The organism is Thiohalomonas denitrificans (assembly GCF_900102855.1).
Lineage (GTDB): Bacteria > Pseudomonadota > Gammaproteobacteria > Thiohalomonadales > Thiohalomonadaceae > Thiohalomonas > Thiohalomonas denitrificans.
Genome location: NZ_FMWD01000002.1, coordinates 392,045 through 448,399, shown reverse-complemented (window position 1 = coordinate 448,399; position 56,355 = coordinate 392,045). Strand labels below are relative to the sequence as shown.

Here is a 56,355-nt window from a genome sequence, read left to right as displayed (position 1 = left end):
ATTTCCGATGCGGCGCCCGATCGAGCCGGCACCGACCACCAGCACCCGTTTGCCGGCGATGCGTTCGCTGTCACGGTGGCGCCAGCGGTGTTTTCGTTGATGTTCCAGGGTGCCGGGAAGGTCCTTCGCAAAGGCGAGCATCAATCCCAGCACGTATTCGGCGATAGCGGCATCGAAGATGCCGCGTGCGTTGGTCACCGGGATGTCGCTTTCGTTCAACTCGGGAAACAGGATCGCGTCCACGCCGGCGCTGGTGGCGTGGATCCACCGGAGCCGTTGAGCCCGGTGCCATGCATCCCGCAGCCAGGTGGTGCGGAAGTCGGTAACCATCAAGATATCCGCTTCTGGCAGTGACGACTGCAGGGCTTCGGGTGAATCCGCCAGGAGAAGCTGTGCTGATGACTCGAGCGACTCCAGGCCGGGTGGCCAGCCCTCGTCGGGTGCGGTCAATACGACAACGGTGGGAAGTGTTCCGGCCATCAAAACCATCCGTTCTGCGATACCTGATATAAACGACACTAGCAGCCCCCTGGACTTGACGCTAACCTGTTGCTGAAGCCTCCGGTTAGGGAGACAGGGATGTCGAGGGAAATGGCACAGGAAATTGACTCGGGTGGGGAGTCGGCATTCAACCCGGCCCTGCGCGTGTTGCCGATACCGGGAATCCGGCGGATGGTCAATCTGGCCTCCACCATGGACGATGTTATTCACCTCTCCATCGGCCAGCCGGATTTCCCCACACCGCCCCATATCGTGGAAGCCCATATCCAGGCGCTGCGTGACGGCCATACCGGATACACCATGGATGCGGGGCTGCCCGAACTGGTCACCGAATTGGTTGCCTACTACTCCGAACGTTACGGACGCCAGTTGAAAGAGGATAATTTCCTCGTCACCACTGGTGCGACCGAAGCACTCTACCTGGCCCTTAGCGCAACCGCTGCGCCGGGACGGGAATTTCTGATACCGGAGCCTACCTTCCCCCTCTATGCCCCGCTGGTGCGAATGAATGGGGGTGAAGTCAAGTCGATCGAAACCAGCGCCGATCGGGGCTACCAGCTCGACCCGCAGGAGGTCATCGATGCCATCGGCATGTCGACCTATGCCATCGTCCTCAACTCCCCCAATAATCCCACCGGGGTGGTCTACCCCAGGGAAACGGTCGAGGCCATCGTTCAGGAAGCGGCCTACCGCGGGGTCAAGGTGATCTCTGACGAGGTCTACGATCACCTCGTGCTGGATGACATCGAGTACCCCAGCATCATCAGCTGTGCGGCGGATATCGACCAGACCATGGTGGTCAGCAGTTTCTCGAAGACCTTCAGTATGCCGGGGATGCGGATCGGCTGGATTATCGCCAGCGAGGCGGCCATCAAAACGCTGCGTCGCTATCACATGTTCACCACAACCGTCGCCAACACGCCGGGACAGTGGGCCGGTGTCGCGGCCCTGACCGGCGGTCGCGGTTTTCTCGACGAGATGATCGCCGAATACCGCCGTCGCAGGGACAAGGTCGTGCAACTGGTGGGTGATGCACCTCACCTCACCGGGTACTGGCCGCAAGGGGCGTTCTATATCCTGCCGTCGCTTCCGGCCAATGCGGACGGTTCCTCGGTGGCACTGCGTATGCTGGAGGAAACGGGCGTGTGCACGGTTCCCGGCGAAACCTTCGGGGAATCGACCACTAACACGTTTCGGATCAGCTTCTCCACCTCGCTGGAGAAGATAGAGGAGGCCTTCTCGCGAATGATCCCCTGGCTGGAAAAGCAGCAGTTTTAGCTCGCCTCCCAATCGTATATTCTGCAGGTCGGCTTTCAGGCTGCTGGGTTGTGACGGGCTAAAGCCCGACGTCGGCCTTCAGGCCGTCGTTCAAGTTGGGCGGGGCTAAATCCGGCTACGCGGGGTTGCGTCCTGGCGTGCCTTTGGCCAGGTGAAACGGAAGGTGGCGCCCCAGCCGGGGGCCGAATCCACCTCGATGTGCCCGCCGACGCGTTCCACCACCTTTTTCACAATCGCCAGCCCTATGCCGTAGCCGTTGTGATGCTTGGGAACCGGGCCGCGTTGAAACATGTGAAAGATATGCTGGTGGTATTCGGGCGGGATCCCCGGACCATCATCCACTATTGAAAATTCCCAGAATCCGTGGAGGTCCCGACAGGACATCCAGACGTGACCATCGACCCGGTCGTGGTGCTCGATGGCGTTGCCGATTAGATGTGTGAGCACCTGGCTGAACAGGGTCTGGTTGGTTCGTATCCGCGGCATGGACGGAGCGGCGGAGATCCGAAAGCCTTCCGGCAGGCCATGTTCACTCGCTATCTGTTTCGCCAACTCGAAGGGCGAGATGTCGTGGGTGTTATTGGCGGCATGCCCGGCCCTGGAGAATTCGAGTGTTGCGTTGATCAGCTCATCCATTCGCTGCAGTCGGGCCCGCATCAGCTGCATATGATGAATCCCCTCTTCCGAGAGATTGTCTCCAATCTCCTCTTCGATCCAGGAGGAGAGGGCATGGGCGGTCCTTAACGGCCCTTTCAGGTCATGAGAGGCGACGTAGGCGAACTCCTCCAGCTCCGCATCCCTTTGCTGCAGGACCTGCATCGTGCGCTGCCGCTCTCTTTGCGCCTCCCTGCGTTCGGTGATATCACGGATAATCACCAGGGCGTTCTCCACGCCGCCGTTCGAGTTCATGTCGGGGACAACCCGAATTTCAAGATGGCGATCGCCTCCCCGGGCGGACAGGCGGAATTCCTGGGTCAGACGTTGACCGCTGGCAAACAGCAGGCTGAGCGCATCGTTCCAGAGCACCGCGAGTTTGCGGGGAAGCCCCAGCTCGGTGATGTATTTGCCGACGAACCGATCGGGAGCGCGGTCCAGGCAGGCCTCTACCGCAGGGTTGGCGTACCGGCAGCGCAGTTGCCGGTCATAGACGAGGACGGCATCGGACAGGTTTTCTGCCAGGGTGCTGAATCGGTAGTCGGGTCCATATTCGTCCCCGCCGTCGCGCTCCTCCCGAATGACAGGCGCTTGCCGCCAGGCGTCGCCGAAGCCGTAATCAGCACCGCGGCACCAAGTGGAGCCCAGCACTGGAAACCGGCGCCGCACCTTGGCGATGGGCGCCAACGGGAGCAGTAAGCTGGACTGGCGATCCGTTGCATGCTGCCCGTGCATGGCCGTACTCCTTGTGTTGCCTGCCTCTAAGCCTAGCTATGATAAAGAGAATAGCCACCTTTCGGGATCGGTCCGGCCACGCTTTCGGTGACTACCAGAGCGGCAACGCCTTACTCATTTCCCATTTCCGGTGGTTCGGTTCTTCATAGCAGTAGAGAACGGGTCAGCCGGACCGCCTGTTCATGGCGCAGCCGTGGCCAGGCGCCCCCCAGAATGGCTGCCGAAAATGGCAGTGACGCAATCCCGATTCGTCCTACCTTTTCTCTGTATGGACAAGCGGCAGTCGGCACTACACGAGGGGCGGCTCCGTCCTGCCAGGCGGGACCTGGAGGCGGCCGTAGATCGGGAGGTCCCGGACCTGTTGGCGCCGGAGCTTTCGGTACTCTTCTGCGGGATCAATCCGGGACTCTACAGCGCGGCGGTGGGGCATCATTTCGCTCGCCCCGGAAATCGTTTTTGGCCCGCACTTTATCGAGCCGGTTTTACCGAACGGCTCTACTCCCCCTGGGAGGAGGAGAAACTGCTGCTGCACCACCCCATCGGTGTGACAAACCTCGTTGCCCGCGCTACTCGGGGCGCCAGCGATCTCACGGCCCGGGAGTTGAGGGAGGGGGCTGAAAAACTGCGTCGCAAGGTCTTGCGCTACCGGCCCCGGGCTGTTGCGGTGCTCGGCATTGGCGCCTACCGAACGGCTTTCGATGACCCCCGTGCCGCTGTCGGCCCCCAGCCGCATTCCATCGGCCGGACCGCCGTGTGGGTTCTGCCGAGCCCGAGCGGTGCCAATGCCTATTATCAGCCGCCCGTGCTGGTCGCATGCATGGAAGCGCTGCGCCGTTCGTTAGCCACATGAGGGCACCCGTTGGGCAATTTATTGCGCGCCACAGCGCGGTATGGCGTACAATTCCTATCTGATAATTGATTCGCTTTCTGAAGCACCCCCCCGAGAGAATGTTGATGTCCGATAACCCGGTTACCCTATTTTCAGAGCTGGGCCTCGCTGCGCCCGTCCTTCAGGCCGTCGAGGAGGCTGGTTACGAAGCGCCGTCTCCTATCCAGGCGGAGACGATTCCGCCGTTACTGGAGGGTCGTGATTTGCTTGGCCAGGCCCAGACCGGGACCGGCAAGACCGCAGCTTTTGCCCTGCCGCTTCTGAGCCGCATCGATCTTGCCCAGCGTCGTCCGCAGGCCCTGGTGCTTACGCCGACCCGTGAGCTGGCGATCCAGGTGGCTGAAGCCATCCAGGCCTACGCCCGGCACCTTCCGGGGTTCCACATTCTGCCGGTCTACGGCGGCCAGGGCATGGGGACGCAGTTGCGCGGTTTGAGCCGCGGAGTGCATCTGGTGGTGGGCACGCCGGGGCGGGTCATGGACCATTTGCGACGCGGAACCCTGGTACTGGACGATCTCAGGACCTTCGTGCTGGACGAGGCCGACGAAATGCTGCGCATGGGCTTCATCGACGATGTCGAGTGGATCCTGGCCCGTGCACCGCAAGAGCGGCAGATCGCGCTCTTTTCCGCAACCATGCCGAAGCCGATTCAGCAGGTGGCCCGCCGTCATCTGCATGACCCGGTCGAGGTGAAGATTGCCTCGAAGACCACCACCGTGGAGACCATCACCCAGCGTTACTGGCAGGTGAGCGGGGTTCACAAACTCGATGCTCTGACCCGGATCCTCGAAGTGGAGCCATTCGATGGCATGCTCATCTTCGTGCGCACCAAGACCGAGACGGTTAATCTGGCCGAAAAGCTCGAGGCGCGTGGTTTTGCCGCTGCTGCTCTCAACGGTGACATGAATCAGGTGCAGCGCGAACAGACCGTCGAAAAGCTGAAGCGCGGTGCGCTGGATATCGTGGTAGGGACGGATGTGGTGGCCCGTGGCCTGGATGTGGAACGGGTCAGCCATGTGGTCAACTATGACATTCCCTACGACACCGAAGCCTATGTGCACCGGATCGGGCGGACCGGACGTGCCGGCCGCAAGGGCGAGGCCATTCTGTTCGTCGCCCCCCGGGAACGGCGCATGCTGAAGACCATCGAGCGCGCCACCCGCCAGCCCATTGCGCCGATGAACCTGCCGAGCCGCGAGGCGGTGACGGACAAGCGGGTGGACCGTTTCAAACAGCTCATCACCGAGACCCTCGAGAGCCAGGAATTGAATTTTTTCGAGGATCTTGTGGATGGCTACCAGGAGGAGCATGACGTCGGCTTGAGTGAAGTCGCCGCGGCGCTGGCCTATCTCGTACAGCGTGAACGGCCGCTGGAGGTGAAGGAGCAGAAGGCTCCGGTGGAGCGAGAGAGTCGTGAAGCCAAACGCGGCGGCCAAAAGCGGCCCCGTTTTGATCGCGAACCCGATGCCGGTATGCAGAGCTACCGCATCGAGGTGGGACGGGAGCATGGGGTGCAACCGAAACACGTTGTCGGCGCCATTGCCAACGAAGCGGGAATCGACAGCCGTAACATTGGTCGTATCCAGCTCTACGACACCTACAGCACGGTCGATCTACCAGAAGGCCTGCCGATAGAGCTGCAAAACCATCTTAAGAAGGTCTGGGTCTGCGGCCGCCGGCTGAATCTGACCCCCACCAGTGAAAAAGGACGCAAGCCGAAGCCCCGGCAGGGAAAGACGCGGCCCTGAACCACCTCACCGGGTGGTCGGCCTTCAGGCCGACACCGGGCAGATCGGTACGACCCGTATACGTGACGGAGGTGTTCGCCGGAAAGCGATGCGCCGCCCCCATGGGCGGCGCTCGCGTCGGTAGGTGTATCTCTATTGCATCGGTGAGTCGGGAGACTCGCCCATACCCTCTTCCGGCTGCTGCTGGATGTCGTCCGGCTGCTGAGCTTCGTCCGGCTGCTGTTCTGCTTCGTCCCGCTCCAGCTTGGTCGCGGGCAGCTCTTCGAACGCCGAGAATTCGGTGCTCAGCTGGTCCTGCGACACATCGATGGAGGCCGTCTGCTGCTGCTCGTCGAATTGCACCTGATCCCAGGGGATCACATAGCTCTGGCCGTCGCCACCGAGCAAACCGCCCTCTTCGCTGACAACGACATGGGACACCTTGCCCTCGGAGTCGATCAGTACATCATCGATCTGCCCGATGGTCTCGCCCTGCATGTCATTGACATCGAGGTCCTGCAGGCTGCTGGACTTGTAGGAGTTGGCGAAGTCCACTTCGGCTCGCTGCTCCTGCATGGCCGGGTCCTGCTGTGCGGCTCCGGTCTGTGCCTGCGGGTCCTGGTATTCACCTTCGCCAGCGGCATAGACGGGAGCGCCCATTACCAGCGTAAGGGCACTGGCGGAAAGTATGTGGGTCATAAACTTGTAACGCATGGTGAACCTCCGTGTTTCCATTGCTTCAGGAATCACCCCTGTGTGGGTGTCACCCAAGGTTTAGGCGAAATACGCGGAGAGTCAACCTCCCTGCGCGGGGCAAACCGGCCCTTCTTCAGCGCAGATCGGACCAGCTTGAGGAGCGACTCTTGCGGCGTATCAGGGGCAGCACCAGGCCAAGGAAGATCCCGGCGCCAAGAACACCAGCACCAACCATGAACCACTCCCGTTGCGAGTTGTTGCGCAGCTGATCATTGGTTCGTTCGATCCTGGCCAGGTCCGACTCAAGGGTGTCGATGCGACTTTTCATCACCCGATTCTTTTCGCGCAACTGCAGGGGTTCGGCAGCAATCTGTTTCAGTTCGGCAGCCTCGTCCTCTAGCGAGGCCTTTTCGGTCTCCGTGGCACGCAGCTTGTCTCTGAGGCTATTTCGTTCCGCCTGCAGCGAGCTCGCCTGTTCGCGCAACGAACGTGCCTCACCTTCGAGGCGGGCAAGTTTCTGTTCCGCTGCAGTCAGGCGTGCCCGGGCGATCGGTGCATCCGTCAGGTATCGGCTCCGCACCCAGCCCTCGAGGTCGCGATTTGTCCGCACACGAATAAACTCACCATCCTCTTCCAGGATCTGAAGCTGTTCGCCCGAACGGAGTGTCTGCAGGATCTTGTAGGCATTACCCTGCCCTGCGCGCAGGGTAATGGTGAGTTCATCACTCACATAGCGGGTCTCGGCGAAACTGGAACCCGCCGCCAATAGCAAAAGGGCGGTCAACACGAAGTAGCGCATGAACATTCAATCCGGCTTGGACTCGGCGGCACATTGTCAGCGACTCCGTCATTTCGGGCTGTGGGAGCTTTCACAAAACCAGCTGAACGTTAGTGCGAATTCTCCTGAACCCGACACATTTCGGGCAACATTTCGACCATCGGCGTGTTGTGAAAGCCTTGTGGGGGCACACCTTCGGGAGATTCGGGGTCACTGATGACCGTTGTTGATGTGTATCAACTGCGGCAAAGTCGAGATTTGCCGACTATGTCACAAATTGGCCGATTCACTTTCCCTAACCTGAACCGGCGGACAGACAGGGCGTGACCATGAGTGATAAACGATACCAAGTTGTTTTTACCGGGAAGCTGGTCTCCGACAAGGATACCGCTACCGTCACCAGCAACCTGATCCTGGATATCGGTTTATCGGAAGAGAAGGTTGGATTGTTGCTAAACGGCCAGCGAAAGGTGCTGAAGCGGTTTAGTGCGGTCACCGAGGCGCAGCGGCTTACAGAACGGCTGGAGCATGCGGGGATTCTTTGTGTCATTGAGGATCACGCTTCCAACCAGGGCTCCGGGCAAGGTGCGGGTGAAAGCTCCCTGATTACTCTCATTCACCGCTTGAAGCCGGTTAAAAAGAGACGACGAACAGCAGCTACCAGTTCGGACGCCCGATAACCCGTTCTCATAGCCGGAGAACCAAAAAATTGCCGAAATCGGTGGTTGCGGCAGCTGTACAGACATAGACAATTACACGACCAGACGTCTACGCTCGTCTAAAACTACATTTCATGCCAAGGGGTGTCTATCTTTGGGATAAGCATTCAATGCCCCTGGGTAGTAGCCAGGCAAAAGCAGTGTCAGAGTGATCTGCACGTCACATGTCGAGAGGAGAGTGTAATGAAATCAAGGAAGATGATCGCAACGTTGGCTGCGCTGATGGCGCTCGGTCTTTATGGCTGTGCCGAAGAGGGTGGTGAGTTCGGTGAGCAACCGGGCCAGCAGGATACGATCGAACAGCAACCGCCAGAACAGGAGCAAGGTACTCAACAGCAGCCCGGCGAAATGCAGCAGGAAGAGGGCGGCACCCAGCAGTAAGCCGCTTCTCTGGAGTGGCCCTTCGGGGCCACTCTGTTTCCAAACCCCTTCCTGCCCTGCACCGAGTCGGAGCCATCACCGGACCGATTCGGCCCCTGTTCTCCCCGCTGCTGTCACCCGGAATCCTTATAGTGTTCCGAGCAACAGGCTGTCACGTGCGATGCGTGCGGCCTGATTATCGTTCCGCAGTTTGCGGGGCAATTCATCCAATCCGGAGGCCGTGATGAGTCGACGATTGCGACTTGTAGGGGCACTCGGTTTGTGCCTGACTACAGGTATGGCGCAAGGCGCCCAACCGGCGGGCATACCGGAAGATATCCACAGCCGGGCATCCGAGGCCATGCAGCAGGGAAACTACGCCATGGCCTATTGTCAATGGCAGCCTCTGGCCGAAGAGGGCGATGCGGAGGCCCAATTTGCATTGGGGTGGATGTATCACCACGGCTACGGTCTGGCCATTGACGATCGGGAGGCCGTCACCTGGTGGCAGCGCGCGGTCGAACAGGGGCACCTGGAGGCCATGTTTTCGCTCGGAACCCTCTACACTATCGGTAGCGACAGTGTTGAACGGGATTTCCCGGCCGCCATGCGCCTCTGGAGCGGGGCGGCCCGCCAGGGCCACCAGGATGCGCGACTTGCTCTGCGGCAACTGGCCGGACGAGCGAATCCTGAAGTGGAAGAGGCAGCCAAGGAACTTCTGGCCGAACAACCGCAGGTATTCGGGCTTTTGACCGAAGTGGTCGTTAGGCGTGCAAACATTCGCGGCGGTCCGGGGACCGATCACCGGGTGATCGCCGTAATGGACCGCGGCAAACGTTTGGTGGAATTCCTCCGGCGTGGAGACTGGGTAAAGATCGGCGTCGGCGGGGAATCGCCCCAGGTCGGTTGGATCTATGGAAAACTCGTCTCTGAACCGGAGCCGATTGCGGAAAAGTAACCAACGGGTTATTCCCTGAGTCCGGCACTACGGGGTCTGCGCGCTGGCTACAATAGGCGCTTGCGGTTTCGGGCGCATCAGCTGCCGAATTCTCGCCACATAGGCCCTGGTTTCGGCCGGCACATGGTCTTCGATCTCCTCCCACGTCCGCACCTTTCCGACCCGCTGCAGCCCCTGGCGCACCCGGTAGAAGCCGGCGTTGTAGCTCGCCAGCATCAGCAGGAATCGATCATTCCCCTGAAACTCGTCGTTCCATTTACGGTAGAGCATGCTGTTGTAGTAAAGGCCGGCTGCAACATTCCACCAGGGTGAGTAGATCTCGCCCAGTTCCGAATGCCCGGTGCGAATCTCCTTGTACGTATTTGGCATCAATTGCATCAGACCTCGGGCACCTACCGGACTCACGGCCCTCTCGTTCAGAAAGGATTCGGCCACGGCCTGGGCCTTGAACCAGCGCCAGTCGACAAAGGGGCCAAAGAACCGGCGGGAGTAGTGGCGGAACAGTTCATCATACTCGTCGCTGTAGGCATCTACAGCCAGGGGTGGATCCGGCTCTGGTGACTCTGCCTGAACGGCGCCTGTCGACAGGAACAGGGCCCCTAGCAAGCAGAATGCCCCAAGAGATTTTCTGGAAAGCGAACTCATGTGGATGCCGCAGGCGGCGTTGTCTGTATGCATACCAACCATCCTTGGAATATCTACCGTCCAATGGGACACAGTGATGATCAGCATAGCCGTTAATTCGGCAAGTTCATCCTTTGCGCTAACTACTGCCTAGCAGCTTGTCGGGCTCAAGGCCGAGCTGCCCGAGAAGCGGATGCTGTCCGAATTGCGAAAGGCTTCTCGCCAGGAATGAGTTGCCGTTCCGTTTGCTCGGCTGGCGCTCTAACGTGACGTGAAAGACCTCTCAGAACCCCGGGCGTGTCCCGCGCAAAATAGCCCCTATCAACGAATCGGTACGTCGATACCGACGCACTGCACCCGTTTCCAACGGGCCACACCTTTTAATCAGGGGCAGATTTAATGAACTCTCCAAAGACTTCGCTTCGCTTGGCTGCACTTTTCTCGGCAGGGCTGCTGATGGGGACACTACAGGCGGCTCCTCCGGCCAGTAACACCAACTGGTGGGACCGACATGGCGACGACGCAACCGTGGTGGAAAACAGCCCACCGGTCATCGAGGGATCACCGGCCACCGAAGTAGACGCGGGTGCCGCCTATCTGTTTGTACCAGCGGTAACGGACGCCGATGGTGACAGACTCAAGTTTTCCATAATCAATCGGCCGGCTTGGGCGGGCTTCGACCGCAAGAGTGGCGAATTGAGCGGGACCCCCGCGGCAGGCGAAGTGGGCACCACGGCAGGCATCGTCATCGAGGTCACCGATGGTACCCATGTTGCGAGCCTTGACCCCTTCGACCTGACCGTCCACACGTCCACCGGCGACACCGATGACGGATCCGATACGGAATCCGAGCCGGTCAACAGTGCTCCGGAAATCAGTGGCACGCCACCCACCGAAGTGACCGAGAACAGCGAATACCGGTTTACCCCCACTGCCTCCGATCCCGATGGGGATGAGTTGTCTTTCGGTATCGAGAACCATCCGGCCTGGGCGCAGTTCGATAGTGCAACCGGTACCTTGAGCGGGACGCCCGGCTCTACCGATGTAGGCACAACCAGCGGGATTGTGATTAGCGTGACCGACGGTGCATTGACGTCCGCTCTGGATGCCTTTGATCTCGTGGTTAACGACGACGGCACCGCCAACGGCAGTGCGGCCATCAGCTGGACACCCCCGACTACACGCACCGATGGCAGTGCACTGACAGACCTCGCTGGCTATCGGCTCCGTTACGGTCAAAGCTCCGGCGACTACTCCGAAACCGTGGAGATCGGTGCGGGGGTTACCTCCTACGTTCTCGAGCAATTGGACCAGGGACAGTGGTATTTCACCATGACTGCCCTGGATAGCGAGGGGCTTGAGAGCGAGTTCTCGGAGGAGGGCCAAAAGACTATCGAGTAGATGGTAAGGGGGAGCATCTACTGCCGGGGTGAGCACGCGCTCACTCCGGTGCGGGCGGTTGCAGTAGACGTGTTCCGGACGGATAGCCAACCTTGCAGGGGAATTGCCTGACAAGGTATAAGAGACAGCATCTTTTCCGGACCAGGGACTGTCCCATGCATGATCGCCGCCCGCTTTCCCGTCTACTATCGGTGTCAAACGGAATCCGTTCTATCGGTGCCATCTGGATCTGCGCGCCGATTCTTGCGGTGCTCTTCCTGCTGGCCGGATGGCTGAGCTTTATTGCCTTTTTCGACTATCCCTCACCGGTGGTTAGAGGCCCGGTAATGCTTGAAGATGCGTCCGGCGATTTGACGCCGCACCAGGCAAAGCAACGCGCGGGTGCGTTGTTGGCCAGTGGGGCGCCGGCCCCCCTTGATGCCCCCGCTGAAATCTACTGGTGGGTGGCCGAGGTGCAAAACCGGGATGCTCCCGGGCGGTGGGTCATGCATCTGGGTAACACCGCTATCGAAAAAGCGGAGCTGACGCTGTTCGCCGGAGACGAGCCGGTACACCACCAAGCCGTTGATCTTCTGGAATTGGCCGAGACCCCGGATTTCATTATCGGCCAGATCCTGCCCATCGACCTGCCGCCGAATACCCGGCACACGGTGGCGCTGCGCCTGGAAGGGCCGGTACCGCATCGTGGACTGGTCTTCATTAAACCCTACGACGTCGCCCAGGCGGAGGGCCGTTTTCACGGGGTGGCGATCTGGGCAGCCGCCGGCGCGATTGCCGCGCTGATTTTCTACAATCTGTTCCTCGGAATCAGCCTGAGGATGCCGGTTTATCTGTTCTATGTGGGGCATGCCGGCGGCCATCTGCTCTATCTCCTGACCGCCATGGGATCCATTGGCGCGGTACTCCCTGTAGTGGAGCGTTACGCGACGCTCAATATTCCGGGAATCCTCGTGGGTGTGGTGTTCGGGGCGCTGTTCGTCTATCGGTTCCTGGACCTGCCGACGATCGCACCCAGGCTGGCGCTTGTCTATCGGCTGTTTATCGGTCTGGTCCTGGGCGGTCTGCCGCTGGCCCTTTTCCTGGAACCCCATTTGTTCTTTACGCTGGTCCGCGGTAGCCACCTGGTATTGACTCTACTGGTGATTTCAGCCGGGGTGACGGCGATTGCCCGGGGGAAACCTGAAGCCCGCTATCTGCTGGCCGGATGGGGAGTCATGGTGGCCATGACCAGCCGGGGCATGCTCGGGGTGCTCGGGGTTCTGGAACTGACCCTGGATGCCGGGATTTGGGCGTTCTGGGCGGTGCTGTTCGAGATGTTCGTCATGTCGCTGGCTCTGGCCGATCGGGTACGCCGCCTGAGCCGTGATAAAGAGATTGCGCAGCAGGGCAACGCCGCCAAGTCGGCGTTTCTGGCGAACATGAGCCATGAGATCCGGACCCCACTGAACGGGGTGCTGGGCATGACGGATCTGTTGCGGGATACCGACCTGAACGACCAACAACGGGAATACGTGGAAAGTATTCGACACTCGGGCCGTTCATTGACGACCCTGCTCGAGGATGTCCTCGATTACTCCCGCGTGGAGGCGGGCCGTGTCGAGATTGCAAGCAATCCCTTCGAACCCCGGAAGTTGCTGGAGGAACTGCGCTTTCTGTTGACCCCTGATGCGGCCAAGAAGGGCTTGACGCTGAGTCTGACCATTGATCCCATGGTGCCTGCGGTACTGGTGGGCGATGCGGGTCGCTTGCGGCAGGTGTTTCTCAATCTCATGGGCAATGCTCTGAAATTTACCGAGCAGGGGGAGGTGCGGGTTCGGCTTGAGTATCTGCGGCGGGACGACCCGGTCAGTCCGTTGCTGTTCTCGGTAGAGGACACCGGCATCGGTATCGCTCCGGACGCGAAGGCACACCTGTTCGAACGGTTCAGGCAAGCCGACGACGGTATTGCCCGACGCTACGGCGGGAGCGGGCTGGGTCTTTCTATCGCCCGCGAACTGGTGCAATTGATGGGCGGTGACATCCGAGTAGAGAGTCGTCCCGGTGCCGGAAGCCGGTTCGTGGTGGAGTTGAATCTGCCTCGCGGGCGGATGCCACCTGCCGAGGCCGAGTCCGATCCTGCAACTCCTGCCATGAGTGTGCTGGTGGTGGACGACGAACCCATCAATCGCCGGGTGGCCGCCGAGCTACTCTCCCGTTCAGGGCATCGGGTTGAGGGGGTGGCGAGCGGCGCAGAGGCCATTGAACGGGTTGATGGCGGTGATTTCGACCTGGTGCTGATGGACCTGAGCATGCCCGAGATGGATGGGCTGGAGGCGACCCGCCGCATACACCGGATTGCCCCGGCTCTGCCGGTGGTCGGGTTGACGGCGCACGTCCTCCCCGAACACCGTGCCGCCTGTATCGAGGTGGGAATGACTGGCGTGTTGCACAAGCCGATCGAAGGTGACAAGCTGGCCCGGCTGCTGGTCGAGGCGATGGCGATGACCGAGCCCGACAAGCCGCTCTCCAGTCCGGTTTCTGCCTAGCCGAACGGGCGTGGGCCCGATAGGTGTCGGCCTGAAGGCCGACCTACAGATGGGCAAAGAATTCCTGGAGTTGCTCAGGATCGTCGGTCTCGATCCAGTCCACCCGTTGTTCGGCGAGACGGCGGATGATTTCCAGCGGCTCTTCGTACGAATGACGGGCAAGTCGGGTATCCAGCGGAAAGAGGGTATAGGCACCGACCAACATTCCCCTGGCGTGGAAACGTTCGACGGTGTCGCTGTCGATGAGCGTGTACTCAGCATCGACAAGGGTCGAGTCGATCAAACGACCGATGGCATTCGCTTCCATTAGAAAATTGAGAAAACTCACACCGTTCTGATTACCGGGCATCCTGGCCAGGTCGGTTCGGATCTCCGGTATCCGTTCGAACCACTCGCCTGCTTTCTCGCCGAGCATGCCGTCGTCGTAGGCGAAGCCCGAATGCAGACCGGCAAACTCCCGCTCCAGATACCAGAGCATGAAGAAGTCGAAGGAAGTGACGACTACCGAATTCGCCGCCCCGCAGCGGCGGATAACCCGGGCCACCTCGGTACCGGTGTGCCGGCGGTCCCAGCGGGGTGCATAGGCCTTCATTTCAATATTCATTAGCAGCTTGCCGCTGAATTCATCGAGAACCTCTTCCAGCAGCGGGATTCTCTCTTCCCGTCCGTAGTCGATTATCCTCCCGCCCCCCACATCGAGCCGGCGCCGGATGCGCAGCCGTGAGACTTCGTCCCAGCTCATGTCGGAGATCCTGCCCCTCACCCCGGTCAGTCGGTGGGTTTCTTCGTCGTGGAAAAGCACCACGTGGTCATCCCGGGTCCTGTAGACGTCGAATTCGACACCCTCGATGCCCAGTTCGACTGCCCGGCCAAGTCCGGCCAGGCTGTTTTCCTGGTGGAGCAGCGGGACCCCTCGATGGCCGAGAACGAAGGGGTGACGTTTTTCGACGAACAATGGATGCGCCATGTTTTCCTCCCTGATGATGCGCCCATGAACTTTGCTGCAATTGGGGGTTGAGCATGGACCACTAGCGTTCCTTCCCAGATTGCTTAATCTATGGGAAACGACTCAACACGGGGGCGGGCTATGACCGGGAAAGTTTGGGGCACCAGCTGCCTGTTGGCGGCTATCCTGCTCGGTGCCACTGCCACCGCCACCCGGGGTGAGGTCGTTCCGGACGGTAGCAGACTGGCAGGAAATATCAGTATCGGCAAGAGCTTGCGGATACCCCCTGCCGATATTCCCGATGGCTACGGCTCTTTTGCCGATTTGAATATCTATCTCACTTCGGGGAATTCTCCGCAACCCGACCGGATTGCAGCGGCCCTTCGACTGGCCCAGAAAAAGCTCGACGTCTGCCGGATCTTTCTGCGGGTGCATTCGGTCAATTACGTGGTCGGGCCGCCGCTGCTTTCCGAATGGGAGTCGATGGAGTTCAACAATGGATTGTCGCCATGGGAGCGCGCCTTCTTCAGCCTGACCCCGCGCCGTTCAGCCGGAGTCGTCTTTGTAAAACGCCTCGACTGGACCATTGGACGCGATGGCATCACCGCCGTGGGATACGGCGGTTACCTCGAGGAGGAGACCGACTATCTGAAAACGTCGCGTGACCGCCTCTTCTACCGCAACCACATGGCCGGCTATGCCGTGCTGGGCAGGAGTGTCGGAGAGTCGAGTCTGATCCATGAGCTTGGCCACGCCCTTTTGGGTCTCCGACACGTAAAGGATCGCAGCAATGTCATGTTCAGCGGCCTGCTGGCGCGGGACGACGATTCCGGGTTTAACGAGCGCCAGTGCGCCAGGGGCCGCGCCAATTATCCCTGGGTACGACCCGTTCCCGATCGCCAGATGGTCTCGGCGAGGCCGTTTCCTCCCGAATAAGGGCACTTCCAATAGCCCAACCCGGTTTCACTCGCTTCGTTCGCCTAGGAGCTGGCGAACTTGCGCCCGATTTCAGCCATGTCACGAACCGCCTGTTTGACGAGGGAGTTGACGGTGTCCTCGGGGTACGTTCCATCCTCCTGCAGATCACCCGCATCGCGTTCGCACAGCAGTCCGATACCCTCATCCACGGTGGTGATAGGGTAAATGTGGAAATCGCCGGCTTCGACGGCCTCTACGACCTCATCGCGCAGCATCAGGTGACGAACATTGGACTGGGGGATCACCACCCCCTGCTTGCCGGTCAATCCGGTCATTCGACAGACACTGAAGAACCCCTCGACCTTTTCGTTGACGCCGCCAATCGCCTGGATCTCGCCATGCTGATTGACGGAGCCGGTCACCGCCAGGTCCTGCCGTAGCGGCAGATTGGTGAGAGCAGAGAGTAGCGCAAACAGCTCGGCAGAGGAGGCGCTGTCGCCCTCCACGCCGCTATACAGCTGTTCGAAGGTCAGGGTTGCGGAGAGCGAGAGCGGCATGTCATGGGCGTAGCGTCCGCCCAGGTATCCCGCAAGGATCATCGAGCCCTTGTTGTGCAGCGGACCACCCAGCTTGCTCTCCCGATCGATGTTGACCACACCCTCGCTCCCCGCATAGGTGCGGGCGGTGATGCGCGAAGGGTGTCCGAAGCTGTAATCCCCCGCCGACAGAACGGCAAGGCCGTTGATCTGCCCGGCCCGTTTTCCCCGGGTGTCGATGAGGATTGCACCTTCCTCGATCATCTCCTGTAGCCGTTTTTCGACACGGTTGCCGCGGAAGATCTGCTCGTCGACGGCCTGTTTGACATCGCTGCCGAGGACCAGTGCATTGCCGTTGACACCGGCCCAGTAACTGGACTGGCGCAACAGGTCGACGATATCTCCGAATTTGATGGCCAGTTTGTCGCGATGGGATGCCATTCGTCCGCCAAACTCGACCACCCTGGCGACGCCGGACGGGTCGAAGTGCCGCAGCCCCTCTTCGCGGCATACCGTGCCGACGAAGCGGGCATACCGGTGCATATTGTCAGGCGACCAGTCCATTCGGGTCTCGAAATCGGCCTTGACCTTGAACAGTTCCTGAAATTCGGGGTCATGCTGATAGAGCAGGGAGTAGATCATCGGGTCACCGATGACGATCACCTTGGTCTCCAGCGGGATCGGCTCCGGTTGCAGAGTGCGGGTAGTGAGCGCCCCCATGGCCTCGTTGATGCCTTCGATAACGATCTTGCGGCTTTTCAGAGCCCTCTTCAGGAACTGCCAAGCGGCGGGCTTGGTCAGCAACTCCACCGCATCGAGCATGAGATAGCCGCCATTGGCGCGGTGAAGTGCACCGCCCTTGATAAGCCGGTAATTGGTCACCAGGGTTCCGAACTGTCCCTGATGTTCGATACGCCCGATCAGATTGGGGACCGTTGGATGACTCTCTTCCACCACCGGGGCACCGACGGCATGGCTGTTATCCACCACCAGATTGACCCGGTATTCGTCGAATGAGGGGGTTTGTCCTCCCTGCATCTGTGCGAGTAGCATCTGCTCCTGTCCGGATGCCTGCTCCAACTGATTGAGGTGCTTGAAGGCCTCCACATTGTGGAGCAGTGATTTGCGGACCTCGCCCAGGAATCCGGAGATTTCCGGAAAATCACGGTAGCGCTCCTTCAGTTCATTGAGGCGACTGTCCACCGCCATGGCGATCACGCGCCGATCCAGTTCTCGTGACCTTTCACGACCCTCTTTCTGCAGTTGCTCGGCCTGACGCATGGTCTCCCGGGTCTCCCGTTCGAGCTCCTCCTGGCGAGCCTCGATCTGCCGGCGACGCTTCTCGGGGAGCTGGGCAAGCTGGTCGGGCGTCATCATTTCGTCGTCGGAGAGGGGGGCGAGCATGATGCCCTGGGGGGTTTGCATGAGTCCGAATCCGGACTCGCGGACGTCGGCCTCCAGCTGCTGGAACAGCTCCTTGGCGCGGCGCTGGTAGTCCTGCTGAAGCTGCTGCTGTTCCTGGGCGTACTCCTTTTCCTCAAATGAGCGTGGTACTTCACTTTTTAGCCCCTCCACGAATTGGTCCATGTCGTTGCGAAATCCGGAACCGCACCCCTGCGACATCCGCAGGGCCTTTGGTTTGTCGGGATTCTGGAAGTTATTGACGTACAGCCAGTCATCGGGGGCCGGTTTCCCGGCGGCATCCTGCTCGAGAAACTTGCGTACGGTGGTGGTCTTCCCGGTGCCTATGGGACCAAGGGCATACATGTGATAGCCGACGCTCTTGATTTCGATGCCGAAGCCGATGGCCCGCAATGCCCGTTCCTGGCCCACAACACCCTCCAGATCGGGCAGTTCTTCGGTGGAATTGAATCCCAGCTCTTCCGGGCGGCATTCCCGGCGTAGTTCGGAACCCGGCAATGGTCGAATCTGATTTGCCATAACGCCTCCCTGCAATCGAAGTCGGAACCGGCGAGCAATGCCGATAGGCAAAGTGTAGGAGCCGCCCCGCGGGCAGGCGGTGCGTTCCGGCGACGAATTCTTCTCCGAGATTACGGTGTTCGGCGCCTGCCATTTCTATACTTTAGGCAACGGAAGGCCCAAGGAGGACAGGAGAATGGATGCTATCGAGTTCCTTAAGGTGGACCATGCCCATGTGCGTGATCTGGTCGGGCGCATGACGGCGTCCACGGCCGAACAGCTGGATTTGCGACATCAGCTGTTTGAACTGCTTCGGCAGGAGTTGGAGATCCACACCCGGATTGAAGAGCATCTCCTCTATCCGGTGATCGAGCGCCAGGGGAGTCACGAACAGGAGCAGGTGCGGGATAGCCTGGAGGAGCATCAGGAGATGCGCGACAGGCTGGCGCAACTGGCGAAGATCGATCCCTCCGATCAGCATTGGAAGCAATCCCTGATCGAATTCAACGAAGTCCTGGAGCACCATCTGAGTGATGAAGAGGAGGATCTTTTCCCCAGGGCCCGCCGGGAGATTGGCTCCGAACTGGAGCAAATGGGCGGCCGTATGTACCAGGAGAAAGGCGATCGACTGAGGGAATACAGCCTGCGGTGATACGCCCAACCCGGAAGCCGCTCTCTGGCTTCCGGGTTCCGTTCAGTGTTATCTGCGGCGGTTCAGCGAGAAGTTGAATCCGGTGCCGTATCCCTTTCCAGGTTTCGCAGCATTTCGGTGGCCTGCTCCCGGCCCTCGCCGCACATCGGCGCACTCGGCTGCAAATTACCGCAGACAGCTGGCCGCTCCGGATGTCCGAAGATTCGGCACAGGCCCTCGGCAGTAAGCTGCACACAAGGTGCTCCTGCCGGTTTGCCCTCGGGCATACCGGGGATGGGCGAGCTGATGGAGGGGGCGATGCAGCAGGCAGCGCACCCGGCCCGACACTTCATGTAATCTCCGTCATCAGAGCCCCAACTCGTCCCAAAGCTCATCCACCCGCTGCTTCACCTCGTCGCTCATGCGGATGGGCGTGCCCCACTCCCGGTCGGTCTCGCCGGGCCACTTGTTGGTGGCGTCGAAACCCATCTTGGAGCCGAGACCGGAGACCGGCGAGGCGAAATCGAGGTAGTCGATGGGGGTATTCTCAATCACGGTGGTATCGCGCTTCGGGTCCATCCGGGTGGTCATGGCCCATATGACATCGCGCCAGTCGCGTACGTTGACGTCGTCGTCGGTGACGATGACAAACTTGGTGTACATGAACTGACGAAGGAAGGACCACACGCCGAGCATTACCCGTTTGGCATGGCCGGGGTACTGCTTTTTCATGGAGACTACCGCCATGCGGTAGGAGCAGCCCTCAGGAGGAAGATAGAAATCGACGATCTCCGGGAACTGCTTCTGCAGGATGGGTACGAACACCTCATTGAGGGCCACCCCGAGCACCGCCGGCTCATCCGGCGGGCGTCCGGTGTAGGTGCTGTGATAGATGGGCTGCTTGCGGTGGGTGATGCGCTCGATGGTGAATACGGGAAAGCGCTCCACCTCGTTGTAGTAGCCGGTGTGGTCGCCATAGGGTCCCTCCGCGGCCATTTCATCGGGATGAATCACGCCTTCCAGCACGAATTCGGCCGAGGCGGGCACCTGCAGATCACTGCCGATGCAGGAGGTCACCTCGGTTTTCGAGCCGCGCAGCAGACCGGCAAAACCGTATTCGGACAGGCTGTCCGGTACCGGTGTGACCGCGCCGAGGATAGTGGCCGGATCGGCTCCCAGCGCCACCGCAATGGGGAACGGCTCGCCGGGGTTGGTTTTCTGCCAGTCACGAAAGTCCAGGGCACCGCCGCGGTGGGAGAGCCAGCGCATGATGACCTTGTTGCTGCCGATGACCTGCTGGCGGTAAATCCCCAGATTTTGCCGCTCCTTGTGCGGCCCTCGGGTCACCACCAGGCCCCAGGTGATGAGCGGCGCCACATCGCCCGGCCAGCAGGTCTGGATGGGCAGTTTCGAGAGGTCGATCTCGTCGCCCTCCAGTATTACCTCCTGGCAGGCGGCTCCCCGCACCGGCTTGGGTGACATGTTCAACACCTGCTTGAACATCGGCATCTTTTCCCAGGCATCCTTCATGCCCCTGGGCGGTTCCGGCTCCTTGAGGGCGGCCAGCAGTTTGCCTACTTCACGTAGCGCCTCCACCGATTCCTCGCCCATGCCCAAGGCCACTCGTTCCGGGGTGCCGAACAGGTTGGCGAGCACCGGGATGCTGTGCCCCCTGGGGTTCTCGAACAGGATGGCCGGTCCGCCGGCGCGCAACACCCGGTCGCTGATCTCGGTCATTTCCAGGTAGGGATCCACTTCCGCGGCGACCCGCTTCAGCTCGCCGCGCTGTTCCAGTTGCGCGATAAAGTCGCGTAAGTCTCGGTATTTCATGGGCGCTCAATCCGCGAATGTGCCGCTCATTATTGCGAGAGAGACCCTCATGGGCAAACTTGTTCTTCTCGCCGGGGCCATTACCGGCTGTTTTTTCAATCGATAAGGGGTGGGCGGGCCGTCAAGGTGAACAGAGACGCTTAAGTCCATCGGTTTTACTTATAAAATGTTAGGTTGATCACAACACGGCGCTTCACTATCCCCTACGCAGGTAAAGTGACATACATTGCCGTGATCACTCCGTTACACTAATAACGACTAGAGAAACAGGGCGCAACGCCTGTGATGGAGATGAAATTCAACTCATCCGAGCAGCATTCCCGCGGGTCCGGCTCGAGCGTTGCCAGCGGTCCCGTGATGGCGGAACGGCAACCGGTGCGCAGGATTCTGGTCCTCAATGGCAAGGGCGGTTGCGGCAAGACCACCATCACCACCAATCTGGCCAGCTATTATGCGTCCCGCTCAATGGGTGCGGCCATTTTTGACCATGACCCACAAGGCTCATCGACCCAGTGGTTGAGCCTGCGCGAAGGCGCCGGGCGCTACCCGATCCACGGTATCGCCGCTCACCGCAAGCCGGGTGCCCAGATGACCCGCACCTGGCAGTTGCGCCTGCCTCCCGGCGTACAGCGGGTGATCCTCGATGCGCCTGCGGGGGTAAGCGGGCATCAGCTGGCGGAGCTGGTGGCCGGCGTCGACGACATCCTGATTCCGGTACTGCCCTCGCCCATCGATATTCATGCGACCTCCCGCTTCATTCAGGATCTGCTGCTGGTGGCCAAGGCGCGTGCGCGTCACGTGCGTATGGGGGTCATCGCCAACCGGGTGCGGGAGACCAGCAAGATGTATCGCTCCCTCCGACGTTTTCTGGACACGCTCGATATCGCTTTCATTGCCCGCCTGCGTGACTCCAACAACTACATCCGGGCCGCCGCCGAGGGGCTCGGCATCCATGAGATGAACGAGAACCGTTACCGGCGTGATCAGGTGCAATGGGAAAAGATCATTCGCTGGCTGGAGAGTGCGGAGGGCCAGACGGCGGAGGCGCGTCGCAGTCTGTCACCGGCACAGCTCCGCGAGGGCCGCGGCAGCTGATTCTTTTGAATTCCTTTCGCTTTCCCGGACAGGAGTGGTCGATCGAAAGGGTGGTTTGCGCTATGCCTTGTACTTGTGGGTATTCAGGAGGAGAACCGATGAGAGCCATTCTCATGCTGTGTGTTGTCGGAGCGTTCGGGGTGGCAACGGCCCGGGCAGAACCGATTGAAATGACCGTCAATGTCATCGGCGATACGGGGGTCGGGGAGTCGCTGGGGAGTGTGACCTTCGAGAATTCACGGTTCGAAGGGGTCATGATCGGTCCCGACCTGTCCGGACTCCCTCCGGGGATCCATGGTTTTCATGTGCATGCCAAGCCCGACTGCGGCACCGGACTCAAGGATGGCGAGGAGACGGCCGGCGTAGCTGCCGGTGGTCACTACGACCCGCAGCGCACCGATAGCCACGAGGGTCCCTACGGTCGCGGACACCTGGGGGATCTTCCGGTGCTTCATGTGGACGAGGACGGCACCGCCACCATACCTGTGCTGGCCCCCCGGCTGGAGCTGGCCGATCTGCGTGGCCGCGCCGTGATTGTCCACCAGGACGGCGATAATTATTCGGATGATCCGGAACCGCTGGGCGGTGGTGGCTCCCGAATAGCGTGCGGGGTCATCCCAAGGAAAGATTCGTGATAAAAGATTCGAGATGCGAGGTTGCGCCTCGCATCTCGTTCCTCCACCTCGTCACTCTTCCCTTAGCCAGTTGGCCACGCGCTTGCCGAAGTAGGTCAGAATGCCGTCGGCGCCGGCGCGCTTGAAGGAGAGCAGCGCCTCCATAACCACCTGCCGCTCCTCCAGCCAGCCGTTGCCGGCGGCGGCCATGAGCATGGCGTACTCGCCCGAGACCTGATAGGCGTAGGTGGGCACACCGAACTCATCCTTCACCCGCCGTACGATATCCAGGTAGGGCATTCCCGGCTTGACCATCACCATGTCGGCGCCCTCTTCCAGGTCGAGACCGACTTCGTGCAGGGCTTCATCGCTGTTGGCCGGGTCCATCTGATAGGTGCGCTTGTCGCCGCCCCCCAGGTTGGCCGCTGACCCGACCGCGTCGCGGAAGGGACCGTAGAAGCTCGAGGCATACTTGGCCGAGTAGGCCATGATGCGGGTATGGATGTGGCCGGTCGCCTCCAGGGCATCGCGGATGGCCCCGATGCGTCCGTCCATCATGTCCGAGGGTGCCACTACCTGGGCGCCGGCCTCGGCGTGGGAAACCGCCTGCCTGACCAGCACTTCTACGGTCTCGTCGTTCATGACGTAGCCTGAATCGTCGATGAGGCCGTCCTGGCCGTGGCTGGTGAAGGGGTCCAGAGCCACATCGGTCATGATGCCCAGTTCGGGGAAGCTCTCCCGCACGGCCCGCACCGTTCGCTGCGCCAGGCCTTCCGGATTATAGGCCTCCTCGGCATTCAGGCTCTTCTTCTCCTGGGGCGTGACCGGAAACAGCGCTACCATCGGGATCCCCAGGGCGACCAGCTCCTCCACCTCTTTCAGCAGCAGGTCGATCGAGAGGCGCTCGACTCCGGGCATCGAGGCCACCGCTTCCCGCTGGTTTTTCCCCTCCAGCACAAACATCGGATAGATCAGGTCGTTGGCGGTCAACACCGTCTCGCGCATCAGCCGGCGCGAGAACTCGTCGCGGCGCATGCGACGCATGCGCGTGCGGGAAAAGCCCCCACGGGCAGTCTCTAAACGGCTCACGGATTATCCCCTGGTTCGATTGCGAAACCCTGAATGTACCACAACCGCCCGGCAGGTCGGGCCTCCTGATAGCAGGGCCAGGCTGGTGCATCGCACGGCATTGGCGCGGGGGGCGCCCTGCCGCCGGTGCAGACCGGCGGCGGGAGAGTGGCTTAGGCCTCGATGTGGTGATTCGACTCGCGTCGGGCGAGGGCCTTGTAGCTCCACGCCAACACAAAGCCGAAGAGAAGGTGGGCGAATATGGTGATACCGTTGCGGGCCATGGCGAACCAGGGGAAGGCCGCCGTAGAGATGTAGAAGTTGACCAGATAGACAGCCAACCCGAATCCCACACCGACCGCCAGTGCCCATGTTAAATCGAGACGGAAGATGAGGAACGCCAGTACCAGCCCCAGAATGATGGACAGGGCGAAGTGGACCACCAATGCCGCCATTACGATACCGAAGTCGAACGTCGCCGGCGGTGGCAGAACCCCCTCGCCCAATATGATCGCGGCTATCATCCGTGGTGGTCCCCACAGGCTGCCTCCACCGATAGTGGCCACCAGCGCCATCTCGACGATCAGGAAGACCACGCCTGCGATGAGCCCGCCCCATACTGCCGGCATCCAGTGGGGATGGCTGCCACGTTCAATGTAAGTTTCTGCACTTGTACGTGCCATATCACACCTCCGTGTGTCGTGTCTGTAATGAAATAGTGCGTTCCGCGACTTTTCGTTCATGAGTCGCAATAATGACCACATTCCTTACATGTTTAGAATCCACTTTTCATTAATCCGCCATCCTGAATAATGACTTAAGCTATTTGTAGCAAATATCTGATCCGAGGCTCCGATCCCGTGTAGACGCGGGACGCTGCCGTGTCATTACGGGAGAGCACGATGGGGACCGGCAATCCAGCCATCGGAGACTACGCTGTCATCGGTGATTGTCGTTCGGCGGCACTGATTTCCCGCAGCGGCTCCATCGATTGGTTGTGCCGTCCCCGATTCGACAGCCCTTCGCTTTTCGCTGCTCTGCTCGATCCCGAAAAAGGTGGATGTTTCGCGGTCCGGCCCACTGCGCCTTTCACGACCCGTCGCCGTTACGTCGGTGACACCAATGTCCTGGAGACCACCTTTTATACCGACCACGGCGTACTTCGGCTCACCGATTTGATGCCCGTGGACTCCGAGGAGAATAAACGCAGGCAGCTCTGGGCCGCCCACCAAATCCTCCGCAGGGTGGAGTGTGTCGAGGGCGAAGTGGAGGTCGAGGTGATTTGTGATCCGCGTCCGAACTACGGGCGTGAACAGTGCCGGCCCAGGGACCGGGGGCGCCTGGGAATCTACTACGAGCACCAGGGGCGCGCCTTCATCCTGCGTAGCGAAATGCCGCTCACTATCTCATCCCGTAACGGCACGGCGTACCTTCAGCACACCCTGCGTGCAGGTGAGTGCCGGCATCTTTCGACCGTCTACACCGAACGTGAGCCCTCATTCATCCCGCCACTGGGCGAGGAGGCGGAACGGCGAATCCGTGCCTCACTGGATTGGTGGAACGCCTGGTCGGAACGCGGCACCTACCGGGGCCCCTATGGGTCGATGGTGCGCCGCAGCGCGCTGGTGCTCAAGCTGATGACCTATGCCCCCTCGGGTGCCGTCGTGGCGGCGCCGACCACCTCACTGCCGGAGTGGCCTGGAGGCGTCCGCAACTGGGACTACCGTTACTGCTGGCTGCGCGATGCGTCGCTGACGTTGCGTGCGCTGTACGGACTCGGCTATGGAGAAGAGGCGGACGCCTTTATCGACTGGTTGATGCACTCCACCCGTCTGACGTGGCCGGAGCTGCAGATCATCTATAACGTCTATGGCGAGACCCGTCTTGACGAGAGCGAACTGGATCATTTGGCGGGCTTCGCCGGGTCACGGCCGGTTCGGATCGGCAACAACGCGTGTCATCAGTTGCAGCTGGACATTTACGGGGAAGTCATCGATGCGGTCTACGAATTCGTGCGTCACGGCGGGCGTCTCGATGCCGCAACGCAAAAGCTGCTGATAGGCTTCGGTGAGACCGCCTGCCGGCGCTGGCGCGAGCCCGACGAGGGGATCTGGGAGGTGCGGGGGGGACGCAAGCACCACACCTACTCGAAGGCGATGTGCTGGGTGGCACTCGATCGCCTGCTGCAACTGCATCGTGCCGGCCACCTGAAGAAGGCTCCCATTGATCGATTCCGCACAGAGCGGGATAGCCTGCGTGCCGAGATCGAGCAGCGTGGCTACAACACCGAAGTCGACAGTTATGTCAGCACCCTGGATGGCGGGGAGCTCGATGCCAGTCTGCTGCTGCTTTCGGTCCACGGCTACCTGGACCCCCGTTCGGAGCGCGCCGGCCGAACCCGGGAGGCCATTCGTGAAAAGTTGGGGCGTAACGGTCTGCTGTATCGATACCGGGTGCAGGATGACGGCCTTCCGGGAGAAGAGGCGGCATTCGGGATCTGCAGCTTCTGGGCGGTGGCCGACCTGGCACTGGCTGGAGAGATCCGGCAAGCCGAGGTCCTGTTCGAGCGCATCATCGGCTATGCCAATGATCTCGGACTCTTCGCCGAGGAGATCGACCCGGACAGCGGCGCGGCGCTCGGTAATTTTCCGCAGGCCTTCACCCATGTGGGCCTGGTCGACGCGGCGTTACTGATTGAGGATGCGAAACGCGGCGGTAAAACGCCAAAGGGAGGCGCGCGTTGAATTGGCCGGAAGTCCTGCTCTGGGGGTTTGTAGCCACCCTGTTTCTCACTACCATCATGGCGGCCGGCCAAGGGCTCGGATACTCCCGGATGAGCATCCCCTATATGCTGGGGACCGTGTTTACACCGGATCACCGACGGGCGATGGTGATCGGCTTTGCGCTGCACTTTTTCAATGGCTGGCTGTTTGCGCTGTTTTATGCGCTCATCCTCGAAAGTCTCTGCCGATCCGGATGGTTGTTGGGAGCCCTGATCGGGTTGGCGCAAGCACTGGTGGTCCTGATCACACTGCTGCCCATTCTGCCGAGCCTTCATCCCCGTATGGCCAGCGAGCATCGAGGGCCGGAACCGACCCGGGCGCTCGAGCCACCCGGCTTCCTTGCCCTCAACTACGGGCGTCGAACCCCGCTCGTGACGATCCTTGCGCATCTTGTCTACGGGGGCGTGATCGGTGGCTTCTATCAGCCCTTGTGTGGCTGATACTGGCGGCGAGAATCATTCGCCGATCAGAATGCAGACAGCGGCGCCATTCGTCTATCCTTCGCCAAAACGGGTGTGATCGACTCTGCCATCGTCAGAAAAACGACGGAAAAGAGTGTTCATCTCCGCAAAACAACAGGGAAGCGGCCATGACCAGCGGCATTGATCTCACCACCCACATTGAGTTGTCACCCGGTGCGCTGCCCCGGGCCGACCCCTGCGTTATCGTGATCTTCGGCGCCACCGGCGATCTCACCCGACGCAAGCTCATTCCGGCCCTGTTTCACCTGGCCTGTGTGGGCAGCATGGCGTCACAATTCCAGGTAGTGGGAATCGCGCGCCAACCCATGGATGACGAAGCCTTTCGTGAACAGTTGAAGAAGGGCGTGGACCGCTCCGATGAGAGTGGCTCATTTGATGAAGAGGAATGGCGGGTCTTCTCGCAGCGCCTCTACTATCTGCAGGGCGACTTCGCCGATCCGCAGACGCACCGTCATCTGGCTGACTACCTGAACGGGCAATCGCAGTTCGCAGCGAAAAACCGGCTGTTCTACCTTGCCAGCTCACCCAGTGTCGCCCCGGCCATTATCCACGGCCTCGCGGCCGCCGGACTCAATCAGGAGGAGGGGGGCTGGTCGCGTATCGTCATCGAAAAGCCGTTCGGCCGCGACCTGACCTCGGCCCGCGCCCTGAACGCTACTGTCGCAGAGGCCTTCAACGAACGGCAGGTCTACCGCATCGATCACTACCTGGGCAAGGAGACGGTACAGAACATCCTGTTTTTCCGTTTCGGCAACGCCCTGTTCGAGCCGCTCTGGAACCGCGGCCATGTCGAATACGTCGAGATCACTGCCGCCGAACCCCTGGGTGTGGGCAGTCGTGCCGGCTACTACGAAGAGTCCGGGGCTCTGCGCGATATGGTGGCTAATCACCTCATGCAGCTGCTGGCGCTGACCGCCATGGAGGCGCCGGTCGCCTTCGATGCCGACGCCGTCCGCGACAAGAAGATTGAGGTGTGGCGCAGCATCCGTCCGATGACGCCGGAGGAAGTCTCTCGCCGCACCGTGCGCGCCCAGTACCGGGCGGGCCGGGTTGGTGACACCGGGGTGCCCGGCTACCGGGAGGAGGCTGGTGTGGCACCGGACTCCCGCACCGAGACCTATACCGCACTGGAACTGCACGTCGACAACTGGCGTTGGGCCGGTGTCCCCTTCTACCTGCGTACGGGGAAACGGTTGGCGCGCCAATTGACGGAGATTGTGGTGCATTTTCGCCACCCGCCCCTCGCCCTGTTCCCCCGGGAGGAGGCCCTGCGGGCCAATGTTATCGCCCTGCGCATCCAGCCCGACGAAGGCATCAGCCTCGCTTTTGGCGCCAAACAGCCTGGAGCCGAACGCAAGACGGTGCCGGTCAGTATGGATTTCTGCTACCGGGCCGCGTTCGGTGACAACCCGCCCTCGGCCTATGCCGTGCTGCTCCTCGACGCCCTGCGCGGCGACCCCACCCTGTTCACCCGTTGTGACGGTGTGGAGGCGCAGTGGCGCCTGATTACCCCCATCGAGGAGGCCTGGGCCGCCGATAAAGAGGGTCCGCTGGCCGGCTATGCGGCGGGCAGCGACGGCCCGTCGGAAGCCGATGCCCTGTTGGGGCGAAATGGACACCGGTGGCGCTCTATCACCGACAATTCCGGGATGTGCAATTCTGAAAATTCGGGTTAGGTACCGGTTCAGCGGGTCTGCGCCATTCGACTATTCTTCGAACAAGTTGCCATTCGGGGGAGCAAATGCGAAACGGAGTGTTGCTTATCCTGCTCTGCCTAATGCCGTTCACTGTGGTCGGCGGAACGGATCGGCCTGTGTCTCCAGGCTCGGAGGGTACACTGCCCGTTCGTCCACTGGCCGTGCCGTTGGCTGTTCCTCTGGAGACTTACCAGAGCAGCGTTGTGTCCGGGGGGCCGGGCCGCGACGGAGTCCCTTCCATCGACGAGCCGCGGTTCCTTTCGGGAGAAGATGCCGACCGCTTCCTGGCTTCCGACGACATCGTCTTCGGTGTGACCCTGGAGGGAGAGTCCCGGGCCTATCCGCGAGGTATTCTGGTATGGCACGAGATCGTCAATGACCGTATCGGCGATCAGACCATCAGCATTACCTACTGCCCCTTGACCGGCACCGTTCTCGGTTTCGAGCGTGGAAGCACTACCCTGGGAGTGTCGGGCCAACTGGTCAACAGCAACCTGATCCTGTATGACCGTGCCACCAAAAGTCTCTGGCCCCAGATCCTGTCGACGGCCATCAGTGGTCCCCTGAAGGGAAAGTCCTTGAAGTCGTTTCCGGTCGTGTGGACGACGTGGTCCCAATGGCAATCGCTACACCCCGACACCACCGTACTCTCGACCAACACCGGCTACACCAGGAACTACTTTCATGACCCTTACGGGGGCTACCATCCCAAACGCGGTTACTACGACACCGAGGCTCCGCCACGTTTTCCGGTATTGCATTCCGATTCGATTCTGCCGCCCAAAGAGGTTGTGATCGGCGCCCGAACCTCTTCGGGTGCGGTTGCATTCCATAAAGAGAGTCTGGGCCGCGAAAAGATCATGGAGGGCCGGCTCGCTGCCGAACCGGTCATTGCCGTGTACGACGATCGGCTCGGTACCGCATATATCTACCAGGGTCCGGCTGCGTCAAAGGCAACCTACCGCGATGGCAATCTGGTTTTTGAGGGTGAAACCTACGCCCCGGATGCACTACCTCTGGAGCGGCTAAATGCTTTTGAGGTGATGTGGTTTGCCTGGTACGGGTTTTTCCCCGAGACCGTACTCCATCGCTGACCATCAAGCCGCGCTACTCCTCCACCAGTCACCGGCGCACGCCGAGTCCCGCTCCCGTTATTGTGGTCTTGTCCATCGTCTGCTGACCGATGAAGGTTCAGTTTCCGCTTGCCTGGCGGGCAAGTTTGTCCAGCGCAACGCCCACCTTTTCGAGAACGGCCTCACAGCCGCTGATCCGGTGGCGGTCAGCGAGGTATTGCGGCGCGTTGTAGCCGATTCGGGTCGAACCCTCCTCTTCCCAGACCAGCATCTTCATCGGCAGGTCGATGGCGACGCTACGACGGCACTGCATGAGTTGGGTCCCGATCTCCGGGTTGCCGAAGATCACCAGCCGCGTGGGCGCCAGTTCAAGTCCCGCCGTATTTGCGGCACCGGCATGGTCGACGGTGGCAATCACGTTCATGCCGGCCCGCTCAACGGCGGTGAGCAAACGCTGCTGGATTTCGGCCGCGTCATAACGGCTATTCAGGGTGATCAAACCCTCGGCGGCCATGGCCGGCAGTGTCAGTGCCAGTGTCAGTAGTAAGGTTGTCAGACGTAACATGGGGCAGAATCCCTCCCTTGGTTAGTTTTGAACGGAGCCGGGGCCCGCCATCGGGCCCCGGCTGCTCTCGTCGATTAGCGGCTCCCCACCACAATGGGATAGCCGCACTTGGCCTCCGTGACGTTCTTTCCGGCGGGTTCGTTTGCTGTCGCCGCTCATAATGATGTGACGGGAAGCTGGATGCGCTCCCGGCCCGGGATCATTCCGGTTGCCGGGCTGCCTGGGCGAGTGAGGGCAGGTATTCGCCATAGGTGGGATGAATGTGCTGTAGCGGCTCCAGCTGCGATGCCGTGGCGCCCGTCTCGATGAGATCGAGCAGCACATGCACCAACTCCGCCGTCTCGTACCCGACCAGGGTGGCGCCGATGATGCGGTCGCTTTCGGCATCCACCGTCAGCTGGAAAAACCCGAGACCGTGGCCCCACTCGATGGCCCGGTTCGTGTTGCCGATATCCATGTATCCCTCGCGCACGGCGATCCCCTTCGCGGCGGCCTGTTCCGGGCTTAGCCCGGCCCGGCCTACTTGTGGTTCGGTGAAGACGGCGTAGGCGAGCACTCGGTCATCGCGTCGGCGCGGCTGTCCGGCCAGGGTTGCCAGCAGCCTGCGGTGGTCCTCCCAGGAGACATGGGTAAATGCAGGCTGGCCCGCGGCCTCTCCGAAGGCGTAGACCCCGGGGCGTGTGCTCTCCAGGTGATCGTTGACGCGGACATGTCCGCGTTCGTCGAGTTCGATCCCCGCCCGGTCGACATGCAGCGCTTCCGTGTTGGGTCGCCGTCCCGTGGCCAACAGGAGCGCATCGCCTTCAAGCGTCTCCCCGTTGTTCAATGCCAAGGCTACCCGATTACCGGCGAGCGGCGAGGCGCGTTTTGCCTCAGTGCGCCGGTGGAGCACTATCCCGTCCCGCTGTAGCGCCTCTTCGAGCACTGCACTCACCCGCGGGCTCTCGCTGGCCAGCACGCGGTTACCCCGCAGGAGAAGATGCACCTCGCTCCCCAGTCGGGACAGGCCCTGGCCAATCTCCAGTGCGATGAAGCCGCCCCCGATGATTAGCGTCCGTTCCGGGCAGCGTTCCAGCTCCCAGATGTTGTGGTTGGTGAAGTACGGCGTCTCCTGTAGTCCCGGAATGGGTGGCAGTGCGGCCGAACTGCCGGTATCGATCACCGTCACTGGGGCGGAAAAGCTCCGGCCCCCGCCCTGGACGTGGCCCTGCCCGGTAAACGATGCCTCGGCCTCTACCACTTCGACACCCGCCGCCTCGATCCGGCTCTGTGTCGACCGTGCGAAGCGGTCGCGAATCTCGCGCACACGCTCCATCACCTTAGGGAAGTCGACTGTCACGCGACAGTTCACGCCGAGCACCCCTGCCGCAGAGGCTCTGCCCGCGGCGTGGGCTGCAGCAAGGAATGCCTTGCTGGGGGTGCAGCCCCAATTGATGCAGTTACCGCCGAAACGCTCCCGCTCGAACAGCACCACTCGCTTGCCCTGTTCGGCCAAGGTGGTGGCAAACGGAACCCCTCCCTGGCCGCTGCCGATGACAATCGCATCCACCGTGTCCATAGCCACTCTCCGTCGCTTTACCCAGGCCACCTCCCTGCTTCTCGAAACCTAGATGCTCGTGCCGGAAACGTCCACGGAAACCGCTCCGGAGAGCTCCTCTCGACGCGTGTCATTGCGAGGAGCCCCAGCGACGCGGCAATCTGGTACTCGGCTCTTCGAGATTGCTTCGTCGCTGGGGCTCCTCGCAATGACAGTTCGAGTTGGTCACTGATCGGCGTGGGAGCGGAAGGTGGAGCTTTTTAAGAACGTAACGATTCAGCCTTTCCTTGAACTTCGAACCACGGGGAACACGGGGCGCACGGGGGAGAAAAAAGCCCGAATAACTTGTTTTACCCCGTGTACCCCGTGGTTACCAGTTCTTCATTGATTCGGGCCTGGCAGCAGGGGGTACGGCTCACAGAGGGTTAAATGCGCATTGTTCGGCGTAAAGGATGGCTAAACATACTGCTCCTGAATCTACACCGCTCGTGCGGCCACCCAGACCTCTACCTCGGCGACACCGGCGCGTTTGAGGGCGCGGGCGAGTTCCCCGGCCGTGGCGCCGGTGGAGAGGACGTCATCCACAATCGCCACCCGGCGTGGCGGGTTGGGCCACTCCACTTCGAAGGCCTCGCGCAGGTTGAGGCGCCGCTCCTTGCGGGTCAGCCGGGACTGGTTCTCGGTGTGACGTGTCCGCCGGCAGCGGGCGGTCTCCATCGGAAGACCCAGGGCCTTCGCCAGCGGCCGGGCCAGCTCCAGGGACTGGTTGAAGCCACGCTCCCGCAGTCGGGTGGCATGCAGGGGTACCGGTAACAGATAGTCCGGGGCCGGCACGTCGGCAAATCGTTGAACCAGCAGGGTACTGAGGAGCCGGCCTGCGGTGAACTGCTGGTGGAACTTGAGCGCCTGGACCAGCCAGTCGACCGGCGGGCCGTAGGCGAAGGCCGATCGGCAGCGATCGAACGGCGGCGGCTTCCGCTGGCAGGCGCCGCAACGGATGGTGGCGGGGTGTTGCAGGGGACGGCCGCAGCTCAGACAGGGGTGCGCGATGGTGGGGAGGTCCGAGAGACAGCCGCGGCACAGGTCCAGATGCTCGTGTCCCGGGTCGCCGCAGAGGAGACAAACAGGCGGAATCAGGTTAAACTGTAACCAGTTGTAAACCTGAAGGATCCCTCGCATTTGACAGCTCCCTTTCCAGACGGAATACTCGGTCAGCTTATCGTTAGGGGCCGCCTCTGTCAGGTCCCGCCAAAAAAACCAGAAGAGAGAGCAATGGACGATACCGTACGTCAGCCGCAACTTCGTCACGACTGGGACCTCGAAGAGGTTCGGGCGCTATTTGCAATGCCCTTCAATGACCTGGTGTTCCGCGCCCAAGGCGTGCATCGGCTGCATTTCGATCCCAATGCGGTGCAGATCAGCACACTGTTGAACATCAAGACCGGCGGCTGCTCGGAGAACTGTGGCTACTGCTCCCAGAGCGCCCACTTCGATACCGGCCTCGAGCGCGAGTCGCTGATGGCCTTTGAAGAGGTCATGGCCGCTGCCAAGGACGCCAAGGAGAAGGGCGCCTCGCGCTTCTGCATGGGGGCGGCCTGGAGCAGCCCCAAGGCGAAGGATCTGGAGCCGGTCATCGAAATGGTCAGGGGGGTGAAATCCCTGGGACTGGAGACCTGTGTCACCCTCGGCATGCTGAAGCAGGCGCAGGCCGACGCCCTCAAGGAGGCGGGACTCGATTACTACAATCACAACCTCGATGCCTCCCGGGAGTACTACGAGAGTGTGGTGACCACCCGCTCCTTCGACGATCGGCTCGACACCCTGCAGGCGGTGCGAGAGACCGGCCTCAAGGTCTGTTCCGGCGGCATCATCGGCATGGGCGAATCCCGCGATGATCGCGTGCGGCTGCTCATCGAACTGGCCAACCTGCCCGAGCACCCCCACAGCGTGCCCATCAATCGTCTGGTGAAGGTGGAGGGCACGCCGCTGGCCGACTCCCCGGACCTCGACATTTTCGAATTCGTGCGTACCATCGCCGTGGCGCGCCTGCTGATGCCGTACTCCTACGTGCGCCTTTCTGCCGGCCGAGAAACCATGAACGACGAGGCCCAGGCCCTCTGCTTCCTCGCCGGCGCCAACTCCATCTTTTATGGCGAAAAGCTCCTGACCGCCGACAACACCAGCACCGGCCACGACCAGCAGCTCTTCGAGCGCCTGGACATCCATGCGACTCTGAAATGAATGATCGCACCACAGAGGCGCAGAGTTCGCTGAGGGATACAGGGGCTGAAGCGGGCTAATGATCATGGTGGGCGTTGCTGCCATCCCGGGCCACTGTCTCCTGTAGGTCGGCCTTCAGCCGTCATCGAGTTTTGACGGGCTAAAGCCCGACCTACATGCCCCATCGTTAACTCCGTGTCTCTGCGCCTCATGGTGAATGAATCAGTCCATGAAAAACCTTCAAGCCGAACTGGACCGTCGCCGGGCTGCGCACCTCTACCGTAGCCGCCGGGTGACGGAGGGGCCGCAGGGTCCCGAGGTCTCCGTTAACGGGGAATCGTTGCTCGGTTTCTGCTCCAACGACTATCTGGGGCTGGCCGCCGACCCGCGGGTGGCGGAGGCGATGATCCGCGGCGTGCGGGAGTACGGCGTCGGCAGTGGGGCGGCGCATCTGGTCACCGGCCACAGCCGGGCTCACCACGCGCTCGAGGAGGAGCTGGCGGATTTCGTCGGCCGTGAGCGGGCGCTGCTGTTCTCCACGGGTTATATGGCCAATCTCGGTGTGGTCACCGCGCTGGTGGGGGCGGGCGATTCGGTCTTCGAGGATCGCCTCAACCACGCCTCGCTGCTCGATGCCGGTCTGCTCTCCCGGGCGCGTCTGTCCCGCTTCCCCCATGCCGATGCGGCTGCCCTCGATGAGCGCCTGGCCGCCAGTCGGGCGGAGAACCGGTTGGTGGTGACCGATGGCGTGTTCAGCATGGATGGCGACATCGCGCCCCTGGCGGCACTGGCCGAAACCGCCCGCCGCCACGAGGCCTGGCTGCTGGTGGACGATGCGCACGGGCTCGGCGTCATCGGTCCCGGCGGGACCGGGTGTACCGGGCAGGCGGGCCTCGGCAGCGCCGACGTCCCGATCCTGGTGGGGACACTGGGCAAGGGCTTCGGCACCTTTGGTGCCTTTGTCGCCGGCGATGCCGTTCTGATTGAAAACCTGATCCAGCAGGCACGGTCCTACATCTACACCACGGCCTTGCCCCCGGCGGTGGCCGAGGCTACCCGGGAGAGCCTGCGCATTGTCCGGGAAGAGGGGTGGCGGCGCGAACACCTGCAGAGTCTGGTGGCGCGGTTCCGGGCGGGTGCCGAACGGCTCGGCCTGGACCTGATGCCGTCATCCACCCCGATTCAGCCGCTGCTGGTGGGCGGGGCCGGCCCGGCACTCGCCATCAGTGACGCCCTGCGGGAGCGAGGCCTGCTGGTTGGCGCCATTCGCCCGCCGACGGTGCCCGAGGGTACGGCGCGGCTGCGCATCACCCTGTCCGCCGCTCACAGCGAGGCGCACGTGGACCGACTGTTGGAGGTACTCGACGAGGTATGGGAGGCGTGAAGCTCCACACCGAGACGTTCGGCAGCGGTCCCGATGTCGTGCTGGTGCACGGCTGGGGCCTGCATGGGGGCATTTGGGCGCAAGTCGCCGAACGGCTGGCGCACTCCTGTCGGGTCACCCTGGTGGATCTGCCCGGCCATGGTCGCAGCCCTCCGCTTTCCGCCGGATCCGAAGGAACCGATGTGGATGCTGTGGCCGGTGCCGTCTCGGAGGCCGTGCCCGCCGGGGCCGCCTGGGTGGGATGGTCGCTGGGCGGCATGGTGGCCCTTGCCGCTGCTTCCCGGGCGGGCGTGGGTCGCCTGGTCCTGGTCGGGACCAATCCGCGCTTTGTCGCCGATGCCGGCTGGCCCGGCATGGCGCCGGAGCTGCTGGCCGGTTTTGCCGAGGCACTGGCGGCTGATTACCAGACGACCCTGATCCGCTTCCTCGCCCTCCAGACCCGAGGTGCCGAAGGCGGTCGAGAGACGCTGCGCGGCTTGCGGGAACGGGTCTTTGCCCACGGCGAACCGGACCCCCGTGCCCTGAAAGCGGGACTGCGTATCCTCGCCGAGGCAGACCTGCGGACACGGCTCGCCGGGATCGCCCTGCCGGCGCTGGTGGTTCACGGTGCGCGGGACACGCTGGTCCCGGTGGAGGCAGCGGTGCGCACGGCCGAACGGTTGGGGGCCGAACTGGCCGTGATCGAGGGTGCCGGCCACGCCCCGTTTCTTTCCCACAGCGAGGCCTTTAGCGCCCGACTGGAGTCCTTTATCCATGCCTGATTTGCCGCGTCCCGACAAAGCCCGAATTCGAGAGTCCTTCGAGCGGGCGGTGGATAGCTATGATGCTGCGGCCGTGCTCCAGCGTGAGGTGGGTGAGCGCCTGCTGGAGCGTCTGGACCCGATCCGGATGGAGCCGCAGCGCATTCTGGACGTGGGCGCCGGCACAGGCTGGTGCAGCGAGGCGCTGGCACAGCGGTATCGCAAGGCGCAGATTGTCGCGATGGACCTGGCGCACGGCATGGTGTGCCGCACCCGCGGTCGTTTTGGCCCTCTCAACCGGCGCCTGCGGGGCCACCGCTTTGCCTGTGGCGACGCCGAGCAGTTGCCCTTTGCCGATGCTCGCTTCGATCTGGTGTTTTCCAACCTGACCCTGCAGTGGTGCGATCTCGAACGAACCTTTGCGGAATTCCGGCGGGTGCTGCGCCCTGGCGGGCTGGTGATGTTCAGCACCTTCGGTCCCGATACTCTCAAGGAGTTGCGCGCCAGCTGGGCCGAGGTGGACCGGGAAGTGCACGTCAACGAATTCCTGGACATGCATCACGTGGGGGATGCGATGGTGAATGCCCGCCTCGCCGACCCGGTGGTGGACATGGAACTCCTGACCCTTACTTACGAGAGCGTCCCGGCCCTGATGAGCGACCTCAAGTCGCTCGGCGCACAGACCGTACGCGGTGGACGACGCCCGACCCTGACCGGCAAGTCCCGCCTGAAGGCGCTGAGTGAGGCCTATGAGCGCTTCCGCCACGAGGGTCGTCTGCACTCGACCTGGGAGGTGGTCTACGGTCACGCCTGGGCACCGGATAGCGTTCCCCAGCAACACACCAGTGACGGCGCCACCGGCATCCGCTTCGAGCAGCTGCGGGGTGCGCTGAAAAAGCGTTAGGAAAGCATTTGCGCCTGTGGCAGGTTTCTTCGTGCCGGGTGATTCGGGTGGTTCAGTTCAGCGAGAGAGAGTGACTATGGCAAGTGGGGTATTCGTCACCGGCACCGATACCGAGATCGGCAAGACCTGGACAAGCGTGGGGCTGATCGCCGCCTTCCAGGACCGCGGTGAAACCGTGGTGGGTATGAAGCCGATCTCCGCGGGGTGCGAGATTACCGCCGGCGGGTTGCGCAACGACGATGCAGTCCACCTGCAACGGGCCGGCTCGGTACCCATGGCCTATGAGCGGGTGAATCCCTATGCCTTCGAGCCGCCGGTGTCTCCCCATGTGGCAGCCGCCCGGGCTGGCGTCACCATTGACCTGAGACGGATTGTCTCCGCCTACCGGCAGTTGGCGAGTGAGGTTGATCGGGTCGTGGTGGAGGGGGCTGGAGGCTGGCATGCCCCGCTGGGTGCGGCAATTACCGTAGCGGACATGGCCAGGGCACTCGAATTGCCCGTAATCATGGTCGTCGGACTGCGCCTTGGCTGCCTCAACCATGCCCTGCTGACCGCACGTGCGATTGAGGAAGACGGACTGGAGCTCGCTGGTTGGGTCGCCAATGAACTGACTCCGGACATGGCTGCGGCGGCTGAAAACGTGCACCACCTCAGTGAACAGCTGAAGGCCCCTCTCCTCGGCGTGGTGCCGTATCTGCGCGAATTCGACCCCCGGCGGATTGCTGCGGCCCTTGATGTCGGGATGCTGTCCCGCTGAGAATTGACAGCATGCCGGACCTGGCCGGCTGACAGGTCCCTTTTCCAGAGGGAGAAGAGGTCGTGCCCCGGTTCAACGGTGGTCGCGGGTCGCCCTGTGAAACTTCGGCGATGCTCTTTGCCGTTAAACAAAAAAGTCCGCACTCCCGTAAGGAGGCGGACTCTTCGTTCCCGTTCCCGTTCCCGTTCGCGGGTGGGGCTCAGGCGGCGAGAACGCCCTTGAGCCTTTTCATCGCGTTTTTCTCCAGCTGACGAATACGTTCGGCCGAGACGCCGTACTTGTCGGCCAGCTCCTGGAGGGTGATTTTCTGATCACCCAGCCAGCGGGCAGTGACGATGTCGCGGCTGCGTTCGTCCAGTCCCTCCATGGCGGACATGAGCTGTTCGCTGTTGTGCTCTTCCCAATTCGAGGCCTCCACCTGCCGGGCGGGGTCATGCCGCAGGTCCTGGAGATAGGCGAACGGGGCCGGGGCATACGAGTCATCATCATCGTCAGCTTTGCCGTCGAAGGCCATGTCCTGGCCGGAGAGACGTGACTCCATCTCCAGCACGTCGGCCTGGCTTACGCCCAGGTCCTTCGCTACTGCCTCCACTTCGGCATGGGAGAACCAGCCCAGGCGCTTCTTGGAACTGCGCAGATTGAAGAACAGCTTGCGCTGCGCCTTGGTGGTGGCGACCTTCACGATGCGCCAGTTGCGCAGGATGAATTCATGGATCTCGGCACGGACCCAGTGCACGGCAAACGAGACCAGACGCACGTTCATCGTCGGATCAAAGCGTTTCACCGCCTTCATCAGCCCGATGTTGCCTTCCTGAATCAAATCCGCATGCGGCAGGCCGTAGCCACTGTAACCTCTGGCTATATGAGCCACAAAGCGCAGGTGCGACATCACCAGGCGACGAGCTGCTTCCAGATCGTTGTCCTGCTGCAGTCGCTCGGCGAGGCTGCGCTCCTCTTCTGCAGTGAGCATCGGAATGCGGTTCACCGCCTGGGCGTAGGCCTCAATGCTGCTTATTGGAAAATTCAGCGAAATATCAAGCGCCTTGGACATGAATTCCCCCTTTTCTATACCGTAGGGCTATTAATAACCCATATTAGCACTCAATTTTTGAGAGTGCCAATAGCTCCCTGTTTTGTAGACAATGAGCCGCCGCCGGAGTTCAGGTAGGTTCGATATCGCGCAGATGGCGGCCGACGGCGAACCAGGAGCCGACCAGCCCCAGGGCGGTCCCTGACAGCAGCAGCAGGCCGGCGGTGGCTGCATCCAGTGCATCCAGCCGGAAGCCGCTGTTGTAGAGGTTGGCCAGATCCCGGACCGGCCCGCTCAGTATGCCCAGTGAGGCCTGCACCAGCACCGCGGCAATCACGGCACCGAACAGGCCGTACCAGAAGCCGGTATAGAGGAACGGGCGGCGGATGAAGGCATCGGTGCCGCCGATAAGCTTGGTGACCACGATCTCGTCGCGCCGGTTCTGGATCGAGAGGCGGATGGTATTGCCTACCACCAGCAGTACGGCCAGCGAGAGCAGCCCGGCCAGCACCCAGACTCCGCGCTGCCCGATCTCCATGAGGGCAAACAGTCGTTTAACCCACTGCATGTCCAGCTGTGCCAGCTCAACGCTGGGCAGCGCCCTCAGCTCCTCCAGCAGCGTCTCCACCTGGTTCGGACTGTTGTGACTGAGGGCGGGGCGCACCACCAGCACTGCCGGCAGTGGATTCTCTTCCAGGGCGTCGAGCGCCTCACCAAACCCGGAGAGACGGCGAAACTCCACCAGTGCGTTCTCCCGGGAGATGTAGTCGACGCTGGCGATCCCAGGCTGCGCCTCGAGCCGTTTGCGCAGGTTGTTGGCGGCCGGTTCATCGGTGTCTGCGGTCAGAAACAGAGACAGCTGCGTCGCTCCGTCCCAGCCCGCCAGTACGTGCTGCACGTTCTTCAGCCCTACGTGGAGGCCGGTGGGCAGTGCCAGGGCGATGCCGATGACCGCGGCAGTCATCAGGGCCGCCGCCGGACGGCGCCACATCTGTCCCAACGCATAGAAAAAGGTCTGCAGATGGCGGGCGCCCCAACTCTGCAGGGCATCTTTCAGGCGTGGCCCGGCTCTGGAGGCCCCCCGGCCGTTCTCGCGGGAGGCGGCTGGCCGTGATCGATAGGTCCCGCCGCGCATCAGACCGTTACTCCGATATCGCTGGCAAGCCTGCCGTGGTCCAGCCGCAGGATTCGGTGGGGCATCTGCCGGATGAGGTCCAGGTCGTGGCTGGCGATAAGGACGCTGACCCCTACCCGGTTGAAATCCCGGAAGATCTCCATGATTTCCCGGGAGAGCTCCGGGTCGAGGTTGCCGGTGGGCTCATCCGCCAGTACCAGCGGTGGCCGGTTGATGACTGCACGGGCGATACCTACCCGCTGCTGTTCGCCGCCGGAAAGGGTAACGGGAAAGGATCTGGCCCGATCCAGCAGGCCGACCTTGTCGAGGGCGGCACGGACCCGCCGCTCCACTTCACGACGGGCGTGCCCGGAGATAATCAGTGGGAGAGCTACGTTATCGAACACCGTGCGGTCGAACAGCAGCCGGTGGTCCTGAAAAATGATGCCGATGCGACGGCGATGGAAGGGGATATGACGGGACTTCACCCGCGCCAGGTTCTGTCCCCCGACCAGCACCTGACCGCTGCTGGCCCGCTCGATCAGCGCGATGAGCTTCAGTAGTGAGCTCTTGCCGGCACCCGAATGCCCGGTAAGAAACGCCATTTCCCCGGGAGCGAGATGAAAATCGACCCCCTTCAGGGCCTCATACCCCCCCGGATAGCGCTTGCTGACATCGGTGAATCGAATCATGGTTTCGGGTTTGTTTCGCTGGTTGCTAAACTCTGTTGCTAGTTGCTAGTTGCTAGTTGCTAGTTGCTAGTTGCTAGTTGCTAGTTGCTAGTTGATAGGCGGTGGGATTCACTCTTGGAGACTCGCCACTCGCCACTCGCCACTCGCCACTCGCCACTCGCCACTCGCCACTCGCCACTCGCCACTCGCCACTCGTCACTTCGTAAGCAGGGCGTCCACGAACTCCTCGGCGTCAAAGGTGCGCAGGTCGTCGATACCTTCGCCCACGCCGATAAACCGGATGGGGATCTGCATCTGTTTGGCCATGGCGAAGATAATGCCGCCCTTGGCGGTGCCATCGAGCTTGGTAAGGGCGATACCGGTTACTCCCACCGCTTCCTTGAATTGCTTGGCCTGCGAGAGGGCATTCTGGCCGGTACCGGCGTCGAGCACCAGCAGTACCTCATGGGGCGCGGTGTCGTCGAGTTTGCCGATTACCCGCCGGACTTTCTTCAGCTCCTCCATGAGATTCGACTGGGTATGCAGTCGGCCCGCCGTATCTGCAATGAGTACGTCGGTGCCGCGGGATTTGGCCGCCTGCACGGCGTCGAAGATCACCGATGCCGAGTCGGCGCCGGTGTGTTGCGCGATCACCGGGATTTTATTGCGTTCGCCCCAGACCTGAAGCTGTTCGACTGCCGCGGCGCGGAAGGTGTCGCCGGCCGCCAGCATCACCGAAGCACCCTGTTCCTGAAGTCGCTTGGCCAGTTTGCCGATGGTGGTCGTCTTGCCGGCGCCGTTGACTCCGACCACAAGCAGGACATAGGGACGCACGTCATCGGCAATGGTCAATGGTTGACTGACTGGCGAGAGGATCTCCAGCATGTTCTCCCGCAGAGCGGCGAACAGCGCATCCTGATCGTTCAGCTGCTTGCGCGAGACCCGCTTGTTGATGTCGTCCATGATGGCACGGGTGGCCTCGACGCCGACATCGGCGACCAGCAGCTGAGTCTCGAGCTCTTCCAGCAACTCGTCGTCGATGCGTCGGCCGGCTCCGACCAGGTCGCGCACATCGGTGTTGAGAATCTCGCTGGTGCGCGAGAGACCCTGGCGCAGCCGGGAAAAAAGCCCCTTCTTTTCGGGCTTTGTGTTTGTGTCGGTTGCTTCCTTGTCGCCCTTGTTTTTTCCGAAACCGAACATTAGCTCTCTATCGTTGTCGCAAAAGCGTGAAGAAGAACGCGGCGAACAGGACCGCGAATCGGATCCTATCATTTCGCCCAATGGCGAGATACGAGAGGATAAGAGGTCCGAGGTAAAAGATACGAGATTCGAGGTATCCTCGCATGCTTAGCCCGGATTTCTCACCGCCAAGAGACCGCAAAAGGCATTTTTGCGGTTAATCTTTTTTTTGCGGTTAATCCGTGACGTTATTCAGTCTAGTATCTCGTATCTTTTACCTCGTATCTCCGTTTGAGGATGGTTTTTTACATGCACAAAGTTGTGATTTTGCTGTTTTCTCTGTTTCTTGCAGCCGGACCGGCCAGCGCCGCGCTGGTCTCCAACGGGGAGCGTACCCATGAACGGGTTCTCGACAACCGGATGAAGGTCATCGTTCGCGAGGATCACCGGGCACCCGTGATCGTCTCCCAAGTCTGGTACAAGATCGGCTCCAGTTACGAGTACGGTGGTATCACCGGCGTCTCCCACGTGCTGGAACACATGATGTTCCAGGGGACGCCCGAGTACCCCGATGGCGAGTTCTCCCGCATCATCGCCGCGAACGGCGGCTCCGAGAACGCCTTTACCTCCCGCGACTACACCGCCTATTACCAGCAACTGGAGGCGAGCCGCTATCCGGTGAGTTTCGAGCTCGAGGCCGATCGGATGCGCAACCTGCTGCTGAAGCAGGAGGACTTCGAGAAAGAGGCACAGGTCGTCATGGAAGAGCGGCGGCTTCGCACTGACGATCAGCCGAACGCCCTGACTTATGAAACTTTCATGGCCACGGCCTTCAAGGCCGGTCCCTACCGGCAACCCGTCATCGGCTGGATGGATGATCTGCAGCATCTGAGCATCGACGACCTGAAGCGTTGGTATGCCAAGTGGTACGCCCCCAACAACGCCACCCTGGTGGTAGTGGGCGATGTGGACCCGGAGCAGGTGTTCGCGGAGGCTGAAAAGCACTTTGGTCCACTCCAGCCGAGCGATATCAGCCCCCCCAAGCCGCGCCGGGAGCCCCCGCAGCAAGGAGTCCGACGAATCGAGGTAGAGGCGCCGGCGCAGAATCCCGTTCTCCTGATGGGCTACAAGGTGCCCGTTCTGAAGAGTGCCGGGGAATCGTGGAAGCCCTATGCGCTGGAAGTGCTCGCCTCGGTACTGGACAGCGGCGACAGTGCCCGTCTGACCCGGGATCTGGTACGTGGCCAGCAGATTGCGGCCAGCGCCGGTGCCGGTTATAACCTCTATGCGGCACGGGACTCACTGCTTACCCTGAGTGGCGTACCCGCGCAGGGGCATACGGTGGATGAACTGGAGCAGGCTCTTCTCGAGCAGATTCGGCGGCTCCGCGATCAGCCTGTGGAAGCCGGGGAACTGGAGCGTATCAAGGCGCAGGTAACGGCATCGAACGTCTACCAGCTCGATTCGGTCTCTTACCAGGCGAGACAGATTGGCTCCCTGGAGTCGGTCGGCCTGGGCTGGGAGACGGCCGAGGAGTATGTGGACAGAGTCGAGGCGGTGACGCCGGAACAGGTGCAGCAGGTGGCGCGTGAGTATCTGAAGGCCGATGCCCTGACCATTGCCCGGCTGAACCCGCAGCCCTCCGAACCCCAAGCCCGCGACACCAAAGGAGCGAGTCTCGATGCCCCGCACAATTAATCCAGGCGCCCTGCCGCTGCTGCTGGCTGTCTTACTGTTCGGCTGGTCCGGCGTCAGTCAGGCCGTACCCGAAATCCAGAACTGGCGTACCGACAATGGCGCCGGGGTCTACTTTGTACACGCCCCGGAACTGCCGATGGTGGATGTGCGGGTCGTGTTTGCTGCGGGTGCCAGCCGCGATGGCGAACAGTTGGGTGTCGGCGTGCTCACCAACGCCCTGATGAGCGAAGGGGCGGCGGGTATGGATGCCGATACCATCGCGCAGCGGTTCGACTCAGTGGGGGCACGGTTTTCCAATAGCGCACTGCGCGACATGTCCATCTTCAGTCTGCGATCCCTCATGGAGCCGGAACGGCTCGAGCAGGCGGTGGATACCTTTGCGGATGTGCTGGGGGAGCCGGAATTCCCTGTGGACGCCCTGAATCGGGAGCGGGCGCGGATGCTGATTGCCCTCAAGCGCCAGGAGCAGTCGCCGGGCGAGATCGCCAAGAAGCGCTTCTACACCGATCTGTACGGGGAGCATCCCTACGCCAACCCGGTCCTTGGGACGGAGGCCTCACTGGAACAGCTGGATCAGGAGGCCATTCGGGCGCACTACCAGCGCTACTATGTGGCAAACAATGCCACAGTGGCGATCGTTGGCGATATCGAACGGGACGTGGCTGAACGTCTGGCGAACCGTATTACCGATCGTCTGGCCGCCGGTGAGCCGACGCAGCCACTGCCTGCGCCCGAACCGCTCAAGGCCGATGCGCGAGCAAGTCTGCAGCACCCATCCAGTCAGACCCACGTCTGGATGGGGCAGCTTGGGGTGGTTCGCGGTGCCGAAGACTGGTTCCCACTCTACGTGGGTAACCATATCCTCGGAGGCAGCGGTCTGGTATCCCGGGTCGCCCAGGAGGTACGGGAGAAGCGGGGGCTTGCCTACAGCGCCTCCAGCCGTTTTTCACCGATGGAGGCCCGGGGTCCGTTCATCCTCAGTCTGCAGACCGCCAACGAGAATGCCGAACAGGCATTGGACGTACTGAGCCAGACCCTTGCGGAGTTTGTCGCCGAGGGGCCCTCCGATGATGAGGTGGACCGGGCGATAAAGAACATCACCGGTGGTTTCCCGATGGATATCGACTCCAACAGCGAGATCGCCAGCTATATCTCCATGATCGGCTTCTACGATATGCCGCTGGACTATCTGGACCGGTTCATTGAGCGGGTCTCTGCAGTCACACCGGAGTCGATCCGCGAGGCGTTTCAGCGCCGAGTCGATCCCGATTCCCTGCTGGTGGTTACCGTGGGAAGGAGCGATGGCGGTTAAGGGCAATAACGGCAGTTTGCGCATTATCGGTGGCGAGTGGCGCAGCCGCCGACTCTCGTTTCCGGACGTGGAGGGTCTGCGGCCCACCCCGGACCGGGTCCGCGAGACGCTTTTCAATTGGCTGCAGGGCCGGGTGGAAGGCGCCCGCTGTCTGGATCTCTACGCGGGCAGCGGTGCCCTGGGTCTGGAAGCCCTCTCGCGCGGTGCCGCCGAGGTGGTGTTTGTGGATTCCGCGCCCAAAGTCGCCCGCCAGTTGGAGGAGAATCTTGCGCTGCTGAATTCCCGGGACGGTCGCGTGGTCCGCTCCGATGTCCTCAATTACCTGCGTGGCGGTGGCCGGCCCTTCGATATTGTCTTCCTGGACCCGCCGTTTCGGCATGATTTGCTGGAGCCCTCCCTGCGCTTGCTGGACCAGCGCGGCTGGCTTGCTCCGAGGGCCCGGATCTATCTGGAGAGCGAGTCCGATGCCGAAAACCCGCCGGCCCTGCCGGACGGATGGCAGGAGCTCAAGCACCGCGTCGCCGGGCAGGTGAAGTACCAGTTGATTGAAACCGCCTAATCCGCCCTAGAGCACCGATCAGCTAACGGTGGGACGGGTGCAACTCATTGATATTGGGGGTGCCATGAATACGTCCCTGTAGGCTCGACGGCCGCGTCCGTGCGGCCGACGCCCCAATATCAATGAGTTGCACCCTGCTCGGAATTTACCTGTTCGGTGCTCTAGAGGAATTTTGGCCTGCGACCGCCCGCTGCTGTATCATGTTCGGCTTCGGCGCAGGAACCGACCATGCATATTATCGCCATCTATCCCGGCACGTTTGATCCCATCACCAACGGCCATACGGATCTGATCAGCCGCGGGGCCAGGCTGTTTGACCGCATCATTGTGGCCATCGCCGCCAACCCCAAGAAGACCCCGCTTTTTTCACTGGAAGAGCGAGTGGAACTTGCCCGGCAGGCCCTGGTCGGAATGGAGAGTGTAGAGGTTTGCGGATTCGACAGCCTGTTGGCCGACTATGTCCGGCAGCGCGATGCACAGGTGATCCTGCGCGGTCTGCGCGCGGTCTCCGATTTCGAATATGAATTTCAGCTCGCCGGCATGAACCGCCGGTTGGCGCCGGATGTCGAAACGCTGTTTCTGACGCCGGCGGAGCAGTACAGCTATATCTCCTCAAGCCTGGTCAGGGAGGTTGCCGGTCTTGGCGGGGACATCTCGGAATTCGTTCATCCGGAGGTGAAGGCTGCGCTCAATAATAGATTGCGCTAATATACGACGAATTCGCCGCTCTAAGGCTGACGAGGAGGAATGATTTCATGGCGTTGATGATTACCGACGAGTGCATCAATTGCGATGTATGTGAGCCCGAATGCCCCAACGGGGCCATTACACAGGGTGATGAGATCTACGAGATCGACCCATTGCTGTGCACCGAGTGTGTGGGCCACTATGACGAGCCGCAGTGCATCGAAGTCTGTCCGGTCGATTGCATCCTGGTGGATCCTGAGCACGAAGAAGACGAAGGTCAGCTGAAGGCGAAGTACGAAAAGCTTCAGAGCGCCTGAGTAGCACACCGATCTTTGCAAAAAGCCCCGCTAGTGGGGCTTTTTTCGTTTGCAGGGCCGGATCGCACCGCAGACGACTACATGGATGTAGTCGGTTGAAAATGTCTGGAACCTATTTCCAGGCGCAGAGGACGCAGAGCGCTGTAGGTCAGACGGTTGGCCCGAACTTCTCACAGCCCTAACCGCAAAGCTTCCGCTCCTGCTCACGCCCCTCACCTACATCCATGTAGGCGAAGACGCAAAGAGCGCAAAGAAAACAGACGTTGTAAATCAGGGCAGCGATATCGAGTATCACGGGCATTGCTTCAGTGCACCGTTTAAGAAGCTTTCGAAGTATTGGTGTTCTAGCGTGCTTTGCGCCTTTGCGGTGAGAAATAGGGGTTGGAGATCCGTTAAGCTTCGGAAAACGCTTACGGAGGTCTGCCATGGCGCGGGTGCGCTTTCTTTTCGTCCTGCTGGTTCTTTTTGTCGGCTCCGTTCAGGCCGGTCCACCCAAGGCGGCGATAGCGAGTGCTCACCCGCTGGCGACCGAGGCGGGTTTCGAGGTGCTGGAGAGGGGCGGCAACGCCTTCGATGCTGCGGTGGCGGTGAGTGCCGCACTGGCCGTGGTGGAGCCCTACAGTTCCGGGATCGGCGGGGGCGGCTTCTGGCTGCTGCACCGGGCCTCCGATGACCGCGATGTGATGATCGATGGCCGTGAAGTTGCCCCCTTGGCAGCGCACCGGGACATGTATCTGGATGATAAAGGCGAGGTGGTGCGTACACGGTCCATGGATGGTCCGCTGGCGGCGGGTATTCCGGGCGAACCGGCCGCCCTGGCGCACATCGCCGGGCAGTACGGTCGGTTGCCGATGGAGATGAGCATGGGGCCGGCCATCCGCCATGCCGGGCAGGGCTTCGAAGTGACCCCGCACTATCGGCGTATGGCCCGCTTTCGCCGGGATGTCCTGCGCGAGTTTCCCGCCGCCGCTACCTTCCTGACGGACGATGAAGTGCCGCCGCTCGGATACCGGATCCGACAGCCGGAGCTGGCGCGGACGCTGACGTCCATCGCCAAGAGTGAGGCCGAGAGTTTCTATCGTGGAGAGTTGGCGGCAGCACTGGTTGCCGACGTCAGGGAGGCGGGCGGTATCTGGACCCTGGAGGACCTGGAGAACTACCGGGTTATCGAGCGTGCCCCGATTCGCGGTCGCTATCGGGGCCTGGATGTGATTTCCGCCGCGCCGCCTTCGTCCGGAGGCGTGGCACTGGTCACTATGCTCAACATCCTCTCCGGCTACGACCTCTCCGGCTTGCAGCCGGCCAGGCGCACGCACCTGATCGTCGAGGCGATGCGCCGCGCCTATCGTGACCGCGCCGAATACCTGGGTGACCCCGATTTTGTGGAGATGCCGCTGGCCCGGCTGACCGATCCGGATTATGCGGCTGGACTGCGCGCCGCCATTCATCCGGAAAAGGCGACTCCCAGCGCCATGCTGCCTGGATTCACCCATGCCTCCACCGGCCGTGACACCACCCACTTTTCCATCCTCGACACGGATGGCAACTACGTCGCCGCCACGCTCTCCATCAACTATCCGTTCGGTTCCGGATTTCTGTCGAAACGGACCGGGGTACTGCTGAACGACGAAATGGACGATTTTTCCGCCAAGCCCGGCGTGCCCAATGCCTATGGTCTGGTCGGCGCCGAGGCCAACGCCATCGCTTCCGGCAAGCGCCCGCTCTCCTCCATGTCCCCCACCTTCGTCCGGAACGCCGACCGTATCGCTGTGCTCGGCACACCCGGCGGCAGCCGTATTATCACCATGGTGCTTCTGGGGATCCTGGAGTTTGCCGAAGGAAAAGACCCCGAGGCGTGGATAAGCCGCCCCCGTTTTCATCACCAATACCTGCCCGATCGGGTGTTTCACGAACCGGAAGCATTCAGCACGACGACCCTTCAGGCGCTGGAGGAGATGGGACACACGCTGGAGGCGTCGGAGCGCACCTGGGGCAATATGCAGGGCCTGGTCTGGGATCGTCGGGGAAAGCGCGTGGAAGCTGCCAGCGATCCGCGCGGCGAAGGTGCGGCCGTGGCCCGCTGAACCGCAGCCGCATCACGGCCTGCGAATCAGTTCGTCTCGCCGGGCTCCGGCGGCGCCGTGCCTTCAGCCAGGATCACCAGGTCGACCCGCCGGTTCAGCTGTCGTCCGGACTCGGTCCGGTTGTTGGCGATGGGACGGGCCTCTCCGTAGCCGCGGCTGATAATGCGATCCGGGTCGATACCCTGTGCGACCAGCGCCTGCTTGACGGCGTAGGCCCGTCCCTTGGAGAGCATCCGGTTGTAATTCGTATTGGCGAGGCCGTCGGTATGCCCCTCCACCACCAGGACACGGTCGGGATGGTTGCGGAGAAAATTGCTGACGCTCCTCAGTTCATCCCTGGCCGACGGGGACAGATCGGCGCGCCCCGGGGTGAAAAGGAGGTCGTGGAGGGTCACCATGATGCCGCGCTCGACCCGTGTCGCCTCCATGGCGGCCAGCTCCGTCTCCAGCACCTTTGAGCGGCGGGCGTTTTCCGCCTCCTGTTCGGTGCGCAACTCCCTGCGCAGTTGATTGTGCTGTTCAGTAAGCTGCTCGACCTCCCGTTCGGATAGTTCACGCTTGGTGGCCGCCTGCGCCATTTCCAGGTACCGCCGTGCCATGTAGATCTGGTGGTCATACTCGGCGGTATCGAGGGTGTTGTCCGCACGCGCGATGGCCGCATCCGCCTGGTGCAGGAAATAGGCGGCGTTTGCGCGTATCTCGGGTACGTCGGAGACGGCCCGGTAGGTGGCCCGGACTTCGTCCAGCTCCGGCGTACTGTGGGTGGGGGCACTGGCGCAGGCGGAAACCAGCGCGACGGCAAGGAGTGCAGGGATTCGCTTCATGAGTCCAACTCCTCGCGCAGCAATTCGATATTCTCTTCCAGTTGTCTCTTTATCTGCTGCAGGCGTTCGGTCTCTGCCTTCATGATCGCCAGGCGCGCGTCGATCTCGGCCTGTTCTGCAAGGTGTCGGGAGCGGTTCGAGGGCTCTTCCGACGCGGCGATGGAGCGGGCCTGTTTCAGCTTGTCTTCGGCCATCTGCACCTCCAGCGCAGCGAACTCCGCCGCACGGGTGGCATGGGCCTCTTCCAAAGCCTGCTCGGCGTCCGACAGACTGACGGTGGGTGGCTCGGTGAACTGTGGTCCCGTACAGCCCCCGGCAAGCGCCAGCAGGGCCAGGGCCCCGGTCATCCGTGACAGCGATACCATTTTTGCTCCTGCGACCGGTAAGCGGCTTTTCTTCTGCCTCCCTAACGAATAGTCACAACCGCGCGGTTCTGCAACGGTTTGCCTGAGGGCCTGTCGGAGAACATGGTTTTTTGTAGGTTGGTTGAGTTATGCGAACCCCAACGCTGGGTTTTATTTTGCTTCGTTCCTCAGCGCCAACCTACCTTTTGGAGCCCATTGCTATTGTCGGACCGGCTCCTGAAGAACGTAACAATTCACCCCTTGAATTTCGAACCACGGGGAACACGGGGTGCACGGGGGAGAAAAAAACCGAACAACTGGTTTTCACCCCGTGGTCTCCGTGTACCCCGTGGTTACCAGTTCTTCATCGATTCGGGCCGGCGCAGCAGGGGGTACGGCTCCTGATATGGATTGACCAATCTAGATGGTCGCTTCCCTGAGCAGACCGGCGATATCGCTGGAGGTCAGGGCGCTGAACAGCTCCCGGTTGGAGGTGACCATGCCGCCCGCCATTTCGTACCACGCGCAGGTGCCGCACCAGTCAGGCATTGCAAAACTGCCCTGGGTGCGACGGGGCAGCAGGTAGGCGCGGCCGGGAAGGTAGAGCAGGTTGTAGGCGATACCCGCACGGTGCAGCGCTTCGACCTGCTGCCAGGTCTCCTCTGCATCGTCCAGGGCCATGCAGTGAGCCGGATAGGGCTCGCTGCCGCCGTTGTGAGAAAAGTGCGGGTCGGCTATAGGGAGCGGTGTGTCACGGACGAACAGTTGCAGATGCAGGTGGTTGACCGAGGCGCCGGCGCCGTAGGCGTTGTAGCCGAGCCCCACTCCCGGCAGCGTCTCACCCAGCCGCGCCGTCTGTTTCCAGGCGAAGTCATGTAGGGCCGGGGTAAGAAACTGCGGGTGCTGTTGGTGGCGTTCGGGCACCAGCAGGCCGTGTCGGTCGACGAAGGGGTACTTGTTGTAATAGAGCGCCGCCTCGCTGCCGCCCAGATCGCCCTCCCAGAGGATCTCCTTCTCCATGAAGGGTTTGTTGAAATGGAATCCGTCCGGATTGAACGGCTTGCGGATGCCATCAACCGACTGGGTGCTCATGCGCTGGGGACGAAAGGCGCGCAACGGATTGAACTGCACCTCCCAGGGACCGGCCTGTCGGAACCGGGTCGGTTCCAGGGTGTTGAAGCCGAGAAAGGCCAGTTTCAGGAAAACGGTCAGGTCTTCATCGCCATCCGGGATGGTGCCGTTGCCCAGCAGCCGGGCGCGGTAATCGGTGCTCAGCTCCTCAAAGCGCTCCTCCAGTGCCGGTCGCAGCGAGTTCCAGAGCTCCGGCTCGAAACTGGCATTGGCGGTGGCCAGGATAAACGGCCCCAGGGTGTCCCGTTCCAGCAGCCGGCCCAGGCCCTTCTCGAAGGCATGGCGCAGGCGATCGGGAGAGGCAAAAATATTGTCGGCTGTCGACATGGAGAGGCTTTATCGGGTTCGAAAGCGGCTCGCCAGTTTACAGCGAAAAACAGTTTAACCACAGAGGCCACAGAGTAGAGCAACCGCATACTTCGCAGCCAGCGATGTAAGCCCTAAATAGGAGGGGTCGGCAGCGCCAAAAATGTGAGTAGGCGTTTACCCTGCAAGAGACTACTTGCCACTGAAGACAAAGAGCTGAATTCTCTTATAAAACCCCGTGCTCCCCCGTGGTTCAAGCTCTGTGTTCTCAGTGGTACACCCAGGACCTACCGCTGGCAGTGCGGGCAGAAAACCGTCGATCGCTGTCCCAGGCGTACTTCACGGAGCCGTGCGCCACAGGCGGGGCAGGGCAGGCCGCCGCGGCCGTAGACGGCGAGGCTCTGGGCGAAATAGCCGGGGCGGCCCTGGCTGTCGGTGAAGTCACGCAGCGTCGTGCCGCCCTGAATGATGGCCTGTTCGAGGATGCTGCGCACCTGCTCCGCCAGGCGCAGATAGCGGGCGCGGGAGATGCCGCCGGCCGGTCGGTCGGGACGGATCCCGGCCATGAACAGCGCCTCGTTGGCGTAGATATTACCGACCCCGACTACCACTCTCGCATCCATCAGGAAGGCCTTGACCGGCACGCGCCGCCCGCGGGAGCGGCGGAACAGGTAATCGCCATCGAAGGCATCACTCAGGGGTTCGGGCCCCAGACCGGCGAGCAGCTTGTGGCTCTCCGGCGGCCCATCGGTCCACAGCAGCGCACCGAAGCGGCGCGGGTCGGTCAGTCGCAGACGCAGGCCTTCGGTAAAGACCAGGTCCACATGGTCATGCCGGCCCGGCGTCAGCGGCTCCTCCAGCACCCGCAGGCTGCCCGACATGCCGAGGTGCAGGATGATGCTGCCCCGCTCCAGCATCAGCAGCAGGTATTTGCCGCGCCGGCGCACCTCCGTTACCCGCTGTCCCGCCACCCGCTTCTGCAGGTCGGAAGGCACCGGCCAGCGCAGACGCGGCTCGCGTACCTCGACCGTGAGAATGCGGCGGCCGGTGATGTGCGGCGCGATGCCGCGCCGGGTGGTCTCCACCTCGGGAAGTTCAGGCACCGGGGCTACTCGCTATTTTTGCTGCGCACCACAGAGAACACGGAGAACCCGGGGGCGATGGGTTTTACCACAGAGCTGAACCAGCGGGGCAGGGGGAATATGGATCTCGGTGCCCTCTGTGGTCATCGCTCTTGCGGCAGTTCGGGGAGGGAGAACAACCCCTTGGCCACGGAATCGGGCAGATGATACGTCAGGCGCCAGGCCGGGCGCGCCAGCACCGTCTGCGGTTCGCGGGAGGCGATGATGAACTCCACCGGGTCGGCCTGCCCGGCCAGATTCACCCGGATGGTCTCCCCTTCGGGAAGGGGCGCGTCCCACTCTTTCACTTCGATGGCGCGGGCGTGCCTCCAGTTGTCGACTAACCGGGCCACGGCGTCGGCTGAGGTGTCCGGTGCTTCGGGCGCTGTTTCCCACTTGCCATTCCGCTGGCGCAGATTCAGGCCGGGCAGCGAAATCGCCTCCAGGTCGGCAGCGTCCGGCAGCAGTCGATGACTGGCGAAGGTCCCGATGTCGCCGATGAGATGATAAAACCAGGAATCGCCAACCAGATAGATGGTTTCACCGCGGCGCACGTAGCGGTGCTGGTCGATCGGCGTCGTATCGCCGAAGGTGAGTGTGACATCGTCCAACTGCAACCGGACCCGGGGTTCCGAGAGGCCGTACGCCTCCAGATTACTCTCAACCGGAAAGCGGCTCCGGGTCGCCGCTTCGGCTACCTTCAGCAGGGCATCGAGGCGATGGCCGTTGGCGGGGAGCCCGCGCGGTGCTGTAAGTCGCCACTCGCCATCCTCGCCACGCTCCGCGGCCACCATCTCCTGCCCCACGCGCTCGATTCGCACCTGCCGGATTTCCGCCGGGTTCAATGCCGTGAGTCGCTCGGGCTCGGGCGGGGCCTCTTTTCCGGGCTCCCTGAGGACCAGCGCGGTGAGGACTCCTACCAGAATCAGCAGCCCCAGATTGATCAGCGTTCGTGACTTCATGGCACCTACCGTTTACGGCGTCGCCACCAGATAAACACCCCGGTTCCCGCCAGCCCCAGCGGCAATACCAGCAGAAACCCGAATCCGAGCACTGCCGAGATCATCGGGGTGAGGGTGAGCGAAACGTCGGGTGCCGTGCGGGACGGGATGGAGATGAAGGCGTCATCGTGATTGAGCCAGTTCACCAGTCGGTTGCCCAGCTCCCGGTTGGCGCCGTTGCCGAGATACTGATTGGAGAGAAAGTCGGCATCGCCTACAACCGCAACACGCTGGGTCGATTCGGCTCCATTTTTGTCCGCCAGGTTCCGGGTAGCGGTCACACCCAGGGGCAGCCGGCCGGATAATTCGCCTTTGTCGTGCTCAATGGCGCCTTCCAGCTCTCCGGTTTCCGCCCAGCTGCGCTCCAGCGTCTGCAGGATCGGCTGGAACCGGAAGTCGCTCTGACCGGTGACCAGATAACCGGCGATGGGGAACAGGGTGAGAGAGGAGAGGTCGCCGGTTATCGGATGGTCCGGATATTCCGCCACCACCACGAAGGCCGGGTGGTCGATGCCGAGCTGTTGGCCGGTGGGATCGACCAGCGTACCGTCGCCGAGGGTTACGCCGAGCCGTTCGGCCAGGGCCTCGAAGCCGCTGGCGCCGTCCGGTTCGCGCAACCACAGGAGGTTGCCGCCCGCGGCGACCCAGTTCTCGATCAGGGCCGCTTCGCCGGGCAGAGGCTTCTGACGCGGATCGGCAATGACCAACGCTGCGGCATCTTCCGGGATCGCCGGTGTAATGCTCAGGTTAATGGTATCGAAGCGGATCCCCTTCTGCTGCAGCTGGGCGGTCCACTGGCCGTAATCGAAATTACGCTCGCCTCCCGGGCTGCGTTCGCCATGTCCGGAGAGAAACAGCACACGGCGTTCGCCGCCGCGGGCCAATCGTTGCAAGGCGTTGGTGAGTGCCTGTTCGCCAACCGTGGTGAGATTCTCCCTGCGGCCCTGGTACTCGACCACCAGTTCGCCGTCCACCCTGACGCCCAGGGCACGGACCCGGTCGGGGTGCTGGTCCGGGTCGACGAACGCCAGGGAGAGATCGGCCTTGTGGCGCCGGTATCGCTCGATCATCTCGCGAATGCGGGGACGCAGTTGTGAGGCTCCACTCTCCCGTGCAAACGCGGTGATCGTCACCGGCCCCTCCATGCCTTCGAGCAGTTGCTTGCTGGCCTCGGAGAGAGTGTGGCGGCCGCTGGCGGTCCAGTCGGCCTGGAGGTGGTAGCGGGTACTGAGCCAGCCGACCAGGCCAATGGCCACCAGGAACAGCACTACAAAAATCCAGTTCTGAACCCGGAGGCGGCGTCGGCTGTTACGGTCGATATCCATCTAGCGGTCTCGCTTTCTTATTACCACTGAATTGTTTACCACAGAGGACACAGAGGAATAATTTCAAAAACTGACAGCTGGGGCTTTATCTCTTTCAAGCTGCATGCCGGGCCAGTCCCGCTCGCTTTCTCTGTGTTCTCTGTGGTTACAGCCCTTTATCCCTGCAGGCGCTCGGCATCCAGCCGGCGGATGCTGAGTACCAGGAAAGTGGTGATAAACAGCAGGTAATAGGCCAGGTCGCTGGTGTCGAAGATCCCCCTCAGCAGGGCTTCGTGGTGGCGCTGTAGCGAGAGATAGGTGAACAGGCTGTCGCTGCCCGTGCCGCCCGCCCAGTCCAGGATCCAGAGCAGCAGCAGAAACCCGAAACTGCCCACGGCCGCCACTGTGGGCTGCTCCGTCAGGGTGGACATGAACAGCCCCGCCGCGGCGAAGGCCGCCAGCATCAGCGTCAGTCCCAGTACCTGGGCGGCCAGCAGACCGAAATCCAGCGTGCCGCCGAGCATCAGCGACAGCGGCATGAGAGCAATAAGCCCGATCATGACCATGAAGAAGGCCATCACCCCCAGATACTTCCCCAGAACGATTTCGGTCATGGAGACCGGTGCCGAGAGCAGTAGTGGCAGTGTGCCCCCGCGCCGCTCCTCGCTGATCAGACGCATGGTGAGAAGCGGTGCTACCAGTAGCAGAACCACCGCAGCGATACCGAAAACCGGTCCGGCCACGACCTCGGTCAGCCCCGGGGCGCTCTCCATCTGCGCCAGCCGGGGTTGAATCCTGGCGTATTCATCCACCTGGCTGAGAAACAGGTAGGCCAGGATGAGTTCCACCACGGCCAGCACCGACCAGGCCAGTGGGGAGAGAAACAGGCTGCGCAGCTCCCGCGCCGCAATGTGTCCGACCATCATGCCGCCTCTCTCCCGGACTCCGAGGTGGTCAGATCGACAAACACATCCTCCAGGGAGCGGCGCTCGGGGATCAACTCATAGAGACCCCAGTTCTCCCGGGCCGCGGCAAGGGCCAGTGCTTCGGCGGGACTCTCGGCCGGGTAATGGCCGATGTGAAAGCGATCGGTCCCCTCGGCCTCCACCGACCGAACCCCCTCGATGGCCCGCAGGGTGTCGATATCAGGCGGCCGATGCAGGCCGATGGTAAGCCGTGAGGTCTGCATGCGCTGCTCCAGTCCGGCGATGGTGTCGCTCACTACCAGTTCGCCCTGATGAATAATCTGCACCCGATCGCAAGTAGCCTGCACCTCGGGCAGGATATGGGTGGAGAGGATGACGCTGTGTTCCCCGCCCAGCTCCCGGATCAGCGCACGAATCTCGCGGATCTGGATGGGGTCGAGACCTACGGTGGGCTCGTCGAGCACCACCACATCCGGGGAGTGGATGATGGCCTGAGCGATACCCACTCGCTGCTGATAGCCCTTGGAGAGATTGCCGATCAGCCGATCGCCGCTCTCCGTCAGGCCGCAGCGCTCCTTTGCGGCGGCGAGCGCCGCCGGGATGCGGGCGCGCTCGATACGGTGGAGCCGTGCGCAGTAGGTCAGGTATTCATTGACCGTGAGCTCCCGATAGAGCGGCGGCTGCTCCGGGAGATAGCCGATGGCCGCTTTGGCCCGCTTGGGATGCTCGAGGAGATCGATTCCGCCGACCGTGATGCGGCCTGCACTGGGTGCCAGGTTGCCCGTAAGCATGCGCATGGTGGTCGACTTTCCGGCCCCGTTGGGGCCGAGGAACCCCAGCACCTCACCGCGACGCACTTCGAAACTGATCCCATTTACCGCACAGTGGGTTCCGAAGTATCGGTAGAGGTGTTCGACGCCGATCAGACTCGCTTCGCTCATGCGTTCTTCCGAACTTGGAAACAGGCTGGAATTCTACCCATAAACCGCCAGGAAGGTGCAATGACGTACCTTCCGCATTTGCGAGCCGTATCTTCCTGCTGCGCAGGCCCGCATCAATGAAGAACTGGTAACCACGGGGAACATGGGGACCACGGTTTGAGGATTCTTGCGAAGGGACTATCTCCTCCGTTCCCGGTAGGAGGGCCGCCCCGGCGCGATGCTCTTCGTGACGAAAATCGCCGCGAGGGCGCGCCTCCTACC

54 protein-coding genes (1 of these 54 running past the window's edge) are annotated in these 56,355 nt (G+C 61.9%); 27 read left to right on the top strand and 27 right to left on the bottom strand.

The features are described 5' to 3' along the window. Positions 1–489, bottom strand: the 5' portion of a protein-coding gene (locus BLP65_RS04680; protein ID WP_399351064.1) for a D-2-hydroxyacid dehydrogenase. It extends 483 nt beyond the left edge of the window; only the first 489 of its 972 coding nucleotides appear in the window; the start codon lies at positions 487–489; the stop codon falls past the left edge of the window. A gap of 102 nt (positions 490–591) precedes the next feature. Here BLP65_RS04680 and BLP65_RS04675 point away from each other — a divergent pair, with 102 nt between their 5' ends. Then, a complete protein-coding gene (locus tag BLP65_RS04675; RefSeq protein ID WP_245688233.1) occupies positions 592–1,779 on the top strand; it encodes a pyridoxal phosphate-dependent aminotransferase in 1,188 nt (395 codons plus the stop codon). A gap of 105 nt (positions 1,780–1,884) precedes the next feature. Here the strand turns inward: BLP65_RS04675 and BLP65_RS04670 are convergent, their stop codons facing one another. After that, a complete protein-coding gene (locus tag BLP65_RS04670) occupies positions 1,885–3,168 on the bottom strand; it encodes a sensor histidine kinase (protein ID WP_092993122.1) in 1,284 nt (427 codons plus the stop codon). A gap of 268 nt (positions 3,169–3,436) precedes the next feature. On the opposite strand from BLP65_RS04670, the gene mug reads away from it, so the two are divergent. Continuing rightward, on the top strand, positions 3,437–4,018 hold the full coding sequence (gene mug / locus BLP65_RS04665; RefSeq protein ID WP_092993119.1) for a G/U mismatch-specific DNA glycosylase: 582 nt from the start codon (positions 3,437–3,439) through the stop codon (positions 4,016–4,018). Positions 4,019–4,122: 104 nt separating this feature from the next. After that, on the top strand, positions 4,123–5,805 hold the full coding sequence (locus BLP65_RS04660) for a DEAD/DEAH box helicase (protein ID WP_092993116.1): 1,683 nt from the start codon (positions 4,123–4,125) through the stop codon (positions 5,803–5,805). A gap of 132 nt (positions 5,806–5,937) precedes the next feature. On the opposite strand, the gene BLP65_RS04655 is transcribed toward BLP65_RS04660, so the two are convergent. Next, positions 5,938–6,498: a PRC-barrel domain-containing protein gene (locus tag BLP65_RS04655; protein WP_175452437.1), complete on the bottom strand. Its 561-nt coding sequence runs from the start codon at positions 6,496–6,498 to the stop codon at positions 5,938–5,940. 115 nt (positions 6,499–6,613) lie between these two features. Then, positions 6,614–7,279, bottom strand: a complete 666-nt coding sequence (locus BLP65_RS04650; RefSeq protein ID WP_217631897.1) for a TIGR04211 family SH3 domain-containing protein — start codon at positions 7,277–7,279, stop codon at positions 6,614–6,616. A gap of 308 nt (positions 7,280–7,587) precedes the next feature. On the opposite strand from BLP65_RS04650, the gene BLP65_RS04645 reads away from it, so the two are divergent. The 3 genes from BLP65_RS04645 (at position 7,588) to BLP65_RS04635 (ending at position 9,295) form a co-directional block, all read left to right on the top strand. Continuing rightward, entirely contained in the window at positions 7,588–7,938 is a 351-nt protein-coding gene (locus BLP65_RS04645) for a hypothetical protein (RefSeq protein WP_092993107.1), read from the top strand. 222 nt (positions 7,939–8,160) lie between these two features. Continuing rightward, a complete protein-coding gene (locus tag BLP65_RS04640) occupies positions 8,161–8,358 on the top strand; it encodes a hypothetical protein (protein WP_092993104.1) in 198 nt (65 codons plus the stop codon). Between the two features lie 223 nt (positions 8,359–8,581). Continuing rightward, a complete protein-coding gene (locus BLP65_RS04635; RefSeq protein ID WP_092993101.1) occupies positions 8,582–9,295 on the top strand; it encodes an SH3 domain-containing protein in 714 nt (237 codons plus the stop codon). Between the two features lie 27 nt (positions 9,296–9,322). Here the strand turns inward: BLP65_RS04635 and BLP65_RS04630 are convergent, their stop codons facing one another. Next, positions 9,323–9,973 (bottom strand): transglycosylase SLT domain-containing protein, encoded by a 651-nt coding sequence (locus tag BLP65_RS04630; RefSeq protein WP_175452436.1) that lies wholly within the window; start codon positions 9,971–9,973, stop codon positions 9,323–9,325. Positions 9,974–10,318: 345 nt separating this feature from the next. Here BLP65_RS04630 and BLP65_RS04625 point away from each other — a divergent pair, with 345 nt between their 5' ends. Both BLP65_RS04625 and BLP65_RS04620 read left to right on the top strand, forming a co-directional pair. Further along, positions 10,319–11,320, top strand: coding sequence for a fibronectin type III domain-containing protein (locus BLP65_RS04625; protein ID WP_092993095.1), 1,002 nt, complete (start codon positions 10,319–10,321; stop codon positions 11,318–11,320). A 155-nt stretch (positions 11,321–11,475) separates the two neighbouring features. Then, on the top strand, positions 11,476–13,845 hold the full coding sequence (locus BLP65_RS04620; RefSeq protein WP_092993092.1) for a hybrid sensor histidine kinase/response regulator: 2,370 nt from the start codon (positions 11,476–11,478) through the stop codon (positions 13,843–13,845). A gap of 43 nt (positions 13,846–13,888) precedes the next feature. Here BLP65_RS04620 and BLP65_RS04615 read toward each other — a convergent pair whose 3' ends face one another. Then, positions 13,889–14,812 carry a glycerophosphodiester phosphodiesterase gene (locus BLP65_RS04615; RefSeq protein WP_092993089.1) on the bottom strand — a complete coding sequence of 308 codons (924 nt, stop codon included), beginning with the start codon at positions 14,810–14,812 and terminating at the stop codon, positions 13,889–13,891. Positions 14,813–14,932: 120 nt separating this feature from the next. On the opposite strand from BLP65_RS04615, the gene BLP65_RS04610 reads away from it, so the two are divergent. Continuing rightward, positions 14,933–15,727: a hypothetical protein gene (locus BLP65_RS04610; RefSeq protein ID WP_092993086.1), complete on the top strand. Its 795-nt coding sequence runs from the start codon at positions 14,933–14,935 to the stop codon at positions 15,725–15,727. A 44-nt stretch (positions 15,728–15,771) separates the two neighbouring features. On the opposite strand, the gene BLP65_RS04605 is transcribed toward BLP65_RS04610, so the two are convergent. Beyond that, complete coding sequence (locus BLP65_RS04605) at positions 15,772–18,186, bottom strand: Lon protease family protein (protein ID WP_092993083.1); 2,415 nt, start codon at positions 18,184–18,186, stop codon at positions 15,772–15,774. 175 nt (positions 18,187–18,361) lie between these two features. On the opposite strand from BLP65_RS04605, the gene BLP65_RS04600 reads away from it, so the two are divergent. Next, complete coding sequence (locus BLP65_RS04600) at positions 18,362–18,817, top strand: hemerythrin domain-containing protein (protein WP_092993080.1); 456 nt, start codon at positions 18,362–18,364, stop codon at positions 18,815–18,817. Positions 18,818–18,879: 62 nt separating this feature from the next. On the opposite strand, the gene BLP65_RS04595 is transcribed toward BLP65_RS04600, so the two are convergent. Both BLP65_RS04595 and ubiD read right to left on the bottom strand, forming a co-directional pair. Then, positions 18,880–19,149 carry a YkgJ family cysteine cluster protein gene (locus BLP65_RS04595; RefSeq protein WP_092993077.1) on the bottom strand — a complete coding sequence of 90 codons (270 nt, stop codon included), beginning with the start codon at positions 19,147–19,149 and terminating at the stop codon, positions 18,880–18,882. Between the two features lie 13 nt (positions 19,150–19,162). Continuing rightward, positions 19,163–20,626: a 4-hydroxy-3-polyprenylbenzoate decarboxylase gene (gene ubiD / locus BLP65_RS04590; protein ID WP_092993074.1), complete on the bottom strand. Its 1,464-nt coding sequence runs from the start codon at positions 20,624–20,626 to the stop codon at positions 19,163–19,165. A gap of 291 nt (positions 20,627–20,917) precedes the next feature. Here ubiD and BLP65_RS04585 point away from each other — a divergent pair, with 291 nt between their 5' ends. Further along, positions 20,918–21,721: a ParA family protein gene (locus BLP65_RS04585; protein WP_175452435.1), complete on the top strand. Its 804-nt coding sequence runs from the start codon at positions 20,918–20,920 to the stop codon at positions 21,719–21,721. A gap of 98 nt (positions 21,722–21,819) precedes the next feature. Then, positions 21,820–22,356, top strand: coding sequence for a superoxide dismutase family protein (gene sodC, locus BLP65_RS04580; protein ID WP_092993067.1), 537 nt, complete (start codon positions 21,820–21,822; stop codon positions 22,354–22,356). Positions 22,357–22,407: 51 nt separating this feature from the next. Here the strand turns inward: sodC and hemB are convergent, their stop codons facing one another. After that, positions 22,408–23,379: a porphobilinogen synthase gene (hemB, locus tag BLP65_RS04575; protein WP_092993064.1), complete on the bottom strand. Its 972-nt coding sequence runs from the start codon at positions 23,377–23,379 to the stop codon at positions 22,408–22,410. A 197-nt stretch (positions 23,380–23,576) separates the two neighbouring features. Continuing rightward, positions 23,577–24,086 (bottom strand): sodium:proline symporter, encoded by a 510-nt coding sequence (locus tag BLP65_RS04570; RefSeq protein ID WP_217631895.1) that lies wholly within the window; start codon positions 24,084–24,086, stop codon positions 23,577–23,579. Positions 24,087–24,305: 219 nt separating this feature from the next. Here BLP65_RS04570 and BLP65_RS04565 point away from each other — a divergent pair, with 219 nt between their 5' ends. The 4 genes from BLP65_RS04565 to BLP65_RS04550 all read left to right on the top strand — a co-directional run bounded on the left by BLP65_RS04565 (position 24,306) and on the right by BLP65_RS04550 (position 29,459). Beyond that, on the top strand, positions 24,306–26,147 hold the full coding sequence (locus BLP65_RS04565) for a glycoside hydrolase family 15 protein (RefSeq protein WP_092993061.1): 1,842 nt from the start codon (positions 24,306–24,308) through the stop codon (positions 26,145–26,147). Next, positions 26,144–26,626, top strand: a complete 483-nt coding sequence (locus tag BLP65_RS04560; RefSeq protein WP_092993058.1) for a hypothetical protein — start codon at positions 26,144–26,146, stop codon at positions 26,624–26,626. The genes BLP65_RS04565 and BLP65_RS04560 overlap by 4 nt, the downstream gene beginning before the upstream one ends. A gap of 149 nt (positions 26,627–26,775) precedes the next feature. Continuing rightward, positions 26,776–28,344: a glucose-6-phosphate dehydrogenase gene (zwf, locus tag BLP65_RS04555; RefSeq protein WP_092993055.1), complete on the top strand. Its 1,569-nt coding sequence runs from the start codon at positions 26,776–26,778 to the stop codon at positions 28,342–28,344. Positions 28,345–28,481: 137 nt separating this feature from the next. Next, a complete protein-coding gene (locus BLP65_RS04550) occupies positions 28,482–29,459 on the top strand; it encodes a DUF3179 domain-containing protein (protein ID WP_175452434.1) in 978 nt (325 codons plus the stop codon). 97 nt (positions 29,460–29,556) lie between these two features. Here BLP65_RS04550 and BLP65_RS04545 read toward each other — a convergent pair whose 3' ends face one another. From BLP65_RS04545 to BLP65_RS04535, 3 genes are all read right to left on the bottom strand, one after another. Further along, a complete protein-coding gene (locus tag BLP65_RS04545; RefSeq protein WP_217631894.1) occupies positions 29,557–30,003 on the bottom strand; it encodes a DUF302 domain-containing protein in 447 nt (148 codons plus the stop codon). A 199-nt stretch (positions 30,004–30,202) separates the two neighbouring features. Further along, positions 30,203–31,561, bottom strand: coding sequence for a dihydrolipoyl dehydrogenase family protein (locus BLP65_RS04540; RefSeq protein WP_092993051.1), 1,359 nt, complete (start codon positions 31,559–31,561; stop codon positions 30,203–30,205). A gap of 456 nt (positions 31,562–32,017) precedes the next feature. After that, a complete protein-coding gene (locus BLP65_RS04535; RefSeq protein WP_092993049.1) occupies positions 32,018–32,719 on the bottom strand; it encodes a ComF family protein in 702 nt (233 codons plus the stop codon). 93 nt (positions 32,720–32,812) lie between these two features. Here BLP65_RS04535 and bioB point away from each other — a divergent pair, with 93 nt between their 5' ends. The 5 genes from bioB (at position 32,813) to bioD (ending at position 37,545) form a co-directional block, all read left to right on the top strand. After that, positions 32,813–33,781, top strand: a complete 969-nt coding sequence (gene bioB / locus BLP65_RS04530; protein ID WP_092993048.1) for a biotin synthase BioB — start codon at positions 32,813–32,815, stop codon at positions 33,779–33,781. A gap of 208 nt (positions 33,782–33,989) precedes the next feature. Then, complete coding sequence (gene bioF, locus BLP65_RS04525) at positions 33,990–35,144, top strand: 8-amino-7-oxononanoate synthase (RefSeq protein ID WP_092993273.1); 1,155 nt, start codon at positions 33,990–33,992, stop codon at positions 35,142–35,144. Then, positions 35,141–35,905: a pimeloyl-ACP methyl ester esterase BioH gene (gene bioH, locus BLP65_RS04520; protein ID WP_092993270.1), complete on the top strand. Its 765-nt coding sequence runs from the start codon at positions 35,141–35,143 to the stop codon at positions 35,903–35,905. The genes bioF and bioH overlap by 4 nt, the downstream gene beginning before the upstream one ends. Next, positions 35,898–36,788, top strand: coding sequence for a malonyl-ACP O-methyltransferase BioC (gene bioC, locus BLP65_RS04515; protein WP_092993046.1), 891 nt, complete (start codon positions 35,898–35,900; stop codon positions 36,786–36,788). Before bioH ends, bioC begins: the two co-directional genes overlap by 8 nt. 76 nt (positions 36,789–36,864) lie before the next feature. After that, positions 36,865–37,545: a dethiobiotin synthase gene (bioD, locus tag BLP65_RS04510; RefSeq protein ID WP_092993044.1), complete on the top strand. Its 681-nt coding sequence runs from the start codon at positions 36,865–36,867 to the stop codon at positions 37,543–37,545. A 199-nt stretch (positions 37,546–37,744) separates the two neighbouring features. Here bioD and rpoH read toward each other — a convergent pair whose 3' ends face one another. The 4 genes from rpoH to ftsY all read right to left on the bottom strand — a co-directional run bounded on the left by rpoH (position 37,745) and on the right by ftsY (position 41,560). Continuing rightward, positions 37,745–38,596, bottom strand: a complete 852-nt coding sequence (gene rpoH / locus BLP65_RS04505; protein ID WP_092993042.1) for an RNA polymerase sigma factor RpoH — start codon at positions 38,594–38,596, stop codon at positions 37,745–37,747. A gap of 109 nt (positions 38,597–38,705) precedes the next feature. Next, positions 38,706–39,710 (bottom strand): permease-like cell division protein FtsX, encoded by a 1,005-nt coding sequence (gene ftsX / locus BLP65_RS04500; protein ID WP_092993040.1) that lies wholly within the window; start codon positions 39,708–39,710, stop codon positions 38,706–38,708. Next, positions 39,710–40,381, bottom strand: coding sequence for a cell division ATP-binding protein FtsE (gene ftsE / locus BLP65_RS04495; RefSeq protein ID WP_092993038.1), 672 nt, complete (start codon positions 40,379–40,381; stop codon positions 39,710–39,712). Before ftsE ends, ftsX begins: the two co-directional genes overlap by 1 nt. Positions 40,382–40,576: 195 nt before the next feature. Then, positions 40,577–41,560 (bottom strand): signal recognition particle-docking protein FtsY, encoded by a 984-nt coding sequence (gene ftsY, locus BLP65_RS04485; RefSeq protein WP_092993036.1) that lies wholly within the window; start codon positions 41,558–41,560, stop codon positions 40,577–40,579. A 288-nt stretch (positions 41,561–41,848) separates the two neighbouring features. On the opposite strand from ftsY, the gene BLP65_RS04480 reads away from it, so the two are divergent. The 5 genes from BLP65_RS04480 to BLP65_RS04460 all read left to right on the top strand — a co-directional run bounded on the left by BLP65_RS04480 (position 41,849) and on the right by BLP65_RS04460 (position 46,112). Continuing rightward, positions 41,849–43,237, top strand: coding sequence for a M16 family metallopeptidase (locus BLP65_RS04480; RefSeq protein ID WP_092993034.1), 1,389 nt, complete (start codon positions 41,849–41,851; stop codon positions 43,235–43,237). Continuing rightward, the gene (locus BLP65_RS04475; RefSeq protein WP_092993033.1) at positions 43,221–44,549 is read left to right on the top strand and encodes a M16 family metallopeptidase; all 1,329 of its coding nucleotides are present in this window, start codon (positions 43,221–43,223) and stop codon (positions 44,547–44,549) included. The genes BLP65_RS04480 and BLP65_RS04475 overlap by 17 nt, the downstream gene beginning before the upstream one ends. Further along, positions 44,539–45,108 carry a 16S rRNA (guanine(966)-N(2))-methyltransferase RsmD gene (gene rsmD / locus BLP65_RS04470; RefSeq protein ID WP_092993031.1) on the top strand — a complete coding sequence of 190 codons (570 nt, stop codon included), beginning with the start codon at positions 44,539–44,541 and terminating at the stop codon, positions 45,106–45,108. The genes BLP65_RS04475 and rsmD overlap by 11 nt, the downstream gene beginning before the upstream one ends. Positions 45,109–45,336: 228 nt before the next feature. After that, positions 45,337–45,816: a pantetheine-phosphate adenylyltransferase gene (gene coaD / locus BLP65_RS04465; protein ID WP_092993029.1), complete on the top strand. Its 480-nt coding sequence runs from the start codon at positions 45,337–45,339 to the stop codon at positions 45,814–45,816. 47 nt (positions 45,817–45,863) lie between these two features. Further along, positions 45,864–46,112 carry a YfhL family 4Fe-4S dicluster ferredoxin gene (locus BLP65_RS04460; RefSeq protein ID WP_092993027.1) on the top strand — a complete coding sequence of 83 codons (249 nt, stop codon included), beginning with the start codon at positions 45,864–45,866 and terminating at the stop codon, positions 46,110–46,112. Between the two features lie 178 nt (positions 46,113–46,290). Here the strand turns inward: BLP65_RS04460 and BLP65_RS17285 are convergent, their stop codons facing one another. After that, positions 46,291–46,413 carry a hypothetical protein gene (locus tag BLP65_RS17285; protein WP_281180144.1) on the bottom strand — a complete coding sequence of 41 codons (123 nt, stop codon included), beginning with the start codon at positions 46,411–46,413 and terminating at the stop codon, positions 46,291–46,293. A 124-nt stretch (positions 46,414–46,537) separates the two neighbouring features. On the opposite strand from BLP65_RS17285, the gene ggt reads away from it, so the two are divergent. Beyond that, positions 46,538–48,196, top strand: a complete 1,659-nt coding sequence (ggt, locus tag BLP65_RS04455; protein ID WP_092993025.1) for a gamma-glutamyltransferase — start codon at positions 46,538–46,540, stop codon at positions 48,194–48,196. Between the two features lie 26 nt (positions 48,197–48,222). On the opposite strand, the gene BLP65_RS04450 is transcribed toward ggt, so the two are convergent. The 8 genes from BLP65_RS04450 to BLP65_RS04415 all read right to left on the bottom strand — a co-directional run bounded on the left by BLP65_RS04450 (position 48,223) and on the right by BLP65_RS04415 (position 56,094). Continuing rightward, on the bottom strand, positions 48,223–49,020 hold the full coding sequence (locus BLP65_RS04450; RefSeq protein WP_092993023.1) for an OmpA family protein: 798 nt from the start codon (positions 49,018–49,020) through the stop codon (positions 48,223–48,225). Next, entirely contained in the window at positions 49,017–49,385 is a 369-nt protein-coding gene (locus BLP65_RS04445; protein ID WP_092993021.1) for a DUF4398 domain-containing protein, read from the bottom strand. The genes BLP65_RS04450 and BLP65_RS04445 overlap by 4 nt, the downstream gene beginning before the upstream one ends. A 399-nt stretch (positions 49,386–49,784) precedes the next feature. Then, positions 49,785–50,822 carry a GDP-D-glucose phosphorylase 1 family protein gene (locus tag BLP65_RS04440; protein WP_092993019.1) on the bottom strand — a complete coding sequence of 346 codons (1,038 nt, stop codon included), beginning with the start codon at positions 50,820–50,822 and terminating at the stop codon, positions 49,785–49,787. A gap of 266 nt (positions 50,823–51,088) precedes the next feature. Then, on the bottom strand, positions 51,089–51,904 hold the full coding sequence (gene mutM, locus BLP65_RS04435) for a bifunctional DNA-formamidopyrimidine glycosylase/DNA-(apurinic or apyrimidinic site) lyase (protein ID WP_092993017.1): 816 nt from the start codon (positions 51,902–51,904) through the stop codon (positions 51,089–51,091). A 122-nt stretch (positions 51,905–52,026) separates the two neighbouring features. Further along, positions 52,027–52,884, bottom strand: coding sequence for a DUF4340 domain-containing protein (locus tag BLP65_RS04430; RefSeq protein WP_092993015.1), 858 nt, complete (start codon positions 52,882–52,884; stop codon positions 52,027–52,029). Positions 52,885–52,889: 5 nt separating this feature from the next. Further along, positions 52,890–54,248, bottom strand: a complete 1,359-nt coding sequence (locus BLP65_RS04425; protein ID WP_092993013.1) for a GldG family protein — start codon at positions 54,246–54,248, stop codon at positions 52,890–52,892. 155 nt (positions 54,249–54,403) lie between these two features. Further along, a complete protein-coding gene (locus tag BLP65_RS04420) occupies positions 54,404–55,153 on the bottom strand; it encodes an ABC transporter permease subunit (protein WP_092993011.1) in 750 nt (249 codons plus the stop codon). After that, positions 55,150–56,094: an ABC transporter ATP-binding protein gene (locus BLP65_RS04415; RefSeq protein WP_092993009.1), complete on the bottom strand. Its 945-nt coding sequence runs from the start codon at positions 56,092–56,094 to the stop codon at positions 55,150–55,152. The genes BLP65_RS04420 and BLP65_RS04415 overlap by 4 nt, the downstream gene beginning before the upstream one ends. Between the last annotated feature and the right edge of the window lie 261 nt (positions 56,095–56,355).

Coding starts and splice junctions, on each gene's coding strand:
- BLP65_RS04450 (WP_092993023.1), bottom strand. CDS start 49,020: ATGAAGCGAATCCCTGCACTCCTTGCCGTCGCGCTGGTTTCCGCCTGC.
- sodC (WP_092993067.1), top strand. CDS start 21,820: ATGAGAGCCATTCTCATGCTGTGTGTTGTCGGAGCGTTCGGGGTGGCA.
- BLP65_RS04660 (WP_092993116.1), top strand. CDS start 4,123: ATGTCCGATAACCCGGTTACCCTATTTTCAGAGCTGGGCCTCGCTGCG.
- BLP65_RS04585 (WP_175452435.1), top strand. CDS start 20,918: ATGAAATTCAACTCATCCGAGCAGCATTCCCGCGGGTCCGGCTCGAGC.
- BLP65_RS17285 (WP_281180144.1), bottom strand. CDS start 46,413: ATGCCCGTGATACTCGATATCGCTGCCCTGATTTACAACGTCTGTTTT.
- BLP65_RS04565 (WP_092993061.1), top strand. CDS start 24,306: ATGGGGACCGGCAATCCAGCCATCGGAGACTACGCTGTCATCGGTGAT.
- BLP65_RS04655 (WP_175452437.1), bottom strand. CDS start 6,498: ATGCGTTACAAGTTTATGACCCACATACTTTCCGCCAGTGCCCTTACG.
- BLP65_RS04440 (WP_092993019.1), bottom strand. CDS start 50,822: ATGTCGACAGCCGACAATATTTTTGCCTCTCCCGATCGCCTGCGCCAT.
- BLP65_RS04630 (WP_175452436.1), bottom strand. CDS start 9,973: ATGCATACAGACAACGCCGCCTGCGGCATCCACATGAGTTCGCTTTCC.
- BLP65_RS04595 (WP_092993077.1), bottom strand. CDS start 19,149: ATGAAGTGTCGGGCCGGGTGCGCTGCCTGCTGCATCGCCCCCTCCATC.
- BLP65_RS04615 (WP_092993089.1), bottom strand. CDS start 14,812: ATGGCGCATCCATTGTTCGTCGAAAAACGTCACCCCTTCGTTCTCGGC.
- BLP65_RS04610 (WP_092993086.1), top strand. CDS start 14,933: ATGACCGGGAAAGTTTGGGGCACCAGCTGCCTGTTGGCGGCTATCCTG.
- BLP65_RS04475 (WP_092993033.1), top strand. CDS start 43,221: ATGCCCCGCACAATTAATCCAGGCGCCCTGCCGCTGCTGCTGGCTGTC.
- ftsX (WP_092993040.1), bottom strand. CDS start 39,710: ATGCGCGGCGGGACCTATCGATCACGGCCAGCCGCCTCCCGCGAGAAC.
- ftsE (WP_092993038.1), bottom strand. CDS start 40,381: ATGATTCGATTCACCGATGTCAGCAAGCGCTATCCGGGGGGGTATGAG.
- BLP65_RS04425 (WP_092993013.1), bottom strand. CDS start 54,248: ATGGATATCGACCGTAACAGCCGACGCCGCCTCCGGGTTCAGAACTGG.
- rpoH (WP_092993042.1), bottom strand. CDS start 38,596: ATGTCCAAGGCGCTTGATATTTCGCTGAATTTTCCAATAAGCAGCATT.
- hemB (WP_092993064.1), bottom strand. CDS start 23,379: ATGCGTCGCATGCGCCGCGACGAGTTCTCGCGCCGGCTGATGCGCGAG.
- BLP65_RS04535 (WP_092993049.1), bottom strand. CDS start 32,719: ATGCGAGGGATCCTTCAGGTTTACAACTGGTTACAGTTTAACCTGATT.
- ftsY (WP_092993036.1), bottom strand. CDS start 41,560: ATGTTCGGTTTCGGAAAAAACAAGGGCGACAAGGAAGCAACCGACACA.
- BLP65_RS04635 (WP_092993101.1), top strand. CDS start 8,582: ATGAGTCGACGATTGCGACTTGTAGGGGCACTCGGTTTGTGCCTGACT.
- BLP65_RS04640 (WP_092993104.1), top strand. CDS start 8,161: ATGAAATCAAGGAAGATGATCGCAACGTTGGCTGCGCTGATGGCGCTC.
- BLP65_RS04670 (WP_092993122.1), bottom strand. CDS start 3,168: ATGCACGGGCAGCATGCAACGGATCGCCAGTCCAGCTTACTGCTCCCG.
- BLP65_RS04480 (WP_092993034.1), top strand. CDS start 41,849: ATGCACAAAGTTGTGATTTTGCTGTTTTCTCTGTTTCTTGCAGCCGGA.
- mug (WP_092993119.1), top strand. CDS start 3,437: ATGGACAAGCGGCAGTCGGCACTACACGAGGGGCGGCTCCGTCCTGCC.
- ggt (WP_092993025.1), top strand. CDS start 46,538: ATGGCGCGGGTGCGCTTTCTTTTCGTCCTGCTGGTTCTTTTTGTCGGC.
- ubiD (WP_092993074.1), bottom strand. CDS start 20,626: ATGAAATACCGAGACTTACGCGACTTTATCGCGCAACTGGAACAGCGC.
- bioD (WP_092993044.1), top strand. CDS start 36,865: ATGGCAAGTGGGGTATTCGTCACCGGCACCGATACCGAGATCGGCAAG.
- bioF (WP_092993273.1), top strand. CDS start 33,990: ATGAAAAACCTTCAAGCCGAACTGGACCGTCGCCGGGCTGCGCACCTC.
- BLP65_RS04420 (WP_092993011.1), bottom strand. CDS start 55,153: ATGATGGTCGGACACATTGCGGCGCGGGAGCTGCGCAGCCTGTTTCTC.
- BLP65_RS04600 (WP_092993080.1), top strand. CDS start 18,362: ATGGATGCTATCGAGTTCCTTAAGGTGGACCATGCCCATGTGCGTGAT.
- BLP65_RS04540 (WP_092993051.1), bottom strand. CDS start 31,561: ATGGACACGGTGGATGCGATTGTCATCGGCAGCGGCCAGGGAGGGGTT.
- rsmD (WP_092993031.1), top strand. CDS start 44,539: ATGGCGGTTAAGGGCAATAACGGCAGTTTGCGCATTATCGGTGGCGAG.
- BLP65_RS04430 (WP_092993015.1), bottom strand. CDS start 52,884: ATGAAGTCACGAACGCTGATCAATCTGGGGCTGCTGATTCTGGTAGGA.
- bioC (WP_092993046.1), top strand. CDS start 35,898: ATGCCTGATTTGCCGCGTCCCGACAAAGCCCGAATTCGAGAGTCCTTC.
- BLP65_RS04625 (WP_092993095.1), top strand. CDS start 10,319: ATGAACTCTCCAAAGACTTCGCTTCGCTTGGCTGCACTTTTCTCGGCA.
- BLP65_RS04645 (WP_092993107.1), top strand. CDS start 7,588: ATGAGTGATAAACGATACCAAGTTGTTTTTACCGGGAAGCTGGTCTCC.
- coaD (WP_092993029.1), top strand. CDS start 45,337: ATGCATATTATCGCCATCTATCCCGGCACGTTTGATCCCATCACCAAC.
- BLP65_RS04415 (WP_092993009.1), bottom strand. CDS start 56,094: ATGAGCGAAGCGAGTCTGATCGGCGTCGAACACCTCTACCGATACTTC.
- BLP65_RS04675 (WP_245688233.1), top strand. CDS start 592: ATGGCACAGGAAATTGACTCGGGTGGGGAGTCGGCATTCAACCCGGCC.
- BLP65_RS04570 (WP_217631895.1), bottom strand. CDS start 24,086: ATGGCACGTACAAGTGCAGAAACTTACATTGAACGTGGCAGCCATCCC.
- BLP65_RS04605 (WP_092993083.1), bottom strand. CDS start 18,186: ATGGCAAATCAGATTCGACCATTGCCGGGTTCCGAACTACGCCGGGAA.
- BLP65_RS04650 (WP_217631897.1), bottom strand. CDS start 7,279: ATGCGCTACTTCGTGTTGACCGCCCTTTTGCTATTGGCGGCGGGTTCC.
- BLP65_RS04445 (WP_092993021.1), bottom strand. CDS start 49,385: ATGGTATCGCTGTCACGGATGACCGGGGCCCTGGCCCTGCTGGCGCTT.
- BLP65_RS04545 (WP_217631894.1), bottom strand. CDS start 30,003: ATGTTACGTCTGACAACCTTACTACTGACACTGGCACTGACACTGCCG.
- BLP65_RS04620 (WP_092993092.1), top strand. CDS start 11,476: ATGCATGATCGCCGCCCGCTTTCCCGTCTACTATCGGTGTCAAACGGA.
- bioB (WP_092993048.1), top strand. CDS start 32,813: ATGGACGATACCGTACGTCAGCCGCAACTTCGTCACGACTGGGACCTC.
- BLP65_RS04460 (WP_092993027.1), top strand. CDS start 45,864: ATGGCGTTGATGATTACCGACGAGTGCATCAATTGCGATGTATGTGAG.
- zwf (WP_092993055.1), top strand. CDS start 26,776: ATGACCAGCGGCATTGATCTCACCACCCACATTGAGTTGTCACCCGGT.